Below are 55,987 nucleotides of genomic sequence, written 5' to 3' on the forward strand. Positions count from 1 at the left end.
CAACGGCCCGCAACGCCTCTGGCGGTGCAATCAGGGTTTCCCTCGGTGGACAGGGGTCATGTATGCTAGGGCGTTCACCATTTTGACACCGGATTGCCGATGCAGCGGTTTTCACGCTGCCTGGATAAGGTCTCCCATTTCTCAGCGCAAAGTAGCCATGCACGAACTCTATCAGCCCCGCGAAATCGAAGCCGCCGCCCAGTCGTACTGGGACGAGCAAAAGTCTTTTGAAGTCAGTGAACAGCCAGGCAAGGAGTCTTTCTACTGCCTATCGATGTTCCCGTACCCAAGCGGCAAGCTACACATGGGCCACGTGCGTAACTACACCATCGGTGACGTGATCGCCCGTTATCAGCGCATGCAGGGCAAGAACGTCCTGCAACCAATGGGTTGGGACGCCTTCGGCATGCCGGCGGAAAACGCTGCGATGAAGAACAACGTCGCACCGGCCAAGTGGACCTACGAAAACATCGAGTACATGAAGACCCAGCTCAAGAGCCTGGGCCTGGCGTTCGACTGGTCGCGCGAAGTCACCACCTGCAAGCCGGATTACTACCGCTGGGAACAGTGGCTGTTCACCCGCCTGTTCGAAAAAGGCGTGATCTACCGCAAAAACGGTACCGTGAACTGGGACCCGGCCGACCAGACCGTACTGGCCAACGAGCAGGTCATCGACGGCCGTGGCTGGCGTTCGGGCGCGCTGATCGAGAAGCGCGAAATCCCGATGTACTACTTCAAGATCACCGACTATGCCGACGAGCTGCTGGAAAGCCTCGACGAGCTGCCGGGCTGGCCAGAACAGGTCAAGACCATGCAGCGCAACTGGATCGGCAAGTCCCGTGGCATGGAAGTGCAGTTCCCCTTCGATCAGGCCAGCATTGGCCACGCCGGGGCGCTGAAGGTCTTCACCACCCGTCCGGACACCCTGATGGGCGCCACCTACGTAGCCGTTGCCGCCGAGCACCCGCTGGCCACCCAGGCCGCCCAGGGCAACCCCGAGCTGCAAGCGTTCATCGATGAATGCAAGAGCGGCAGCGTCGCTGAAGCCGACGTCGCCACCCAGGAGAAAAAAGGCCTGGCCACCTCGCTGTTCGTCGAGCACCCACTGACCGGTGAAAAACTGCCGGTATGGGTCGCCAACTATGTGTTGATGCACTACGGCGATGGCGCGGTAATGGCCGTTCCGGCCCACGACGAGCGCGATTTCGAGTTCGCCAAAAAGTACAACCTGCCGTTCAAGGCCGTTGTTCGCACCAGCCTGGGCGACGAAGTCGCTGCCGAGTGGGATGCCGCCTGCGGTGAGTACGGCCAGCTGATCAACTCCGGTGAATTCGACGGCCTGGACTTCCAGGGCGCGTTCGATGCCATCGAAGTGGCCCTGATCAAGAAAGAGCTGGGCAAATCGCGCACCCAGTTCCGCCTGCGTGACTGGGGCATCAGCCGCCAGCGCTACTGGGGCTGCCCGATCCCGATCATCCACTGCCCATCCTGTGGCGATGTGCCGGTACCGGAAGATCAGTTGCCGGTCAAGCTGCCCGAGGACGTGGTACCGGATGGCGCCGGCTCGCCACTGGCACGCATGCCTGAATTCTACGAGTGCACCTGCCCGAAATGCGGCACTGCGGCCAAGCGCGAAACCGACACCATGGACACTTTCGTCGAGTCGTCCTGGTACTTCGCCCGTTACGCCTCGCCGAACTACGAGGGTGGCCTGGTCGACCCGAAAGCGGCCAACCACTGGCTGCCGGTAGACCAGTACATTGGTGGCATCGAACACGCCATCCTGCACCTGCTCTACGCACGTTTCTTCCACAAACTGATGCGTGACGAAGGCCTGGTCAGCTCCAACGAGCCTTTCAAGAACCTGCTGACCCAAGGCATGGTTGTTGCCGAAACCTACTACCGGGTTGCCAGCAACGGCGGCAAGGACTGGTTCAACCCGGCTGACGTCGAAATCGAACGTGACGCCAAGGCCAAGATCATCGGCGCGCGCCTGAAAACCGACGGCTTGCCGGTCGAGATCGGCGGCACCGAGAAGATGTCCAAGTCCAAGAACAACGGCGTTGATCCGCAGGCAATGATCGAAGCCTACGGTGCCGACACCTGCCGTCTGTTCATGATGTTCGCCTCGCCGCCTGACATGAGCCTGGAGTGGTCCGACTCCGGCGTCGAAGGTGCCAACCGCTTCCTGCGTCGTGTCTGGCGCCTGGCCCAGGCCCATGTCGCCCAAGGCCTGCCGGGCAAGCTGGACGTCGCCGCGCTGGACGATGCGCAGAAAGTGGTCCGCCGTGCCATTCACGCAGCAATCAAACAAGCCAGCACCGACGTCGGCCAGTTCCACAAGTTCAACACCGCCATCGCTCAGGTGATGACCCTGATGAACGTGCTGGAAAAAGCCCCGCAAGCCAGCGAACAGGACCGCGCCCTGCTGCACGAAGGCCTGGAAACCGTCGCCTTGCTGCTGGCCCCGATCACCCCGCACATCAGCCACGAACTGTGGCATCGCCTGGGCCACCAGGGTGCGGTGATCGATGCTGACTGGCCGGCGCTGGATGAAAACGCCCTGGTGCAGGACAGCATCGTTCTGGTCATCCAGGTCAATGGCAAGCTGCGCGGCCAGATCGAAATGCCGGCCGGCGCCAGCCGCGAAGACGTCGAAGCCGCTGCCCGCAGCAACGAAAACGTGCTGCGTTTCACCGAAGGCCTGAGCATCCGCAAGGTCATCGTGGTACCGGGCAAACTGGTCAACATCGTCGCCAACTGACAGGACTACCGGCCCGCAAGAATGGCGGGCCGGTACACAGAATCGGCCCACAAGGGAGCAACAAGATGATCAAACGCAATCTGCTGGTAATGGGCCTGGCCGTGATGCTCAGCGCCTGCGGTTTCCAGCTGCGTGGCACCGGCACCAGTGAACTGACCATCAAGGAACTGGACGTAAGTGCACGCAACGCCTACGGCGAAACCGTGACCCAGCTGCGCGCGGCCCTGAAAAGCAGCGGCGTGAACGTTCACGCTGGCGCGCCGTACAGGCTGGTCCTGACCAACGAAGCAGAATCCCGGCGGGCAGCCACCTATGCTGGCTCCAGTGGTTCAGCCGAGTATGAGCTGACCACTGTGCTGAGTTACAGCATCAACGGCCTGAACGACACCAACCTGCTCAACGACAAGCTTGAGGTGCGCAAGGTCTACGTGTATGACGGCAACAACATCACCGGTGGCGACCAGGACGCCGCGCAGACCCGCGAGGAAATGCGCCGCGACCTGGTGCAGAACATGCTGGTACGCCTGCAACTGCTGACTCCGAGCCAGCTCGACCAGCTGCAGCAGGAAGCCGACGCTCGTGCCAAGGCCGAGGCTGATGCCGTCGAAGCGGCCCGTCGCGCTCAGGACGAGACACCCCAGCAGTCGCCCCTGCAACTGCCGATCAACTGAGCCTGAACGGGGCACTTCGGTGCCCCGCCTGCCATCATGAAACTCGCCCCCGCCCAGCTCAACAAGCACCTGCAAGGCAGCCTCGCGCCGGTCTACGTGATCACTGGCGATGACCCGTTGCTCTGTCAGGAAGCAGCCGATGCGGTGCGTGCTGCCGCACGCCAGCAAGGTTTCGATGAACGCCAGGTGTTCAGCGCTGACGCCAACTTCGACTGGGGCACCCTGCTCCAGGCCGGTGCCAGCCTGTCACTGTTCGCCCAGCGGCGCCTGTTGGAACTGCGCCTGCCTTCCGGCAAGCCTGGCGACAAAGGTGCTGCGGCGCTGATCGAATACTGCTCACGACCCGCCGAAGACACCCTGCTGCTGATCAGCCTGCCCAAGCTCGACGGCAGTGCGCAGAAGACCAAATGGGGCAAAGCGCTGATCGAAGGCCAGCAGGTCCAGTTCATCCAGATCTGGCCGGTCGACACCCAGCAGTTGCCACAGTGGATCAACCAGCGACTGGCCCAGGCAGGGTTATCCGCCCAGCGCGATGCGGTGGACCTGATTGCCGCCCGGGTCGAAGGCAACCTGCTGGCTGCTGCCCAGGAAATCGAGAAGCTCAAGCTGCTGGCTGAAGGCAATCAGATCACCGTCGAGACGGTACAAGCGGCGGTGGCTGACAGCGCCCGTTTTGACGTTTTCGGCCTGGTCGATGCGATTCTCAACGGCGAAGCCGCCCATGCCCTGCGAATGCTCGAAGGCTTGCGCGGTGAAGGGGTCGAACCACCGGTGATTCTCTGGGCCCTGGCCCGGGAATTACGCGTGCTGGCCGGGCTTGCGCAGCAGTACAGCCAGGGCGTGCCGCTGGACAAGGCCTTCAGCCAGGCACGGCCACCGGTCTGGGACAAGCGCAAGCCACTGATGAGCAAAGCCCTGCAACGCCACTCGGCACAGCGCTGGAGCCAACTGCTGCAAGATGCCCAGCGGATCGATGCGCAGATCAAGGGGCAGGCTCAGGGTTCGCCCTGGACGAGTCTTGCGCGATTGTCGCTGTTGATGGCTGGGCAGCGCCTGGCGCTGCCTGCCGAATGACATCGGCTGCGGGCTTGCTCTGCGGTACTTTCCCCCCTATATTGCGCCCAACACCCTCCACAGGATCCCTGCCATGAGCAAAAAATCCAGGCCCAACAAGGCCAAATCGATCATCGCCCAACCCTTGTTCCGCAGCCGCCAGGAACAAGCAGGCAAAGGCAAAGGCAGCTACCGCCGCGAAGCCTTCCAATCGAGAGATTGGGAGGCTTCTTACTTTTTGGCGGCATAAAAGCAAGATTCCGGCAGGCATGGTATGGTCATCACCTGACCTGAAATACCTGGACCTGTGCATGCCCTTTTGTCTTTCCCGTCGCTGGCAACCTCGCCAGCTGATTGCTGCCTCCAGCCTCATCCTGCTCGTCGCCTGCGCGGAAAAACCCACCGCCGCCGATGCGCTGCCGCTGGCACCTGCCCAGCCCGCCCCGGTCGTGACCGTGCCTAACCCCGCCGTCAACACCAGCAGCGAAATCCAGCCGCTGCAAAGCTTTGCCCAGTGGCAAGCGGGCTTCCGCCAACAAGCTTTGCAAACGGGTATCAACCCCGGCACATTTGACCGCGCCTTCCTCGGCGTCACGCCAGACATGGACGTGATCAAGGCCGATCGCAGCCAGCCAGAGTTCGCGCGCCCCGTCTGGGAGTACCTCGACGGTGCCCTGTCACCCCTGCGCGTACGCAATGGCAAAGGTCTGCTGGAAAAACATGCGGAGCTCTTGAGCCAGATCGAACAGCGCTACGGCGTCGACCGCGATGTGCTGGTCTCGGTGTGGGGCATGGAAAGCAACTTCGGCCAGTTCCAGGGCAACAAATCAGTGATTCGCTCCCTGGCAACCCTGGCCTATGAAGGGCGTCGCCCGGCCTTTGCCCAAGCGCAACTGATTGCAGCCCTGCAGATCCTGCAAAACGGTGACATCCAGCCCGACGCCATGAAAGGCTCGTGGGCGGGTGCCATGGGCCAGACCCAGTTCATCCCTACTACCTACAACACCCATGCGGTGGACTTCGACGGTGACGGCCGTCGGGATATCTGGAACAGTTCCGCAGACGCCCTGGCCTCTACCGCTCACTACCTGCAGAGTTCCGGCTGGAAACGCGGTGAGCCATGGGGCTTCGAGGTGCAACTGGCACCGGGCTTCGATTATTGGCTGGCCGATGGCGCCCAGCGCAAGAGTGTCTCTGAATGGATGCAGCTGGGCCTGAAGCTGCCAGCCGGCGTGCGCTTGCCAGCCGGTAGCGAACAACTGTCCGCTGCCCTGTTGCTGCCTGCAGGGTATCGCGGTCCGGCGTTCCTGGTGCTGGATAACTTCCGCGCGATCCTCAAGTACAACAACTCGTCCTCTTATGCCCTGGCTGTCAGCCTGCTCGGGCAGCGTTTCGATGGCTCGGGCTACATCGCCGGCTCCTGGCCAAAGGACGATCTGCCATTGAGCCGTAGCGAGCGCGTCGAGCTGCAGACCCTGCTCAGCGCCAGGAACTACGACGCTGGCGCCGCCGACGGCATCATTGGCGCCAACACCCGCAAAGCGATACGTACTGCGCAGCAGGCACTGGGCTGGCCAGCCGATGGCTATCCAACCCATAAACTGCTGGAAAGCCTGCGTCAGCGTTGAACTATGATCGCGGGGCAAGCCCGCTCCCACCGGTGATGTTTGATCCCTGTGGGAGCGGGCTTGCCCGGCGATTAATGCTCAAACAAACAGATCCTGCTCCAAGCGCAAGCACTTGCTGTCAGCGTCCAGGTACACCTGCGCCCCCAGCGGCAAGGTGATATTAGGATCGCAGTGACCACTGCGCCAGCCGGCCAGCACCGGTATCTGCAACGGCTCGAACAGCTCCCGCAATAATGGCGTCAGCGCCTGCAGCGTCAAGCCGGCAAAATCCCCGACCAGCACACCACGCAACCCTTCGAACTTGCCGGCCAGACGCAACTGGGTCAACAGTCGGTCGATGCGGTACAGCGGCTCGTTCACATCCTCGATAAACAGAATGCCACCACGGCAATCGAGTTCTGCCGGCGTACTCAACGTTGCGCAAAGCATTGCCAGATTTCCGCCCATCAAGCGCCCTGACGCGGCGCCAGGGACGATTGTGCTCAACGGAGGGCTACTTGGGTGCTCCAATACGTCACCACACCTCAAGCGCCCAGCGAGCAGCTCAAACAATGATGCGACTGTCGGTGCCTGCTTGTTTGCCAGCAACTCGGACTTGAGCATCGCCCCATGAAAGCTGACGAACCCCACATTCCGGGCAATCGCGCTGTGCAGTGCAGTGATGTCGCTGTACCCCACCAACGGCTTGGGATGATTGCGCAATAGCGCATAGTCGAGCCCCTCAAGCAGGCGCATGCTGCCGTAGCCTCCACGCAGACAGATGATTGCATCGACATCGGTCGCGGCGAATGCGGCATGCAAGTCCGCCAAACGACAGGCATCGTCGCCAGCCAGATACCCCTTGGTTTCGGTCACCCCGGAATAAATCCGACATTGATAGCCGCGTGCCTCGAACCACTGGATTGCCTTGAGTGTGTCGAGCGGGGCCGGTCCGGCTGGCGCGATGATGGCTATTCGGCCGTTACCCGGCAGCGCCTTGGGCAACATTGCGCTGCCTGAGTGCACTTCGGGCCGATGATCGATAGGAAGGTTCATCCAGACGACTCCTTGTTTGGACTTGAGCATCAACCCTAGCGTTGTTGACGGTCAAACGGCGGGGGAAAAATCCCGCAAACAAAAATGCCGATGCCGCTGGCAAGCGGGCATCGGCATTCAACACAGCCGGGATCAGAGCTTGATCTTGGCCTCATGCGCCTGCTGGTCGGCATGGTACGAAGAACGCACCAAAGGACCGGAAGCGACATTCTTGAAGCCCATCTTGTAACCCTCTTCGGCGAACCAGGCGAAGGTATCCGGGTGCACGAAACGCTGCACCGGCAAGTGACTGCGCGATGGCTGCAGGTACTGGCCGAGGGTCAGCATGTCGATGTTGTGCTCGCGCATGCGGTGCATTACTTCGATCACTTCTTCATCGGTCTCGCCCAGGCCCAGCATCAAGCCGGACTTGGTCGGTACGTGCGGTACCAGCTCCTTGAACTTCTGCAGCAGGGTCAACGACCACTGGTAGTCGGAGCCTGGACGCGCGGCCTTGTACAGGCGCGGCACGGTTTCCAGGTTGTGGTTGAAGACATCCGGCGGGGTCTCGGCGGTGATCGCCAGGGCCACGTCCATCCGCCCACGGTAGTCCGGCACCAGGGTTTCCAGCTGGACACCCGGCGACAACGCGCGGATTTCACGAATGCAGTCGGCAAAGTGCTGGGCACCGCCATCACGCAGGTCGTCGCGGTCCACCGAAGTGATCACCACATACTTCAGACGCAGGTCGGCAATAGCGACGGCAAGGTTCTTCGGCTCGTCGACATCCAGCGGCTTCGGACGGCCGTGACCAACGTCGCAGAACGGGCAGCGACGGGTGCAGATGTCACCCATGATCATGAAGGTCGCAGTACCGCCGGAGAAGCATTCACCCAGGTTCGGGCAGGATGCCTCTTCACAGACGCTGTGCAGCTTGTGTTTGCGCAGCAATTGCTTGATACGGTCGACTTCCGGCGAAACCGGGATACGCACGCGGATCCAGTCAGGTTTCTTCGGCAATTCGTCGGTCGGGATGATCTTTACCGGGATACGCGCGACTTTCTCCGCGCCACGCAGTTTGACACCCGCCTCGACCTTGGGCCGTGGCGCGGGTGTCACGCTTTGCACTGGTTCTTGCACAACAGTAGTCATATTCAGAAGATTCCGCCCGTAAGGGTCGTCTGCTCAGCATAGTCGAGGTGCTTGACCAGCTGCCCGCGCAGCCTTGCCCTTACCTCAGAGAGTTCGATCGAGCCTGCCTGGTCGCGCAGCTGGGTCATGGCCAGCCCCGCATACCCGCAGGGGTTAATCCGGCGGAATGGCGCAAGGTCCATGTCCACGTTCAAGGCAAGGCCATGGAAAGAACAGCCATTGCGAATCCGCAGGCCGAGGGAAGCGATCTTCGCTCCGTCGACATAAACGCCCGGGGCATCGGCCTTGGCCGCCGCCTCGACGCCATAACTGGCCAGCAACTCGATCAGGCAGCGCTCGATCCGGGAGACCAGATCACGCACACCAAACCCGAGCCGGCGCACATCAAGCAACAGATAAGCCACCAGCTGGCCAGGACCATGATAGGTCACCTGGCCGCCTCGGTCGGTCTGCACCACTGGAATATCACCGGGCACCAACAGGTGCTCGGCCTTGCCCGCCTGGCCCTGGGTGAACACCGCAGGGTGCTCCACCAGCCAGACTTCGTCGCCGGTTTCAGGGCCACGCCGGTCGGTAAACCGGCGCATGGCCTCGAGCACCGGCTCGTAAGGCATCAAACCCAGGTCGCGAAAGCCGAGGCTTGCCGGCATCAGAGCACCATTTTCACGATACCGGTAGCGCGCAGGGCGCTGTTGATATTGTGCAGCTGGTCTTCACCAGTAGCGACAATGTGCAATTGCACGGTGGTGTACTTGCCTTCTTTACTCTGGCGTTCGGCCAGGGTCTTGAGATCGACCTCGGCGTACTTCTTGAGGATCTCGATGACCGTGTCTTTGAAATTGACCACGGTGTCACCAATTACCTTGATCGGGTAATCAGCGCAGGGGAACTCGATTTTGTGCGATTTGTCAGCTTCGGTCATGGCAGTAACGGCCTCGTAAGCCGTGGCAACAACGACGCCCCCGCGTGAGTTGGCGGGGGCGTGGCAGGTCACGATATCAGTTGAACAGCCCGTAGAAGAATAGCCGAATGCTATCCCACACACGGCCGAAGAAACCAGCTTCCTCAACAGCGTCCAGTGCGATCAGATCGGCACTGTGTACAACGTTGTCATCCAGTTTGACTTCCACTTTACCGATCACGTCACCTTTGGCGATTGGCGCGGTCAGTTGCGGGTTCATGGTCATGCTTGCAGCCAGCTTCTTCAATTGGCCTTTAGGCAAAGTCATGCTCAGGTCTTGGGCCAGACCGGCTTTGACCTGGTTGGTAGCACCCTTCCAGACTTGTGCCTGGGCAAGTTCGGTGCCCTTCTGGTAGAAGGTCTGGGTTTCGAAGAAGCGGAAACCGTAGGTCAGCAGCTTCTGGGTTTCGGCAGCACGGGCTTGCTCGCTGTTGGTACCGAAGACCACGGCGATCAGACGCATGCCATCACGCACGGCCGACGACACCATGCAGTAGCCAGCTTCGTCGGTATGACCGGTTTTCAGGCCATCGACGGTCTTGTCGCGCCACAGCAGCAGGTTGCGGTTAGGCTGCTTGATGTTGTTCCAGAAGAACTCTTTCTGCGAGTAGATCGCGTAGTGGGCAGGATCTTCGTGGATGATCGCGCGCGCCAGCACGGCCATGTCGTGAGCCGACGAGTAGTGCTCGGGGTTCGGCAGGCCAGTCGGGTTCATGAAGTGGCTGTTGCTCATGCCCAGGTCGGCGGCAGTCTTGTTCATCATGTCGGCGAAGGCGTCTTCGCTGCCGGCGATGTGCTCGGCCAGGGCGACACTGGCGTCGTTACCCGACTGGATGATGATGCCGTGCAGCAGGTCGCTGACGCTGACCTGGGTGCCGACCTTGATGAACATCCGCGAACCACCGGTACGCCAGGCGTTTTCGCTGACGGTTACCGGGTCGTTCTCGCCGATTTGCCCGCGACGGATATCCAGGGTCGCGATGTAGGCGGTCATCAGCTTGGTCAGGCTGGCCGGCGGCAAACGCTCGTCACCATTGTTCTCGACCAGGATATTACCGCTGGAAGCTTCCATGAGCACGTAGGACTTGGCTGCCAGTTGCGGCGGCGACGGCATCATCTGCTCTGCCGCAAAGGCGGCAGGGGTGATCATCAGCGGTACAAGCAGGCAAAGGCGTTTGGCAAAGCTGGTTATGTTCATCCGTCTCTCGAAAATGGCTATTGGGCTCATGCCCTACATGGGCAAAACGTCTTCAGGCGCTGGGCCTTGCGAGCAAAACGGCCATTGTACATGGCTGTTCCGCCCGCTTGCATGACAAACCGACCAGTCCCCCCGGTCAGTCCGCCGTGACAACTTTTGGCTGGCCAAGATTGGCCAGCCGCACACTGTCCTGCATCTGCTGGGCTTCACCCTGGCTGTTGATCGGCCCCATGCGTACGCGGTGCAGGGTCTGCTGGTTGCGCACGATCGAACTGATGAAGACCGGCGCGCTGACCATGCCGCTCAGCTTGGAGCGCAACAGCTCGGCGGCGTCCGGGTTGGCGAAGGCGCCGACCTGCAAGTAAAGACCATTACCGGCCTGGCTACTGTTACTGGCGATCTGCACCGGCACTACCGCCGCGGCATGCTGTTGCGGCGGAGGTGTCCATTGCTCGACGGCGCCAGTGCTGGTAGTCAACACCTGCGGCTGGGAAACCTGTGGCTGATCCAGCACCATCGGCGCCGGCTGGCCACGCTGGGCCCACCATTGTTTCGGGTCGATGCCCTCGACACGCACACGCGCGGTACCGGTTTCGGCGTAACCGAGTTTCTTCGCCGCCGCATAGGACAGGTCGATAATGCGGTCCGAATAGAACGGGCCGCGATCATTGACGCGCAGGATCACGCTGCGATGGTTGTCCAGGTTGGTGACCTTGACGTAGGCCGGCAGCGGCAGGGTCTTGTGCGCCGCGCTCATGCCGTAAAGGTCATAGACCTCGCCGTTGGCGGTGTTCTGACCGTGGAACTTGGTGCCGTACCATGACGCAGTGCCCTCGGCGCGGTAGTTGCGCGAGTCCTGGATCGGGAAGTAGGTCTTGCCCAATACGGTATAGGGGTTGGCCTTGTAGTTGCCGGTATGCACGGTCGGTGTGGCATCCGGGATCTTCGAGACATCGACGTCCCACCACGGCGCGCCGTCCTTGTGCGCACGGTTGATGTCCAGACCGGGCTTGGCCCGCACCACATGGGTGCCTTGCTGCGTCGATGGCTTACTTGAAGAGCAACTGGCCAGCATCAGGCCCAGGGCCGCGCAGCCGATCAGTTTGAGAGATGCATCAGAAAACATTACGCGCATTACTTGGCGCCCCGTGCTTGAACCAGCAGGTCCGATAGCTGATGTACCGCCATCGCATACATCACGCTGCGGTTGTAGCGAGTGATCGCGTAGAAGTTTTGCAGGCCCAGCCAGTATTCGGGGCCGTTGTCGCCTTCAAGCCGGAAAGCGGTGACCGGCAGATCATCGCGCAGCGCATCATGACTTGACCAGCCCAATGCCCGCAACTCCCCGACCGTCTTGACCGCGTCAATCCCGGGGGTCAGGCCCTCATCGATGCGATCACCAGTGGCGGTGGCACGGCTGACCACCGGCTCACCGGCGACCCAGCCATGACGCTTGAAGTAGCTGGCAACGCTGCCGATGGCATCGTCGGGGTTGTTCCAGATATTGATGTGGCCGTCACCGTCGAAGTCCACGGCGTAGGCGCGAAAGCTGCTGGGCATGAACTGCGGCAGGCCCATGGCGCCGGCGTAGGATCCCTTGAGGGTCAGCGGATCGACCTGTTCTTCACGCGCCAGCAAGAGGTACTCGCGCAGTTCTTTGCGGAAAAACTCGGCCCGTGGCGGGTAATCGAAACCCAGGGTCGAAAGCGCATCGATCACCCGGTAGTTGCCGGTGTTGCGGCCAAAAAAGGTTTCTACGCCGATAATCGACACGATCACCTGGGCCGGGACGCCATACTCCTGCTCGGCGCGGGCCAGGGTCGCTTCGTGCTGGCGCCAGAAATCCACGCCACGGGCGACCCGTGCGTCGGTGAGAAACATCGGCCGGTAATCCTTCCAGGGCTTTACCCGCTCGGCCGGCCGGGAAATCGCATCGAGGATCGACTGCTTGCGCTTGACGTCGCGAAACACATCCATCAACTGCTCGCTGGCAAAGCCATAATCGCGGGTCATCTCAGCGACGAACTCGGCTACCTGAGGCGAGCCGTCATAGTCGCCTGCGACCGCTTGCTGACCGCCACCGAGCAAGCCGAGCAGGCCCACCCAGGGCGCACAACGAGCTGCCCAGCCACGCATTGCTTGCATGTAATTCTTCACCTTATTCAAACCTGTGCAATCCATTTGCGATGCGTATGGATAGACATTAAAACGCCAAACGCTGACAGCAGCGTCACCAACGAAGTTCCGCCATAACTGATGAAGGGCAGTGGCACGCCCACCACGGGCAACAAGCCGCTGACCATACCGATATTGACGAACACATAAACGAAAAAGGTCATGGTCAGGCTGCCGGCCAGAAGCTTGCCGTAGAGCGTCTGGGCCTGGGCGGTAATCACCAGGCCACGGCCGATCAACAGCAGGTAGATCATCAGCAGCGCACAGATACCCACCAGGCCGAACTCCTCCCCCAGCACGGCAATGATGAAGTCGGTGTGGCTTTCCGGCAGGAAGTCCAGGTGCGACTGAGTACCCAGCAACCAGCCCTTGCCAAACACACCACCGGAACCGATGGCAGCCTTGGACTGGATGATGTTCCAACCGGTGCCCAACGGGTCGCTTTCCGGGTCGAGGAAGGTCAGTACACGCTGTTTCTGATAGTCGTGCATGACGAAGAACCACATGGCCACCGCCACCGGCACTGCGGCGGCGATCACACTGAAAATCCAGCGCCAGCGCAGACCGCCCATGAACAGCACAAAAGCGCCCGAGGCGAGGATCAGCAAGGCCGTTCCCAGGTCTGGCTGACGCACGATGAGGATGAACGGCACGCCAATCATGATCAGGCTGATCATCACATGCTTGAGGTGCGGCGGCAGGGAGCGCTTGGCCAGGTACCAGGCAATCGTCGCCGGCATGATGATTTTCATGAATTCCGAGGGCTGGAAGCGAATCACCCCGGGAATGTTGATCCAGCGTGTGGCGCCCATGGCGTTGTGGCCCATGACATCCACCACCACCAACAGGATCACCCCGCAGACGTAAGCCAAGGGCACCCAGCGCGCCATGAACCGCGGCTCCAGCTGGGCGATGACGAACATCGACACCAGACCGATGCCGAAAGAGCTGGCCTGTTTGAGCAGCAGGTCCCAGTTCTTGCCACTGGCCGAATAAAGGACGAACAGGCTGCCAGCCGCCAGGGTCAGCAGCAGGATCAGCAACGGGCCGTCGATGTGGATGCGCTGCAGGAAGCTGGCGCGGCGGCGCATCACATCCTCACTGGAGAGCATGCGATCGAAATTACTCATCACGGGGCCGATTCCTGGGCAATGGACGGGTTGGCGAATTCAGGCTTCAGGCGACCATCAGGGCCGAGCAACCAGGCATCCATGACCTGACGCACCACAGGCGCGGCAACGCCGGAACCGGACTCACCGTTCTCGACCATCACCGACACCACGATCTTCGGGTTGTCTGCCGGGGCGAAGCCGACGAACAGGGCGTGGTCGCGGTGACGCTCCTGCAGCTTGTTGCGGTCGTACTTCTCACCCTGCTTGATCGCCACCACCTGGGCGGTACCACTCTTGCCGGCAATCCGGTACTGCGCACCGATCGACGCCTTGCGCGCGGTACCACGGGCACCATGCATCACCTGCTCCATGCCGTGGGTGACCTTGTTCCAATCGGACTTGTCACGCAGGACGATGTCATCAATCGGGTTCTCGTCCACCGGCGGCAAGCCTTCGATGGTCTTGGCCAGGTGCGGACGGTTCCATTTGCCTTTGCTGGCGATCAGCGCAGTGGCCTGGGCCAGCTGCAATGGCGTGGTCTGCATGTAACCCTGGCCAATACCAAGGATCAGGGTTTCGCCCGGGAACCAGGCCTGACGACGGGTGGCCCGCTTCCACTCGCGCGAAGGCATCAGGCCGGGCGACTCCTCAAACATATCCAGCGAGACCTTCTTACCGATACCGAAGCGGTTCATATAGCTGGACAGGCGATCGATGCCCATCTTATGCGCCAGGTCGTAGAAGTAGGTGTCGTTGGAGCGCATGATCGCCGTGTCGAGGTCGACCCAGCCATCACCGCTGCGGTTCCAGTTACGGTATTTGTGATCGTAATTGGGCAGTTGGTAGTAACCGGGGTCGAACACTCGGCTCGATGCCGTCACCACGCCACTGTCCAGACCGGCAATGGCCACTGCTGGCTTGATTGTCGAGCCTGGCGGGTACAGCCCGCGCAGCACACGGTTGAACAGCGGCCGATCGATGGAGTCGCGCAGTTCGGCATAGGCCTTGAAGCTGATGCCGGTGACGAACAGGTTCGGATCGAAGCTCGGCTGGCTGACCATCGCCAGGACCTCGCCGGTGTTCGGATCGAGCGCGACAATGGCGCCACGACGCCCGGCCAGCGCTGCCTCGGCTGCTTCCTGCAACTTGATGTCAAGGCCCAGGACGATGTCCTTGCCGGGAATCGGGTTGGTGCGCTTGAGCACCCGTAATACCCGGCCACGGGCGTTGGTCTCGACCTCTTCGTAGCCGACCTGGCCATGCAACTCCGGCTCGTAGAAGCGCTCGATACCGGTCTTGCCGATATGGTGAGTACCGCTGTAGTTGACCGGATCGAGGGTCTTGAGCTCTTTCTCGTTGATCCGTCCGACGTAGCCGACCGAGTGGGCGAAATGTGCACCCTGCGGGTAATGCCGAACCAACTGGGCAACCACCTCGACACCGGGCAGGCGGAACTGATTCACCGCAACCCGGGCAATCTGCTCCTCGGTCAGCTCGAACAGGATCGGCACCGGCTCGAACGGCCGACGCCCCTGACGCATGCGCTTTTCGAATAGCGTACGGTCGTCCGGGGTGAGTTCCAGCACTTCGACGATCACATCGAGCACCTGCTGCCAGTCACCGGAGCGCTCACGGGTCATGCTCAGGCTGAAACTCGGTCGGTTATCGGCGACGATCACGCCATTACGGTCAAAAATAAGCCCGCGAGTCGGCGGAATCGGCTGCACATGCACCCTGTTATTTTCCGACAGGGTCGAGTGATAGTCGTACTGGATCACCTGCAGGTAATACAGACGCGCGATCAGCACACAGATCAGCAGGACGATCGCCACAGCACCGACCACGACGCGACTGCGCACCATACGGGCGTCTTTCTCGTGATCCTTGAGGCGAATCGGCTGCGTCATTGAAAGGCTTACAGGCTCATTTGTGGTAAGGGTGCCCGGACAACACAGTCCAGGCGCGGTACAGCTGTTCGCCGATCAGTATCCTTACCAATGGGTGCGGCAGGGTCAGCGGCGACAGCGACCAGCGCTGCTCGGCACGCGCGCAGACTTCCGGCGCCAGCCCTTCCGGGCCGCCGACCATGAAGTTCACGGTACGCGAGTCCAGGCGCCAGCGGTCCAGCTCGACCGCCAGTTGCTCGGTACTCCAGGGCTTGCCATGGACCTCCAGGGTGACAATACGTTCCCCTGGCTGGACTTTGGCGAGCATGGCCTCGCCCTCCTGACGAATCAGGCGGGCGACATCGGCATTCTTGCCCCGGGTATTGAGCGGTATTTCCACCAGCTCCAGCGACAGCTCCGAGGGCAGGCGCTTGGCATATTCATGCCAGCCGTCCTCGACCCACTTAGGCATGCGCGAGCCGACCGCGATCAGACGCAGACGCACGAGCCTTCCTTATTCCCGGTCTTTGAGATTGTCGGAATAGGCGTGGGTGTTTTCCGGGCTGTGGTGCTTGCCATCGGCGGCGCGGCTCTGCTCGGCACCCATCCACAGACGCTCAAGGTCGTAGAACTGACGGGCGGCGGCGGTCATCATGTGCACGATGACGTCATTGAGGTCGAGCAGCACCCAGTCGCTGTCGCCCTTGCCTTCTTCGCCCAGCGGCTGCACGCCCTTGGCCTTGACCTGCTCACGGACCTTTTCCAGCATCGCGCTGATCTGGCGGTTGGAGGTACCGGTGGCGATGATCATGTAGTCGGTCAGGCTGTGCTTTTCACGCACGTCGATAACCTGGATGTCCTGGGCCTTGACCTCTGCCAGGGCGTCTTTGGTCAGTTCGACCAGTTCTTCGGCACTGATGGCACTGATTTTTTGCTTGGTCATATAAAACTCATTCAATTCAATAGTGTGAGGTGCTTCACAGCACCTTCAGTTCGGCGCACGGTACAGGTTGTGCGCATCGATGTAGGCCAGTACTGCGTCCGGCACCAGAAACCGCACCGACTTGCCGCTGGCCAGCAGCTGTCGGATCTGCGTGGCTGACACCGCAAGCGGCGTCTGCCAGACGAATGCAATTTGTCCCGCCGGCCCAACCAGAGCCTGCGGATCACTGACTGAGCGTGCGGCCAACAGGTTGCGCAAGGCATCCGGTGGTTCGACGTCGGCATCCGGGCGTTGCAGCACCAGGATATGACAGTGTTGCAGCAATTCTTCCCAACGGTGCCAACTGGGCAGGCCGCAGAACGCGTCCCAGCCCAGCAGCAGAAACAGTTGGTCCGAAGCGACCATTTCGGCGCGCATCAGTTCAAGTGTTTCGATGGTATACGACGGCGTGTCGCGCGCCAGTTCTCGCGCATCCACCGACAAAGTCGGCACGCCTGCGACCGCACAACGGACCATTTCCAGGCGGTCCCGGGCCGATACTTGCGGCGTGCCCCGGTGCGGCGGGCGGGCATTGGGCATCAGCCGCAGCTCGTCCAGCGCCAGCACTTCGGCCACCTCAAGCGCACTGCGCAAGTGACCGATGTGTACCGGGTCGAATGTCCCGCCGAGCACGCCAATGCGCCGGGCGGGCGACATCGTCATGACTGCGGCGAGCGGTTTGCGCTCGGCCAAGTCAGAGCGACTCCTGCCCGCGCAGTTGACCGTCGCCGATCACCACGTATTTTTCACAGGTCAGGCCTTCCAGGCCGACCGGGCCGCGGGCATGCAGCTTGTCGGTGGAAATGCCGATTTCTGCGCCCAGGCCATACTCGAAACCGTCAGCAAAGCAGGTCGGGGTGTTGATCATCACCGAGGACGAATCGACCTCGGCAGTGAACTGCCGGGCCTGCCCCTGATGTTCGGTGACGATGGAGTCGGTGTGATGCGAGCCATAATGATTGATGTGTTCAATGGCCTGGTCCAGGCCGTCGACCACGCGGATCGACAGAATCGCTGCCAGATACTCGGTGCTCCAGTCTGCTTCGGTGGCCGGTACGGCATCGATAATCTGGCAGGTACGCTCACAACCGCGCAGCTCGACGCCTTTTTCCCGAAATTGACCGGCCATTTCCGGCAGGAAGTCCGCCGCGACCGACTGATCGACCAGCAGGGTTTCCATCGCGCCACAAATGCCATAACGGTAGGTTTTGGCGTTGAAGGCAATGCGTCGGGCTTTGTCCAGCTCAGCGTGCTCGGCCACATAAACGTGGCAGATACCGTCCAGATGCTTGATGACCGGCACCCGTGCATCACGGCTGATGCGTTCGATCAGGCCCTTGCCGCCGCGCGGCACGATCACATCGACATACTCAGGCATGCTGATCAACGCGCCGACGGCTTCGCGGTCGGTGGTTTCCACGACCTGCACCACCGCAGCCGGCAGGCCGGCTTCGGCCAGGCCACGCTGGATACAGGCGGCAATCGCGCGATTGGAATGAATGGCTTCGGAGCCACCGCGCAGGATGGTGGCGTTGCCCGACTTCAGGCACAGGCTGGCCGCATCGATGGTCACGTTCGGCCGCGACTCGTAGATGATCCCGATCACGCCCAGCGGCACGCGCATCTTGCCAACCTGGATACCCGAAGGCCGATAGCTCATGTCGCGGATCGCCCCGACCGGATCTGGCAGGCTGGCCACCTGGCGTAGGCCGACGATCATGCCATCGATCCGCGCCGGGGTCAGCGCCAGGCGCTCAAGCATGGCCGGTTCCAGACCATTGGCGCGGCCAGCGGCCAGGTCCAGTTCATTGGCGGCAGACAGCTCGGCGCGCGCGGCGTCCAGGGCATTGGCCGCAGCCTGCAGCGCACGGTTCTTCTGCGCGGTACTGGCGCGGGCGATGACGCGGGCAGCTTCACGGGCGGCGCGACCCAGGCGGGTCATGTAGTCAAGAACGGACTCAGTCATGGGCTCAGTGTCTTGGCGAAGGGGAAATCGGCTGATTATAACTGGCACGCCGCCCCACGCCCAGCGGTGACAGGCGGATGGTCGAAAACAGTGTTGATTGTGCCTTACAAGCCCACACCCACAAGCCGCTGTTCAGCATCGATTAAGTCAGAAATTGCTATCATCGCCGACCTGACCACCGCGAATCCGCCCGCATGCCCGACTCAGCCCCCTGCCCGTCCCGAGCCCTGCCCGACAGCTTCTTCGAGCGCGACGCTCAGGAACTGGCCAAAGCCCTGCTGGGCAAGGTCATCCGCCACCGCCACGGCCCGTACTGGCTGGCGGCACGGATCATCGAGACCGAGGCCTATTACCTGAGCGACAAAGGCAGCCACGCCTCGCTCGGCTATACCGAAAAGCGCAAGGCGCTGTTCCTCGATGGCGGCCACATCTACATGTACTACGCACGCGGCGGCGACTCGCTGAACTTCAGCGCCCATGGCCCGGGCAATGCCGTGCTGATCAAGTCGGCCTATCCGTTCGTCGACGCCATCAGCGACGACAACAGCCTGGCGCAGATGCAACTGAACAACCCCGATGCCAGCGGCCAGGCCCGCCCCGCCGAACGCCTGTGCGCCGGGCAGACGCTGCTGTGCAAGGCCCTGGGGCTGAAAGTGCCGCATTGGGACGGCAAACGCTTCGACCCCGAGCAACTGTTTGTCGAAGACTGCGGTATCAATGTGAAACACATTATTCAAAGCGCCCGCCTGGGCATTCCCCATGGCCGCGACGAACATCTGCCCTACCGTTTCGTCGATGCCGACTTTGCCCGCCATTGCACACGGAACCCGCTGCGTCGGGGCCAAGTCGAAGGCCGCGACTTCTTTCTACTGACACAAGGAAACTGACACGATGGGCCAATGGCTCGACAGCCTGACCGGTTGGCTAGGCAGCAACCCGCAATGGCTTGGCTTGGCGATTTTTCTGGTGGCCTGCGTGGAGTGCCTGGCCATCGCCGGGATCATCGTGCCTGGCACCGTACTGCTGTTCGCTGTGGCCGTGCTGGCTGGCAGCGGCGCCCTGTCACTGGGCGAAACCCTGCTGCTGGGGTTCTTCGGTGGCCTGCTGGGTGATGCCATCTCCTACACCCTGGGGCGCAAGTTCCATCAGAACATCCGGCGCCTGCCCTTGTTGCGCCACCACCCGGAATGGATCGGCAGCGCCGAAACCTATTTCCAGCGCTACGGTATCGCCAGCCTGCTGGTCGGTCGCTTCATCGGGCCACTGCGCCCAATGCTGCCAATGGTCGCCGGTATGTTCGACATGCCCCTGCCGCGCTTTATTGCGGTCAGCCTGCTGGCCGGTGCCGGTTGGTCGGTCGCTTACCTGCTGCCTGGCTGGGCGACCGGCGCGGCCATGCGCTTGCCGCTGCCTGAGGGGTTCTGGCTCGATGCGGGAATGATTGCCGCAGGGCTGGCCATTCTGGTTGGCGTCAGCATCAACTGCAGCCTGCGCAGCATGCGCCGCGGTACCCGGGTGATCGCCGGTCTCAGTCTGCTGGCCCTGGCAGCGCTGTTTGTCGGCTGGCCGTATTTGCATGAATTCGATCAGGGTTTGATGACGCTGATCCAGGAACATCGCAGCAACGTCATCGATGGCAGCGTGGTGCTGATCACGCGCATGGGTGATTTTCGCACCCAGTTCTTCCTCGGTGGCTTGCTGACCGGCCTGTTGTTGCTGGCACGTCAATGGCGTCCGGCGATCTTTGCCGGTGCCACCCTGATCGGTACGGCCCTGGCCAATGGCAGCCTGAAATGGTTGTTCGCCCGTGCCCGCCCGGAAGTACTGAGCGATCCCTTGACCACCTACAGCATGCCCAGCGGCCACAGTTCGGCCGCCTTCGCGTTTTTTCTGGTGCTGGCGGTACTAGCCGGACGCGGCCAGCCGGCGCGCATGCGCCTGACCTGGATCATGCTGGGGTGTTTGCCGGCACTGGCCATTGCACTGTCGAGGGTTTACCTGGGCGCGCACTGGCCAACCGATATCCTCGCCGGGGCCATGCTCGCCTGCTGTATCTGCGCCACCAGCCTGACGCTGACCCAGCATCGCGAGCCGATCACCGCCCTGCCGTTGAAAGTCTGGTGGCTGATTCTGCCGGCCTGCGTGGCGCTACTGGCGTTCTTCAGCCTGCATTCGCTGCCGCACGCCCTGCTGCGTTATCAGTACTGAGGGGCTCAGGCGAACAATTCGCCTTGCAGTCGGTCAAGCAATGCCTGGATAGCGTCCAGGCGTTGCCGAGGTGAGTCGATGGCCAGCAGGTCGAGCTTATCCTCTTCGACAAAGGGCAGCAGATAAGCCAACTGGTTGGCCAATGCCTGTTGACCTGTGACCGTCACCGGCATGCCCAGTGACGCGACCATCGGATGCTCGCCCAGCGCTTGCAGCAGCGCCAGCAAGTCATGATGATCGTCCGCCAGCGGCATGTCGTCCCCCTCTGGCAGCCAGGACACATCGGCGACAAGCAGTTGGTCCTTCTGCACTTCGAAAGGCCCGACGCGAAAACGCCGGGTACCCTCGACACGAATGCCCAGCAGGCCGTTGTCCTGCTGCTGAAAGTCGCGAATCACTGCCTCACAACCTATCTGCGAAAAGCCCGTCGGTGCCTTGCCGACCTGCTCGCCTTCAAGAATGCAGACAACACCAAAACCGCCGCTCCGCTTCATGCAGCGGCCGATCATGTCCAGGTAGCGTGCCTCGAAGATCTGCAGATCGAGAAAGCAGCCTGGAAACAACACGGTATTGAGCGGAAACAGCGGTAAGGTCATTGCAACTCCTCAAGCAACCAGGCTGACCGCCAGCGGCAGGAACACCGCCGTGGCAACGCCCATCAGACTCATCGCCAGGGCCGCAAAGGCCCCGCATTCATCACTTTCCTGCAGGGCCACCGAAGTGCCCACTGCGTGAGCGGTCACGCCCAGCGCCATGCCCCGCGCCTCCGGGCTGTGCACACCACACCGCGACAGCAAGCCAGGGCCGAAGATCGCGCCAATCACCCCGGTGATCAACACGAACACCGCTGCCAGGGCGGCCACACCACCGATCTGCTCGGCCACCAGCATGGCGATGGGCGAGGTCACCGACTTGGGCGCCATGGTCATCAGGATCATGTGCTCGGCGCCAAACCACCAGCCCAGCAGCAGACAAGCGACCGTCGCGACGACCCCTCCGATTACCAGCGTAGTAAAGGTCGGCCAGAACAGCTGACGAATCCGCCGCAGATTGAGATATAGCGGTACCGCCAGCGCCACAGTCGCAGGCCCCAGAAGGATACTCATGATCTCGGTACTTTTGCGGTACTCGCTGTAAGTCAGGCCACAGGTGAGCAGTACGCCAATGACCACCAGCATCGACACCAACACCGGCTGCAGGAAAATCCAGCGGGTCTTCTCATAGGCCGCCAGCACCAGTTGATACGCCCCAAGGGTGATGCCGATCCCGAACAATGGATGGTGAATGACCGCATCCAGCGCGCCGCTCCAGTCCAGGCTCATGGCTGCTCCTCACGCTTGATCTGACGGGCGATGAGCTTTTGCATCAGCACCCCGACGAAGGCCAGGGTGAGCAGTGCTGAAATCACCAGGGCACCGGCGATGGCCCAGAAATCCGCGGCGATATCCGCGGCGTAGACCATCACGCCCACCGCTGGCGGCACCAGCAGCAAAGGCAAGTAGCGCAACAGACTATTGGCCGCCTCGCTCAGCGGCGCGCCCACTTCACCGCGTACCATGAGAAACACCAGCAGCAGTAAAAGGCCAATGATCGGCCCGGGCAAGATGGGCACAAACAAGTGATTGATTGCCGTGCCAAGCAATTGAAACAACACCAGCCAGGTCAAACCACGCAACAGCATAAGTATCTCCTTCGGGCCTGGTGGCCATTATAAGCATGCTAACGACCTGCCTATAACCTGATATTCGTCGAAAACATGCCGACTTGACCGCTTTGAACAGGCGTGCTGATCTTAGGCATTCGAATCTGCCGAAGTCATAAGAAAACCAAAAAACACCTGGAGAGTCACAATGCCCTATGTACCTGTTGCAGAGCTTTCGCAGTACGTTGGAAAGGAACTGGGATGTTCCGAATGGCTGACCATCGATCAAGACCGCATCAACCTGTTTGCCGAAGCCACTGGCGACTTTCAGTTCATCCATATCGATCCTGTGAAGGCGGCAAAAACGCCATTTGGCAGCACCATCGCCCACGGTTTTCTCACCCTGTCGCTGATCCCCAAACTCATGGAAGGCATTCTGGTCCTGCCGCAAGGCCTGAAGATGGTCGTCAACTACGGCCTGGATAGCGTGCGTTTCATCCAGCCGGTGAAGGTCAACAGCAAGGTACGACTCAAAGTTGGCCTGAGCGACGCCACCGAGAAAAAGCCGGGCCAATGGCTGCTCAAGATCACCGCCACCCTGGAAATCGAAGGCGAGGAAAAGCCCGCCTACATTGCCGAGCCGCTGACACTCTGCTTCGTCTGAGGCCGCCCTGCACTGAAACAGCCTGTGCGGCTGTTTCAGCCTGTACATTGTGCGGCATACTCGGGGCCTTACCCGTCCGGACCCCGTCATGCGCCCACTTGTTCCTCTCGCTCTGACCTTGCTGCTCGCCGCCTGTGGCGATGGTGAACCACTGTCCCCAGCTGATGCCCGCCTGCCCGATGGCGGCCGCTACCGGGGGCAGGTCGTCGATGGCCTGCTGCAAGGTGAAGGACGCATCGATTACCCCAACGGCAGCTGGTATGCCGGCACCTTCCAGAATGGCCAGTGGCACGGCCAGGGTGAGTGGCATGGCAGCACCGGCGAAGTCTACCGAGGCCAGTTCCAGCACGGCCTGTTCCATGGCCTGGGCACCCTGAAGACACCGGGCAGCGGTTACACCGGCAGCTTCAAGCTGGGGCGCCGCGATGGCGAGGGTACCCTGAAAGAAACCGGCCTGTTGTATCGCGGCCAGTTCAAGGACGACCAATACCATGGCGCCGGGCATCTGGAGCTGGCCGACGGCAGCCAGTACCAGGGCCTGTTTGCCCGCGGCAAACCCAATGGCGAAGGGATCCGCAGCGATGCCAGTGGCAACCAGTTCAGCGGTCGCTTCGTCAACGGCCAGCTCGAAGGCAGTGGCACCTTCAATAGCGCCGAAGGCGACCAGTACATCGGCGCCTTTCGTGACAATCATCTGGAAGGCCGCGGCCGCTACGAAAGCAGCGACGGCGATGTCTGGATCGGCCAGTTCGAGGACGGCACACTCAACGGCAAGGGTGAGCTGATCGGTGCCGATGGCAGCCACTACAAGGGCGACTTTGTCGACTGGCGCTTCTCCGGCAAGGGCCGCCTGCAATTGGCTGACGGCAGCCTCTATGTCGGCGAATTCGACAACGACACCTACCAGGGGCATGGCCGCCTGACCTTGACCGATGGCAGTAGCCAGAGTGGTTACTGGGTCAATGGCCAGCGCCTACGCGACGAACAGGGCCGCCTGTTACCCGACCCGTTGGAGCTGGCCTTGCTCAATCAAGGTCGCCTGCTGGAACAGGCCCAGGCCAAGGTGCCGGCATCGACGCCGGAAATCGAACTATACAGCCTGGCCCTGGCTGGCGACGGCAAGCAAAGCGTGTTTCTGCGCGAAGTCGACTATGTCAGCAACTTGCTCAAGAGCCGCTTTGGCGCGGTGGGCCAGATCAACCTGATCAATCACCGCGACCACCTCGATGACCGAGCACTGGCAACTCGCGAGAACCTTGCCCGGGCGGCGCGGACCCTGGCCGAGCGTAGCGGCCCCGAAGACCTGGTGTTCATCTACTTGACCAGCCATGGCAGCGACGAACACGAACTGGTGCTGGACCTGCCGCGCATGCAACTGGCCGACCTGCCCGCCGACGCCCTGGCCAGTGCTTTGGCGCCATTAAAAGATCGCGACAAGGTTATCGTCATCTCGGCCTGCTACTCGGGGGGATTCATCGACTCGCTCAAGGACAACAGAACTCTGATCATGACGGCCGCTCGCGCCGACCGTGTATCTTTTGGCTGCTCTGACGCAGCCGACTTCACCTATTTCGGTGACGCGTTGTTCGCCCAGGCCCTGAACCAGACCGACGACCTGCGCCAAGCCTTCGACCTGGCCAGCGCCAGCATTGCCGAGCGTGAGGCGGCAGAAGGATTCGAAGCATCCGAGCCGCAGATCTGGGCGCCCAGCGAGGTGCTCGCGCACTGGCAACGGCTGCGCCAGCAACAGGCACGCAAAGCGTTACAGAGCAATGCGGAGAATGAGGCTGGACATGCAAAAAATGCCAGCAGCCACTAAGCTGACTGTATCAAGGGAGAGACATCATGTACTTGACGCCTCAGCATATCCTGCTTGCCGGAGCCACCGGTCTCACCGGTGAACATTTACTCGATCGGCTGCTCAACGAGCCAACCGTCAGCCGAGTACTGGCCCCTACCCGCCGGCCCTTGGCCGAACACCCGCACCTGGAAAATCCGGTCGGCGATCCCGCGCTGTTCCTGCCGCAGCTGGCCGGTCGTGTCGACATCGCCTTCTGCTGCCTGGGCACCACGATCAAACAGGCCGGTTCCGAGCCCGCCTTCCGCGCCGTCGACCTGGACATGGTCGTGGCCTTCGGCAAGCGTGCCCGGGAGATGGGGGCACGGCACCTGCTGGTGGTCAGCGCCATGGGCGCCGACCGCAGATCACCGATTTTCTACAACCGAGTCAAGGGTGAGATGGAATACGCGCTGAAGGCCCAGGATTGGCCGCAGCTAACCATTGCCCGACCTTCCCTGCTGCTCGGTGACCGGGCGGAGCCACGTCTGGCCGAGCGGATTGCCGGCCCCTTGTCGAAACTGATTCCCGGTAAATACCGTGGTATCGAAGCCTGCCAGCTGGCCCGGGCGCTGTGGCGCCTGGCACTGGAGGAACAGGATGGCATTCGTATTGTCGAGTCCGATGAATTGCGCAAGCTCGGGAAATAATCGCGGGGCAAGCCCACACAGGCAGAGTGACAACCCTGTGGGAGCGGCGGTGCGACTTGCCCCGCGATAAGTTCACCCGTTACAACCCGCCAGTCGCCTGAAACCCTATCCCCAACGCGGTCAACACCGACAAGGGCAACAACAAGGTATCCAGCAAAGCGCTACCCGGCAGATCCAGCCCTGGATAGCGCGGAGCCTCGGCGCCAAAACGGTCCATGGCACAGCAACCACCCCGTAACGCATACAAATCCAGACGCGTACCGCTATACACCAACGGTGCCCCCGGCTTGGCCGCATCCAGCGTGCGCACCGTCGCGCAACCGCTAAGCAGCAAAACCAACAGGCCTACGCCAAGCAGTCGCTTCATTCATCAGCGCCGAAGTGATGTTCACCCCAACGCGGCAGCATGTCCTGGGGAATATTCAGCACATTGAGAATCCGCGCCACGACAAAGTCGATCAGGTCGTCGATGGTCTGTGGCTGATGGTAGAACCCCGGCGCTGCCGGCAGGATCACCGCGCCCATGTTCGACAACTTGAGCATGTTCTCCAGGTGAATGGTCGAGAATGGCGCCTCACGCGGCACCAGGACCAACTGGCGACGCTCCTTCAAGGTAACGTCCGCCGCGCGCTCGATCAGGTTGTTGCAGGCACCGGTGGCAATGGCAGAAAGCGTACCGGTGGAGCACGGCACCACCACCATCGCCGCCGGTGCACCAGAACCGGAAGCCACCGGTGACATCCAGTCCTCCTTGCCATACACGCGAATCTGCCCGGCGGCAGCGCCGGTGTACTCGGTCAGGAAGGCCTGCATCGCCTGAGGTTTGGCCGGAAGCACCACATCGGTCTCGGTCGACATCACCAGTTGCGCCGCCTTGGAGATCAGGAAATGCACCTCGCGGTCTTCGCGCACCAGACAATCAAGTAGGCGCAATCCATATTGCGCCCCCGAGGCCCCGGTCATTGCCAGAGTGATGCGTTCCGGCCCGCTCATTTCAGCGCCTCGGCCAGCTTGCCATGCAGCCCGCCAAAGCCGCCGTTGCTCATGATCACCACCTGGGTGCCTGGCGTGGCCTGGCTTTTGACCTGTTCGATGATCGCTTCAAGGCTGTCAGCGACGACAGAAGGGACCTTACACTCGGCGGCGGTGGCAGCCAGGTCCCAACCGAGGTTAGGTGGCGCGTACCAGATGACCTGATCGGCATCGTTGACGCTTTCTGGCAAGCCATCACGGTGCGCGCCAAGCTTCATCGAGTTGGAACGCGGCTCGATTACCGCGATCAGCGGTGCATCGCCAATGCGCTTGCGCAGGCCGTCGAGAGTGGTGGCAATCGCGGTCGGGTGATGAGCAAAGTCGTCATAGATCGTCACGCCCTGCACTTCAGCGACTTTTTCCATACGCCGTTTAACGCTTTTGAAAGCACTCAGCGCAGCAATACCCATCGCTGGCACCACGCCAACATGGCGAGCAGCGGCCAGGGTCGCCAACGCGTTGGCGACGTTGTGCTGACCGCTCAGCTCCCACTCGACCACGCCCTGGGTTTCGCCTTCGAAACTGACTTCAAAGCGCGAGCCGTCGGCGCTGAGCAGTTTGACCTGCCACTGTCCGCCTTCGCCAGTGGTCTGCACCGGTGTCCAGCAGCCCATCTTGATCACCCGCTCCAGAGCCGGTTCGGTCGTTGGATGAATGACCAGGCCTTCGCTCGGGATAGTGCGCACCAGATGATGGAACTGCCGCTCGATAGCGGCCAGGTCAGGGAAGATATCGGCGTGATCGAACTCAAGGTTGTTGAGGATCGCGGTGCGGGGACGGTAGTGCACAAACTTCGAGCGTTTGTCGAAGAAGGCGCTGTCGTATTCATCGGCCTCGACCACGAAGAACGGCGTGCCGCCCAGACGTGCCGACACCGAGAAGTTCTGCGGCACGCCACCGATCAGGAAGCCCGGACTCATGCCCGCATGCTCCAGCACCCAGGCCAGCATGCTGCTGGTGGTGGTTTTGCCGTGGGTACCGGCCACTGCCAGCACCCAGCGCCCTTGCAGGACGTGGTCAGCCAGCCATTGCGGTCCCGATACGTAAGGCAGGCCTTTGTTGAGCACATACTCAACGGCCGGGTTACCCCGTGACAGGGCGTTGCCGATCACCACCAGGTCGGGTGCCGGGTCCAGCTGGGCGGCGTCATAACCCTGGGTCAGTTCGATGCCCTGGGCTTGCAGCTGAGTGCTCATGGGCGGATAGACATTGGCGTCGGAGCCGGTGACCCGATGCCCGAGCTCTTTGGCCAGCACTGCCAGAGAGCCCATGAAAGTGCCGCAAATACCAAGAATATGAATGTGCATTATCGACCTCGCAAAACGTCGAGGCAGGGTAGCCCAGGGCGCGGGAATTCGCATCCTGTGTTTCGCTCAAAGGCTACGGGCGATGCCATGTTTGCGAAGTTTTCGATACAAGGTATTGCGGCTGACGCCGAGCTGCGCGGCGACATGGGTCATGTGCCAACGGTGTTGCTCCAGGCTGCTGAGCAATGCTGTGCGCTCGGCATCCTCCAACGGCAATTCACTTTTACCCTGTGGGAGCGGCGCGGCGGCGACAGCGCCCTGACGAACGATGGGCGGCAGATCGCGCAGTTTGATACAGCCGTCATCACACAGCGCCACCAAGGTACGCAAGACGTTGCGTAACTGGCGCACGTTACCCGGCCAGGCAAACGCCAGCAGGCCATCTCGCGCGGCAGGCTCGACACTGATAGCCTGATCGCCAGCCTCCTCAGCAAGAATGAAATCAAGCAACTGCGCTTTGTCACTGCGCTCACGCAATGCCGGCAGCGCGACCTCCAGACCATTGAGCCGGTAATAAAGGTCTTCACGGAAACTGCCGTCTTCTACCCGCCCCAGCAGGTTACGGTGGGTAGCACTGATGATGCGCACGTTGACCGCCTGCGGCTCGCCACCGATCGGCACCACCATGCGGTCTTCCAGCACCCGCAACAGACGGGTCTGCAGGGCCAGGGGCATGTCACCGATTTCATCCAGCAACAAGGTGCCGCCATCGGCCTGTTGCAGCTTGCCGCGCATGCCTTCCTTGCGGGCGCCGGTAAAACTGCCACCGCGATAGCCGAACAACTCGCTCTCGATCAGACTTTCCGGAATCGAGGCGCAGTTCAAGGCGACAAACGCACGGTCGCGACGCTGGCTGGCCTGGTGCACAGCCTTGGCAAAGGCCTCCTTGCCACTGCCGGTTTCACCATTGATCAACAACGGAACATCACGTTCGAACACCCGCACGGCACGGCGAAAATCATGCTGCAGGGCCGGATCAAGCAGGCAGATCGTCCCCGCCTTTTCAACCTTGGCGCCCGGGACTGGCGTTGGCAACGAAGGTGGCACCGGCTGGCGCACCTGGCCCCGCAGACTGGCGAACAGCAAGCGGCCATCGCGGGTACGCAGCGGCCAGCTGGCACTGGCGTGCGTGGTGGCGCGGCTGAACAACTCATCCAGGGCACAGTCGAAAAACATCTCCACCGACTTGCCCAACGCGCCGCCACGAACCGTAGCGAGCAGGTTCAAGGCGCTCTGGTTGACCGCGCAGATCCGCCCGTCGCCATCGAACGCCAGCAACCCTTCACTGAACAGGCCGACCGATTCGGCTTGCAGATGAAAACGTAGCAGCCACTGGTTCTCGAAGTAGCGCAGGAAATAACAGCTCTCGATCATCTTCGCCGAGAGATTGACCAGGGCCATGGTGTGGAACTGGCTCTGGCGCGACACGTCCGGGCGCGCCGAAGACACATCGAGCACCGCCAGCAGTTCACCGTGCGGATCGAACACCGGACTGGCCGAACAGGTCAGGCCAGTGTGCCTGCCCCGAAAGTGTTCATCTTGATGGATGGTCAGCGCCTGCCGCTCGACCAGGCATGTACCGATGCCGTTGGTGCCCTCGCGGGCCTCGCTCCAGTCGGCGCCCAGCCACAGCCCGGCACGCTCGAACCCCCGCCGCTCGGTGGCCGCGGTGACGCAATTGAGGATCACCCCACGGGCATCGGTCAACAACACCGCATGCCCCGCTCCGGACAACTGCTGGTGCAGGCTGTTCATCTCATTGCCGGCAATCTGCAGCACCTGCTGCAGGCGCTCGCGGCTCTCGAGCACGCGGCCATGCTCAAGCACGGTCGGCGCCATGCTCTGCGCCGGGTCCAGGTGGTAGTCCTCAAGGCAGCGCAACCATGAGCGGGCAATCGACGGATCGCTGCCTGGCCCGTGCAGCTGTGCCTTACCCTGGGTCACCGTGAGCACTTGCCGGGCGTGCCGGCTGAGGTGATTGTTCTGCACTTTTTATTGTTCTCCGCAGACGAGATTGGCCCAGCATCCTCCACCCGCCCGCGCATTGCAATGTTGGCTTGACCGCTGGGTCACAGCCTGTGCCATTAGCGGTACAAAGTGTCACCCACGCTGTACCGACGCTGCTACATCGCCACCTTCCGCCGCCCGTCAAAACCTCGCAAGCCCTTGATTTTACTAGGCCTGAAAACACTGGCCCAGGCCTTGCTCTATGCTTTGGATATCCTCCCCAACAAACACAATAGCCAGGAGACACACCATGCGTTACGCACATCCCGGTACCGAAGGCGCCAAGGTTTCCTTCAAGAGCCGTTATGGCAACTACATCGGTGGCGAGTTCGTAGCTCCAGTCAAGGGGCAGTACTTCGAAAACACCTCACCGGTGAACGGCCAACTGATTGCCGAATTCCCGCGCTCCAGCGCCGAAGACGTTGAAAAGGCCCTGGACGCCGCCCATGCTGCTGCAGACGCCTGGGGCACGACCTCGGCGCAAGCGCGCTCGCTGGTCCTGCTGAAAATCGCCGACCGCATCGAACAGAACCTCGAACTGCTGGCCATCACCGAGACCTGGGACAACGGCAAAGCCATTCGCGAGACCCTTAACGCCGACATCCCGCTCGCCGCCGACCACTTCCGTTACTTCGCCGGCTGCCTGCGCGCCCAGGAAGGCGGCGCGGCAGAAATCGACGGCAACACCGTGGCCTACCACCTGCATGAACCACTGGGCGTGGTCGGGCAGATCATCCCGTGGAACTTCCCGATCCTGATGGCCGCCTGGAAACTGGCGCCAGCCCTGGCAGCCGGCAACTGCGTGGTACTCAAGCCGGCCGAACAGACCCCGCTGGGCATCACCGTGCTGCTGGAAATCATCGGCGACCTGCTGCCCCCGGGCGTACTCAACGTGGTGCAAGGCTATGGCCGCGAAGCCGGTGAAGCCCTGGCCACCAGCAAGCGCATTGCCAAGATCGCCTTCACCGGCTCCACCCCGGTGGGCTCGCACATCATGAAGTGTGCCGCCGAGAACATCATCCCGTCGACCGTGGAACTGGGCGGCAAATCGCCGAACATCTTCTTTGAAGACATCATGCAGGCCGAGCCTGCCTTCATCGAAAAAGCCGCCGAGGGCCTGGTACTGGCGTTCTTCAACCAGGGCGAAGTGTGCACCTGCCCATCGCGGGCGCTGGTGCAAGAGTCGATCTACCCGGCATTCATGCAAGAGGTGATGAAGAAGATCAAACAGATCAAGCGCGGCGACCCGCTGGATACCGACACCATGGTCGGCGCCCAAGCGTCCGAGCAGCAGTTCGACAAGATCCTCTCGTACCTGGAAATCGCCGAGAAGGAAGGCGCCGAACTGCTCACCGGCGGCAAGGTGGAAAAACTCGAAGGCAGCCTGTCGACCGGTTACTACATCCAGCCGACCCTGCTCAAAGGCACCAACCAGATGCGCGTGTTCCAGGAAGAAATCTTCGGCCCGGTGGTGAGCGTCACCACCTTCAAGGACGAAGCCGAGGCGCTGGCCATCGCCAACGACACCGAGTTCGGTCTTGGTGCAGGCGTCTGGACCCGCGACATCAACCGCGCCTACCGTATGGGCCGCGGCATCAAGGCGGGCCGCGTATGGACCAACTGCTACCACCTGTACCCGGCTCATGCCGCGTTCGGTGGCTACAAAAAGTCCGGCGTCGGCCGTGAAACCCACAAAATGATGCTCGACCACTACCAGCAAACCAAAAACCTGCTGGTCAGCTACGACATCAATCCGCTGGGCTTCTTCTAACCCGCAAACAGAGCGGTCCCCGCACGGGACCGCTCTGGCTCGCTTCCTGCAAGACCATCACCACAGGAACCGGCACGTGCCGGTGACGATAAAAAAAAACAGGTGAACCCTATGCCAAGCGATCACTCCGGCAGCGTGCCGGCAGGCTCTTCTGTTGACTTCGAAAAAGTCGGCAACGATTACTTCCAACAACGTGAACTGAAAAAGGGCGCGGCAGGCTGGGTACTGCTGGTCGGCCTCGGCGTTGCCTATGTGATTTCCGGCGACTACGCCGGCTGGAACTTCGGCCTGGCCCAGGGCGGTTGGGGTGGGATGTTCCTCGCTACCTTGCTGATGGCAACCATGTACCTGTGCATGTGTTTCTCCCTGGCCGAGTTGTCCTCGATGATCCCCACCGCCGGTGGCGGCTACGGCTTTGCCCGCAGCGCATTCGGCCCCTGGGGCGGATTCCTCACCGGCACCGCAATCCTGATCGAATACGCCATCGCCCCGGCAGCGATTGCCGTGTTCATCGGCGCCTATTGTCAGTCGCTGTTCGGTATCGGCGGCTGGATGATCTACCTGGCCTTCTACATCATCTTTATCGGTATCCACATCTTCGGGGTGGGTGAGGCGCTAAAGTTGATGTTCATCATCACCGCCGTGGCGGCCATTGCCCTTGGCGTGTTCCTGGTGGCCATGGTGCCGCATTTTGATGTCAACAACCTGTTCGACATCGCCCAGACCGATGCCGTTGGCGCCAGTAGCTTCCTGCCGTTCGGCTATGTCGGCGTGTGGGCGGCGATCCCCTACGCGATCTGGTTCTTCCTCGCCGTCGAAGGCGTGCCGCTGGCCGCTGAAGAAACCAAGAATCCCAAGCGTGACCTGCCTCGCGGTCTGATCGGCGCCATGTTGGTGCTGCTCGCCTTCGCCTTGCTGATCCTGGTGGTCGGCCCTGGCGGCGCCGGTGCCGAAGCGCTGAAAAGCTCGGGCAACCCGCTGGTCGAAGCGCTGGCCAAAGCCTACGGCGGCTCGACCTGGATGGGCGGTTTCGTCAACCTGGTGGGCTTGGCCGGTTTGATCGCCAGCTTCTTCTCGATCATCTACGCCTACTCCCGGCAGATCTTCGCTTTGTCCCGTGCTGGCTACCTGCCGCGCAAGCTCTCGGAAACCAACAAGAGCAAGGCCCCCGTCCTGGCCCTGGTGATCCCAGGCGTCATCGGTTTCGCCCTGTCGCTGACTGGCCAGGGCGACCTGCTGATCCTGGTTGCGGTGTTCGGCGCTACGCTGTCTTATGTATTGATGATGGCCGCGCACATTACCCTGCGCATCAAACGCCCTAAAATGGAGCGCCCATACCGCACGCCGGGCGGCATCTTCACTTCGGGCGTGGCCCTGGTGCTGGCGTGCATCGCTGTGGTCGCCGGCTTCCTGGTTGACCCACGGGTGGTGATTGGCGCTGCGATCATCTATGGCGTACTGATTGCCTACTTTGCGTTCTACAGCCGGCACCACCTGGTAGCCGGGACACCGGAAGAGGAATTCGCCGCGATCCAGAAGGCCGAACAGGCCCTGCACTGATCAACGCTATCTGCGCCGCAGGTAAAGCCTGCGGCGTTCTGGAGATTCTGTATGGCAAGTTTTGTACACACGGCAGGTCAGCAGACCTACCGCTTCGACAGCCTCAAAGAAGTGATGGCCAAGGCCAGCCCGGCGCGCTCGGGTGACTTTCTCGCCGGCGTTGCGGCCAGCAACGACGGCGAACGGGTTGCCGCACAGATGGCCTTGGCCGATATCCCGCTCAAGCACTTTCTCAACGAAGCACTGATCCCCTACGAAGAAGACGAAGTCACCCGCCTGATCATCGACACCCACGATACCAACGCCTTTGCCCCGGTCAGCCACCTGACCGTCGGCGGCCTGCGCGACTGGCTGCTCAGCGATCAGGCCGATGAGGCCAGCCTGCGCGCCCTGGCACCGGGGCTGACCCCGGAAATGGCCGCTGCCGTGTCAAAGATCATGCGCGTGCAGGACCTGGTACTGGTGGCGCAAAAGATCCGTGTAGTAACTCGCTTTCGCGGCACCATGGGCCTGCGCGGACGGCTGTCGACCCGCCTGCAACCCAACCACCCGACCGACGAACCGGCCGGGATCGCCGCGAGCATTCTCGACGGCCTGCTCTACGGCAACGGTGACGCCATGATCGGCATCAACCCGGCCACCGACAGCATCGCCTCGATCTGCGCCCTGCTGGAAATGCTCGACGCCATCATCCAGCGCTACAACATCCCCACCCAGGCCTGCGTGCTGACCCACGTAACCACCTCGATCGAAGCGATCAACCGCGGCGTGCCGCTGGACCTGGTGTTCCAGTCGATCGCCGGCACCGAGGCGGCCAACGCCAGCTTCGGCATCAACCTCAATGTCCTCAAAGAAGGCTACGAAGCGGGCCTGAGCCTCAATCGCGGCACCCTCGGGCAGAACCTGATGTACTTCGAAACCGGTCAGGGCAGCGCACTGTCGGCCAACGCCCACCATGGCCTCGACCAGCAGACCTGCGAAACCCGCGCCTATGCCGTGGCCCGCCACTTCAAGCCGTTTCTGGTCAACACCGTGGTCGGCTTCATCGGCCCGGAGTATTTGTACAACGGCAAGCAGATCATCCGCGCCGGGCTTGAAGACCACTTCTGCGGCAAGTTGCTCGGCGTACCCATGGGCTGTGACATTTGCTACACCAACCATGCCGAAGCCGACCAGGACGACATGGACATGCTCCTGACCCTGCTCGGTGTAGCCGGGATCAACTTCATCATGGGCATCCCCGGCTCCGACGACATCATGCTCAACTACCAGACCACCTCGTTCCACGATGCGCTGTATGCCCGCCAGACCCTGGGCCTGAAACCGGCACCAGAGTTCGAAGCCTGGCTGGCGCGCATGGGCATCTTCACCCAGGCCGATGGCCGGGTGCGTTTCGGTGACAACCTGCCCCCGGCCTTTCGCCAGGCCCTGGCACAACTGGGATAAGCGAGGTGACCATGGACAACACCCCACAGCACGACAACAGCGCCAATCCCTGGCTGGAGCTGCGCCGCCTGACCCCGGCGCGCATTGCCCTGGGCCGCACCGGCACCAGCCTGCCAACCAGTGCCCAGCTGGACTTCCAGTTCGCCCATGCCCAGGCCCGCGACGCCGTGCACCTGGCCTTTGATCATCAGGGGCTGCGCAGCCAGTTGCGTGAACGCCAGCACGACAGCCTGCTGCTGCACAGCGCCGCTGCCGACCGCGACAGCTATCTGCAACGTCCTGATCTGGGCCGACGCCTGCACCCGGACTCGGCGCAACAGCTGCGCGCGCATGCCCAGGCCAACCCCGGCGGCGTGGACCTGGCCATCGTTGTCGCCGACGGCCTCTCGGCCCTGGCGGTGCACCGTCATACCCTGCCGTTTTTGAGCCGTTTCGAAGAACAGTCTGCCGCCGAAGGCTGGTCAACCTCACCGGTGATTCTGGTGGAACAGGGCCGCGTGGCAGTGGCCGACGAAGTGGGCGAACTGCTCGGGGCGAAAATGACCGTGATCCTGATCGGCGAGCGCCCGGGCCTGAGTTCCCCTGACAGCCTAGGCCTGTATTTCACCTACAACCCCAAAGTCGGCCTGACCGACGCCTACCGCAACTGCATCTCCAATGTGCGCCTGGAAGGCCTCAGCTATGGCATGGCCGCCCATCGCCTGCTGTACCTGATGCGCGAGGCGTGCCGACGGCAGCTGTCCGGGGTCAACCTCAAGGATGAGGCGCAAGTGCATACACTGGAGGCAGACACCAACACACCAAACAAAGGAAACTTCCTGTTAAGCAAACCTTGAAGTGCAAACGTTTCGTAGATTGCACTTTCTAATTCGCTTCAGGCAGCATCTGCCAAGGCGGCCGGCGATTTGCCGCACACTCCCATGGACCCTGAGGCCTGCTTATGCGGATCATTAAAGCAACCCTGGAACATCTGGACCTGCTCGCCCCGCTGTTCGTCAAATACCGCGAGTTCTATGGCCAGTTGCCGTACCCGGACTCTTCCCGCTCGTTTCTGGAAAAACGCCTGGAGCGCGGTGAATCGATCATTTACCTGGCCCTGGCGGACGATGACGACAACAAGCTGATGGGCTTCTGCCAGCTCTACCCGAGCTTCTCGTCGCTATCGCTCAAGCGCGTGTGGATCCTCAACGACATCTATGTCGCCGAAGATTCCCGACGCATGCTGGTCGCCGACCATCTGATGCGCGAAGCCAAGAAAATGGCCAAAGAGACCAACGCCGTACGCCTGCGGGTCTCCACCAGCAACAACAATGAAGTGGCGATGAAGACCTACGAGTCCATGGGTTTTCGTGAAGACAACGAGTTCAAAAGCTACATCCTGCCGATCAACTCCGATTGATTTGCCGCAAAGGCAGGCCTGGTGCCTGCCTTGCACCTCGCTGGAAATCCGCCGCTACAAACTGCGCAGGCACAATCTTGTCGCCGCCGTATAATGCGCCTCCTCAAAATGTGTGAAACTTTACCCATCACCCGGGTAGCGGCTGATCGCATTCGCATTGCCAGTCATCGCATGCCCTCCCGACCGGGTCAAAGAACACAGGTGCTGTACATGGATTTCAACCCGCTGGACCTCATTCTGCATCTCGACACCTACCTCGATTTGCTGGTCAACAACTATGGCCCATGGATCTACGCGATCCTGTTTCTGGTGATCTTTTGCGAGACCGGTCTGGTGGTCATGCCGTTCCTGCCGGGTGACTCCCTGCTGTTCATTGCCGGTGCGGTTGCTGCGGGCGGCGGCATGGACCCGGTGCTGCTCGGCGGCTTGCTGATGGCGGCGGCCATTCTCGGCGACAGCACCAACTATGTGATCGGTCGAACGGCCGGTGAACGGCTGTTCCGCAACCCCAACTCGAAGATCTTCCGTCGCGACTACCTGCAGCAGACCCACGACTTCTACGAACGCCACGGCGGTAAAACCGTCACTCTCGCGCGCTTCCTGCCAATCCTGCGCACCTTTGCACCGTTCGTCGCCGGCATCGCAAAAATGCAGTACCCACGCTTCCTCGCCTTCAGCGTCGCCGGCACCGTGCTTTGGGTCGGCGGCCTGGTGACCCTCGGTTACTTCTTCGGCAACGTACCGTTCATCAAACAGAACCTGTCGCTGATGATCCTCGCGATCATCCTGCTGTCGCTGGTGCCGATGATCGTTGGCGTCGTGCGCAGCCGTATGCACCGCACCGCCAAGGTCCAGTAAGCCCTGGCCATGTGGTCACTGAGCGCCTGGCGCCGTCGCCGTACCCTGGCCCGCCACCCCATCGACCCGCAGCGCTGGCAGCGGGTTCGCGAGCGCCTGCCTATGCTCGACGGCCTGAGCGCCGACGAAGACCACTGGCTGCGTGAAGCCTGTGTGCTGTTTCTGCACGACAAGCACCTGAGCGCCCTGCCCGGCGTTGAACTGGATGGCGAGCAACGACTGTTTCTCGCCGCCCAGGCCCAACTGCCGTTGCTGCACCTGGGCGAGCTGAACTGGTACCAGGGCTTCCACGAGATCGTGCTGTATCCTGACGACTTCCTCAGCCCCCAGCGCCACCGCGACGCCAGCGGCGTGGAGCATGAATGGGATGGCGAACACAGTGGCGAAGCCTGGCAACAAGGCCCGGTGATCCTCGCCTGGCCTGGCGTGCTGGCCAGCGGCGGCTGGGAGGGCTACAACCTGGTCATCCATGAACTGGCGCACAAGCTCGACATGCTCAACGGCGACGCCAACGGCCTGCCGCCGCTGCACAACGACATGCGTGTCAGCGATTGGGCCACGGCCATGCAAGAGGCCTTTGATGACCTCAACCGCCAGCTCGACCGCGACCCGGACGCCGAGACTGCCATCGATCCTTACGCGGCGGAAAACCCGGCAGAGTTCTTCGCCGTCACCAGCGAATATTTCTTCAGCGCCCCCGACCTGCTCAACGACGCCTACCCGGCGGTGTACCAGCAGCTGCGCGGCTTTTACCGCCAGGATCCGCTGGCACGTCTGCAGCATTTGCAGGACATCCACCCGCATTACCGGCAGACGCAGGACTGACACTGCCGGACATCAGGGCGGACGTGGCAAGCACTGCGGAATGTGCCTATAATCGCGACCAATTTTTGGCCAAACATGGGGGCACTGCCCAATGAGCTACAGCAAGATTCCGGCTGGCAAAGACCTGCCGAACGACATCTACGTCGCCATCGAGATTCCAGCCAACCACGCCCCGATCAAATACGAGATCGACAAGGACAGCGATTGCCTGTTCGTTGACCGTTTCATGGCCACCCCGATGTTCTACCCGGCCAACTACGGTTACATCCCTAACACCCTGGCTGACGACGGTGATCCGCTGGACGTGCTGGTTGTTACCCCGTACCCGGTTGCCCCAGGCTCGGTTATCCGCGCCCGTCCGGTTGGCATCCTGAACATGACCGACGACGGCGGCGGCGATGCCAAAGTCGTTGCCGTACCGCACGACAAACTGTCGCAGCTGTACGTCGACGTCAAAGAATACACCGACCTGCCAGCCCTGCTGATCCAGCAGATCGAGCACTTCTTCGCCAACTACAAGGACCTGGAGAAGGGCAAGTGGGTCAAGATCGAAGGCTGGGATGGCGCTGACGCCGCTCGCGCCGCGATCACCAAGTCGGTTGCTGCCTACAAAGGCTAAGCAACGCTTAACAAAGAGCCCCGCTGATGCGGGGCTTTTTGTTGTTCAGCCGGATCAGGTCTTTCTTATCCCCAAGCCCACATCATCAATAATCGCCTTGGCGAATTCGCTCAGAAAATAAGCGGCCCACATCATCTCGCCGTCTTCATCCAACAGCCCCGCCTGGATCAGCTTGTGCACACAGCCCAGCACGGTTGAAGCCTGCTCCAGCGCGTAGTCACACGGCACACCCGCGGTAATGCGAAACAGCCCCATGGGCGATTGCTCGCTGCGGATGAAATTCACCACACCGGCTGTCTCGCCGGTCTCGACTCGCGAATCCTTGCTCATGGCATAACTCCCCTGTCCATGGCTTGCAGCTTGCTCAGCGCATGCTCGACCAGCGCCCTGGCCATCTCGGCCGAATGCAGCACATTCACCAGCATGCCCTGGCCGGGTTCATTGGCGTGGGCGCGGCAGAATTCGTCGGTGGTTTCGTGGATGCCGCGTAGCAGTTCGCTGGCGAAGGCCAGGGAGTCAGGGGGGATCAGGTCGCAGTGGATGGAGAAGTAAGGGGTCGTTACGAGGGGATTGGGGTTTTGAGAAAGCGGTGGGTCAGGGACTATTTTTTTCATGGTTGACCTCTAGCGTCGACTTGAAAGTCCACCAAAATCCTTCTCACGAGATTAGGGTGGCAGCTGTGCACGGGGTGAGAAACCGAGGACACTAGAAACTCGGCCAGACCGAAGTCTGCCCGCGCACAGCTGCCATAACATGGCCGCTCAGGTGTCATCAGGTTCTCACGCCCGGCCGCCAATAACGGCGACCCGAGGAAATTAGCCCTGATGCATCTTTCCAGCAACAGTGAAAAGGCGGCAGCGTGCGTAGGATAGTTCCGAACGCCATCCGGGTTGAAATTTTTTGCCGGGAAATCTCCTACGCCATCCTAGGCAATGCCTGTAAAGCCGGGCTTTTTCCTACCCCAAAAATGAACCTCGCGTTTATAGCCCAGGCTGTGCAGGCCCTCTAGACTCGGGCCTCATGAATACGTCCGGTGATCGTCTCAAAACCCTGCTGCACGAATGCGGCCTCTCGCCTTCCGACTTTGCCGTCCAGCGCAAGGTCACGCCGCAGCACGTCAACAACTGGTTCAAACGCGGTGTGCCCCTGGCCCGACTCGACGAAATCGCCGAGTTGCTGTGTGTGCGCAGCAAATGGCTGCGCACCGGCGAAGGCCCCAAGCACCCCGCCCCCTTGCCACGCCTGAACGCTGCATTGCGCAAACCGGGTACAGAGCCGACAGACCCAAGCCTGCTCGCCGCCAACACTGCGGATGACATCCAGCTGCCTTTCTACAGCATGCAATCCAGACAGTTCAGACCCATCCCCAACCGTTATCTGCGCCTGCCCATCCGCGCCCTCGATACCCTCGGTATCGATCCGGACGTGGCCCTGTGCGTGAGCATGCCGGCGAGCAACATGAGCCCGTTGCTGCCACGCGGCACCACCCTGGCCATCGACTGTGGCCTGAAACACATCGTCGAAGGCGAGATCTATGCCTTGCTGCATAACGGCCGCTTGCGCATCCACAGCCTCAGCCAGCGCGCCAATGGCACCTTGCGCCTGCACAGCCACGACAGCGACGAACACCCCACCGAAACCTACAGCCCGGCGCAGCTCAAAAGCCAGAAACTGAGCGTGCTGGGTTGGGTGTTCTGGTGGGGGCATTTGCGCGACAGCCGCCCGGATTGAGCGGCTGCGGGTGATTTTTTGCTGGGCATCTGCCGCGATAGCCAGTATGCTACGCCGCACATTTCGCCCCGGCTGCTTAGCACGCCTGCGGGCCTGGCGCGGCACACACTGCCTGTCCGCCACCTCCCGGCCCCAGCGCCGGAGCAACGATTTTAAGGCGGTTGCGGCTTACCATAAATTAGCCAAGACCGTCCCCTGGAAGCCGGCCACAAGCCGGCTTTTTAATGCCTGAAGCCTTTGCGGGCTTGGTTTGCTCGCCGGTATCGGGGTTATACCCCTAGCCCTTCACACACACCACCTGCCGCAAGGTATGCACCACTTCCACCAACTCCCGCTGCGCTTGCATCACCGCATCAATGTCCTTGTAGGCCATGGGAATCTCATCGATCACGTCCTTGTCTTTGCGACATTCCACATGCGCGGTGGCGCGCACCTGATCTTCCAGGGTGAACTGCTTTTTCGCCCGGGTGCGGCTCATGGTCCGCCCGGCGCCGTGGCTGCAGGAGCAGAACGACTCTTCATTACCCAGGCCACGGACGATGAAACTCTTCGCGCCCATGGAACCGGGGATGATACCCAGCTGGCCTTTCTGCGCCGATACCGCGCCCTTGCGGGTCACCAGGATGTCCTGACCGAAGTGGTGTTCGCGCTGTACGTAGTTGTGGTGGCAGTTGACCGCCTCCAGGTTGGCTTCGAAGGATTTTCCGAGCACCTGGCGGGCCGCAGCGATCACCGCGTGCATCATCAAGGCACGGTTCTGCCGGGCAAAATCCTGGGCCCATTCGACCGCTTCGACATAGTCATTAAAGTGGCGGCTGCCTTCTTTGAAATAGGCCAGATCCTTGTCCGGCAGGTTGGCGATGTGCTGGCGCATGTCGGCCTGGGCCAGTTCGATGAACAGGTTGCCAATGGCATTACCGACCCCGCGCGAACCGCTGTGCAGCATGAACCAGACGCGGTCGCTTTCATCCAGACAGACTTCGATGAAATGGTTGCCGCCGCCGAGGGTGCCCAGGTGCTGGCGGTTGTTGGTCTTTTCCAGTTGCGGGTATTGGCCGGTGATTGTTCTGAACCGCCCCGCCAGGTCCTTCCAGGCATGATCGGCCTGAGCCGGGACCTTGTCCCAAGCGCCCTGGTCGTGACGACCGAAGGTTTTACCATGGGGCACGGCCTGCTCGATGGCGCTGCGTAGCCGGTGCAAGTTGTCGGGCAGATCTGCGGCAACCAGCGAGGTACAGGCGGCGATCATGCCGCAGCCGATATCTACGCCGACCGCCGCCGGGATAATCGCGCCCACGGTAGGGATCACACTGCCGATGGTCGAGCCTTTGCCCAGATGCACATCCGGCATTACCGCCAGATGCTTGAAGATGAACGGCATTTTCGCCGTGTTGATCAATTGCTGACGGGCTTCGTCTTCCACCGGCACGCCCTGGGTCCAGAGTTTGATCGGTTTGCCACCGGCCACTTCAAGCAGGTTCATGTCACACCTCTGGATTGACACACGTGTATTAACAACCAGAAACACAATGCGTTCAGGAAAATTTACAGTACACCAGACAGCGACTAAGGTGTATCAAGAGGACCGAATCGCGACTGGCAGGACGCTAGTCGGCACATGCTGAGCAGATGCCACCGGGCATCTGGATTGGCCTCTTTTCGAGGGCCGGGAGACAACTCCATGGGGCGCCGCAAGCCAACCCTGAGTTGTCCCCGCCTCTCCTTTTCCCGCCCTTATTTCAACTTCAGCTGCGTGCGCAGATAGTCATACAGCGCGGCCGCGCTCTTGCGGTAGCCGTCAGCAGTCAGGTGCACCAGGTCGCCGCGTGCCAAGCCTTGCGCCTGCCAGGCAGTAATCGAGCATTGTCCGCCCATGAATGCCTGCCAGTCCCAGAACAGCGCATTGGCTTGCCGGGCGGCCTGACGCTGGATACGGATGACCGCAGCCAGTTGCTGCGGCTGACGCGCCGCACAGCTACGCGCCTTGCGCTGCTTGATCGAGTCTGGCGGACCGACGATCAATACCACGGCCCGCGGCAGGTCGCGGCGCAGGCGCTCCAGCGTCTGCTGGAGCTGGGTTTGGTACAGGTTGAGGTCGAGGGTATCGTCGAACGCTTCGTTGGTGCCGTAGGCAAGGATCACCAGGTCCGGGCGCAGCGACTTGAGAGTGTCCTGCCAGCCGGGTTGCCATTTGTCTTGCACCTCGAGCCGCGCGCCGTTGATGCCCAGGGCCGAGTAGATGACGCCGGCATTCTTCTGCCCCTGAAGGTACCAGCCACCCAATACGGTGCCAGGGCGACTGTCGAGGGTCAGGTCGAGCGGCAGGCCGACATTGTTCACCACCGGGCCGAAGCGCCATTGCCCTGCCGTGGCGGCCAGCAACCGGCGGTTCTGGCCACGGGGGTCACGCAATAGCAGAGAAGTACTCTCCCGCGCCTGGTACAAGGCTGAAACCCGATAGCGCTGGGTGCTCGGCTCACGCGCCTCGATACGCACACTGGGCTTTGCCGCCAAGGGCACAGACAGATAACCGCCAAGGGGGAACTGCGCACTCTGCTGGTTGCGCGCCGACACCAGTTCCCATTGGCGCTTGGCAACCTTGAGGATGACCTGTTCATAACGCGTACCAGGCACCGGCGTGGCGGCAACCAGGCCGATGCCGCCATCGCCGTACTGCGCTTGCAGCAAGCGGCGCATCTCACCGCTGAACAGATCGGCGGCGGTATGCGAGTCACCAAACTGAACGACTGTAACCGGCGCACGGTTGGCATTCTTGAACTTGCCGGCCAGCACCGCCAGGTTGCCATTGCTCTGGTTGACCGCAGGCTTGACCGGCGCAGTCACCGGCCTGGCCGAGGTATTGACCGCCGCCACCGGGCTACAGCCCGGTAGCGCACAGATCAGTAGAACCAGCCCGAGAATGTTGTGCAGTCGACGCATCAGTGTCCCGTTACAGTGAGGCCCGGGAAAGCGATCTTCGACAATATCTGTTCGGCGATCAGCTTTTGCCCGGTGATAGTGAAATGAATGCCGTCATCAACCCGGGTCTTGAGCCGTTTGCCCTGGCTGTCCTGCAAGGTATAGGAGAATTCGTCATTCTTGTAACCCAGCACCGGATTGACCGAAAGGTAGTGTTGCTGGTGCAGCCCGACCTGCTCCTGATACAGGCCACTGAGGTAGGCCATGGCGCTGGACAGCCGCGGCTTGTGCATGTTCGGCGGGCCGACCCAGATCACCTGTACCTGATGTTCGCGGGCTTGTTCGAGAATCGCATCGATGCGCTGGCGATAGGCACTCTCCCAGTCCGGCGACTTGAAGCGCAGGAACGGCTTGCCCTTGCCCTGGGGCATGTCCCACGGATCGTTGGGGCCGAGGAAGATCACCATCAGGCGAATATTCGGCGAGCTGTCCAGGGTTTGTGCCACCGTTCGCGGCCAGTTGAAGAACCCCGGATAGGCCAGCCCGGTGCTTTGCCGGCTGAGGTTGACGCTCTTGATCTGGTAGCGCTTGCGAAGGGTGTTAGCCAGGTGCGGGGCGACGCCTTGCATCAACGAGTCACCCACCAGAAATACTTCGTCGCCCGCCGCCAGGGAGACCACGGTGTCTGACGACGACGGGCTCGGGGCAATGGCTGCGGCTGGTTTGACCGCAGCCACGGCCGTCGCTGGGGCAGTCACCTTGACCGCCAGCGGTTTGCTCGCCACTACGCGTGGCGCAGCATGGGTTGTAACCAGATTCACCGGAACCACGGGGATGGGCGCTGGCAGCTCGACCGTGTCGACCTGCGCCAGCGCTGTGCGGCTCTGCGCCAGGCTGTCGACAAAGCTGTCACGGGCTGCGCCCAGGGCTTGGGTCAGATTGCCACCCAGACGCCAGGCCGGGCTTTGCCCAAGTACCGGCAGCTCGCAGCTCTGATGGTACTTCTGCTGGCAGTAGAGGCTGATCGAATCCTGGTTCAGCCAGAACAGCAGCACAGTGGCCAGGACAATAGCGTAAAAGGCTTTCGCCGCATCCAGTTGCACGCGCAGCAATTGGCTGGAATTAGAAGCTTGCATAGATGAACCCCGGCACGCCCGACTGCGAAGCAAAGATCACCAGCGACACGAACACCCCGAGCGGAACCGGATAGAACTGCCAGGGCAAGCGGGTTGTGGCGGCAAACAACTGGCGTAGCAGGGCGAGCAGCTGTGGATACACCGCGACGTACAGCACACTGGCCAGTAACAGCAGGCCGGTCGCCGAGAACAGCCCGTCAAGGCTCAAACCGCCGATCCCGGCGAGCATGTCCAAGGCTTCATCGAGGCTCGCGCAGCGGAAAAAGATCCAGGCGAAGGCCACGTAGTGGAAGGTCAGCAGACGCGCCGCCAACCCGGCCCCGGGCCAGCGCATGGGTTGCGGCAGGACGTAGGTCGAGGCCTTGTACAAGGCCAGGCCGACACCGTGCAGTGCGCCCCAGATAATGAAGTTGAGGCTCGCGCCATGCCACAAACCGGAAATCAGCATGGCCAGCAGCATGTTCAGGTTGCCGCGCCACACCCCTCGGCGGTTGCCGCCCAGCGGAATGTAGACGTAGTCACGGATGAACAGGGACAGGCTGATGTGCCAGCGGCCCCAGAACTCCTTGAGGTTGTGCGCGGCATAAGGCGCATTGAAGTTATCGGGCAGACGGAACCCCAGCAACAGGGCAATGCCGGTCACCAGGTTGGTATAGCCGCTGAAATTGAAATAGATCAGAAAGCTGTAGCCGTAGACGCTCAGCAGGATCTGTTCCGGCGAGTAACTGCCTGGTGTTTCGAACACCGGATCGACCCATTCGCTGGCCAGCCAGGCGCTACAAAAGAACAGCTTCACCACCGCCAGTGCTATCAGCCCCAAAGCCCGCTGAGGCTCCAGCACCTGGCGAAGGGTCTGCGAACGGATCTGCGCCAACATAGGCGCGGCGCGGTTGACCGGACCGGCGATCAGGCTGGGGAAGAATGCCAGGTACAGGGCCAGGTCCGGCAGACTCGCTGACGGTATCTCGCGCCGATTGATCGACACCAGGTAGCTGACCGAATGAAAGGTGTAAAACGACAAGCCAATCGGCAGCAGCACTTCCAGCACCGGCAGCGACACATCAATACCGGCACTGGCCAGCGCGCCCTGCACGCCCGCGACAAAGAACTCCTGATACTTGAACAGGTAGAAGCAGCTCACTACCAGCAGCAACACCAGCAGGTAACTGAATCGCCGCCCCGGATAGCGCTCGCCGAGTCGGCCGAGCAAGTACACCAGGGCACTGTAGCCGAGCAGGACATACAGGGAGTTGAGGCTGAAACTGGCCACCAGAGCATAACTGGCCACCAGCAGAAGCACGTTCTGAAGGCGAACGCTCCAGCACAAGCTCCAGTAAATGACGAAAAACAGGATGAAACTGAGGCCGAACTCGATCGAAAGGAAGCTCACAACGTAGTCCATTACGTGACGTCAGATAGGAGAAGCCGCACCTGCGCGAATCCGCGAGATAAAGCGGTCGCGATTATGGCAGAGACCTGCAGGCAGCCACAATGAAAGCCCTGCAGGAAAATCAAGCGCTAGCCGTCGGTCTTAATGCAACAGAATGCGACGAAAGATCCGCCCTATCGATTTGCTCACCCCGCCCCGCTCTGCTAGTGTCGCGCCGTTTATACCGCCACTGAGACAGCCGCCATGGCCCGAAAAAAAGCCTCCATCGATTTCGAGCAATCCCTCGCCGACCTGCAAGCCCTGGTCGAGCGCCTGGAGAACGGTGAGCTGTCGCTGGAAGACTCGCTGACCGCGTTCGAACAAGGCATCAGCCTGACCCGCGACTGCCAGGCTGCGCTGGTCCAGGCCGAGCAGAAGGTCCAGGTGTTGCTGGAGCGCGACGGCGAACTGAAGGCCGAACCTTTCGACGCGGAACAGGCAGAATGATTGCCCACTATCAGGCCAGCTGTCAGGCCCGGGTCGATGCGGCCCTCGAGCAGTTGTTCGTCGCCCCTTCGGTTGAGCTCACCCGCCTCTACGCCGCCATGCGCTATAGCGTGATGAACGGCGGCAAGCGCGTGCGTCCGCTGCTCACCTATGCCGCCTGCGAAGCCCTCGGTGTTGCCCCCGAGCAAGCCAATGGCGCCGCTTGCGCCGTCGAGCTGATCCATGCCTATTCGCTGGTGCACGACGACCTGCCGGCCATGGACGATGACGACCTGCGCCGTGGTCAGCCGACCACCCACAAAGCCTTTGATGAAGCCTGCGCGATCCTCGCCGGTGACGGTTTGCAGAGCCTGGCGTTCAACGCCCTGCTCGATCCGCAGCTGAGCCCGCAGGCTGACAGCATTCGCCTGGCCATGGTCCAGACCCTGGCGCTGGCGGCAGGTCCGGCCGGCATGGTCGGAGGCCAGGCCATCGACCTGGGTTCGGTGGGCCTCAAGCTTGATCAGACCGCCCTTGAGTTCATGCACCGGCACAAGACCGGCGCACTGATCGAGGCCAGCGTGCGGCTCGGCGCCCTCGCCAGTGCCCGCGCCAACCAGACGCAGCTCAACGCCCTGCAGACTTACGCCCGGGCCATCGGCCTGGCCTTTCAGGTGCAGGACGATATTCTCGACGTCGAAAGCGACACCGAAACCCTGGGCAAACGCCAGGGCGCCGATATCGCCCGGGACAAACCGACCTACCCGGCCCTGCTCGGGCTGGAAGCCGCCAAGGCTTATGCCCTGGAATTGCGCGATCAGGCCCTGAAGGCCCTGCGGCCTTTCGACGCAGCGGCTGAGCCGTTGTGCGAGTTGGCACGTTACATCGTCGAACGGCGCAACTAAGCGCCGCCGCTATCGCGGGACAAGCCCGCTCCCACAAAGATGACTGTAGGAGCAGGCTTACCCCGCGATTAGCTCAAATGGGCAGCCAATACCGCAATAAGGTAAACTGCCGCCACTTCATATCTATAACGATTCGCCTGATGCCCACGACGTTTCAAGAGATCCCCCGCGAACGCCCGGTCACGCCGCTGCTCGACCGTGCCGATACGCCTGCCGGCCTGCGCCGGCTGGCTGAAGCCGACCTGGAGAACCTGGCTGACGAACTGCGCCAGGAACTGCTCTATACCGTTGGTCAGACCGGCGGGCATTTCGGTGCCGGCCTGGGCGTCATCGAGCTGACGATTGCCCTGCACTACGTTTTCGACACCCCGGACGACCGGCTGGTGTGGGACGTCGGTCATCAGGCCTATCCGCACAAAATTCTTACCGGCCGCCGCCAGCGCATGCACACCCTGCGCCAGAAGGACGGCCTGGCCGCCTTCCCGCGCCGCGCCGAGAGCGAGTACGACACCTTTGGCGTCGGTCACTCCAGCACCTCGATCAGTGCGGCCTTGGGCATGGCCATAGCCGCCCGCCTGCAGAACAATCCGCGCAAATCCATCGCCGTGATCGGCGACGGCGCGCTGACGGCCGGCATGGCGTTCGAGGCGCTGAACCACGCCCAGGAAGTCGATGCCGACATGCTGGTGATCCTCAACGACAACGACATGTCGATCTCGCGCAATGTCGGCGGTTTGTCCAACTACCTGGCCAAGATCCTCTCCAGCCGCACCTATTCGAGCATGCGCGAGGGCAGCAAGAAGGTCCTCTCGCGCCTGCCTGGCGCCTGGGAAATCGCCCGCCGCACCGAAGAGTACGCCAAGGGCATGCTGGTGCCTGGCACGCTGTTCGAAGAGCTGGGCTGGAACTACATCGGCCCGATCGACGGTCACGACCTGCCGACCCTGATCACCACCCTGCGTAACATGCGCGACCTCAAAGGCCCGCAGTTCCTGCACGTAGTGACGAAAAAGGGCAAAGGCTTCGCCCCGGCTGAAGCCGACCCGATCGGTTACCACGCCATCACCAAGCTCGAGCCCGTCGATGCACCGGCGGCCGCGCCGAAAAAGGCTGGCGGTCCGAAGTACTCGGCAGTATTCGGTCAGTGGCTGTGCGACATGGCCGCGGCTGACGAACGCCTGGTCGGCATCACCCCGGCGATGAAGGAAGGCTCTGACCTGGTGGCGTTCAGCGAACGCTATCCACAGCGCTACTTCGACGTGGCGATTGCCGAACAGCATGCCGTGACCCTGGCGGCCGGCATGGCCTGCGAGGGCGCCAAGCCGGTGGTGGCGATCTACTCGACGTTCCTGCAGCGCGCCTACGATCAGCTGATCCATGACGTCGCCGTACAGAACCTCGACGTGCTGTTTGCCATCGATCGCGCCGGCCTGGTCGGCGAAGACGGCCCGACTCATGCCGGGAGCTTCGACCTGTCGTTCCTGCGTTGCATCCCCGGCATGCTGGTGATGACCCCGAGCGACGAGAACGAGCTGCGCAAGATGCTCAGCACCGGGCACCTGTACAACGGCCCGGCGGCGGTGCGCTACCCGCGTGGCAGCGGCCCGAATGCGACGATCGAGAACAACCTCGAACCCCTGGACATCGGCAAAGGCGTGGTTCGTCGCCAGGGCAGCAAAGTCGCTCTGCTGGTGTTCGGCGTGCAGCTGACGGAAGCCTTGAAGGTTGCCGAAAGCCTCGACGCAAGCGTCGTCGATATGCGTTTCGTCAAACCACTGGATGAAGCACTGGTGCGCGAAATGGCGGCTAGCCATGAACTGCTGGTGACCATCGAAGAAAACGCCATCATGGGGGGGGCGGGCGCTGCGGTCAGCGAGTTCCTCGCCCGCGAAGCGCTGCTCAAGCCGGTACTGCACCTGGGCTTGCCGGATGTCTATGTCGAGCACGCCAAGCCTGCGCAGATGCTCGCCGAGTGCGGGCTGGATGCAGCCGGGATCGAGGCTTCGGTGCGTCAGCGTCTACAACTGCTCGGCCTCTAGGGCCTCATCGCGGGGCAAGCCCGCTCCCACCGGTGCTGTGGGAGCGGGCTTGCCCCGCGATAGCAATGGATCTGCCATGAAGCTCTATCGCCTTACCCCGCTCCTGCTCTGCCTGCCTACCCCCCTGCTGGCCGAGCCCATCGACCGCGACAACGCCCTGAAGCTGCCCGACACCCTGATCAGCGCCAACCGCCAGGTCGAGGACCGCACCCAATCGAGTGCCGCCAACACGGTGTTTACCCGCGATGACATCGATCGCCTGCAGCCGTCCAGCGTCACCGACCTGCTGACTCGCGTGCCGGGCGTACAGGTTTCGCGCACTGGCGGTCGCGGCAGCCTGCCCGGCATCTACATTCGCGGCACCAAGTCGGCCCAGAGCCTGGTGCTGGTCGACGGTGTGCGCATCGCCAACACCTCCTCCGGCGATAGTGGCCTGCAGTTCCTGAACATCGATCAGATCGAGCGTGTCGAGGTGCTTCGTGGTTCGCGTTCGGCCATCTATGGCAGCGATGCGATTGGTGGGGTGATTCAGATCTTCACCCGCCGCGCCAGCAAACCCGGCCTGCAACCACGCCTGCATCTGGGCGCCGGCAGCAACCAGACCTGGCAACGCGATGTCGGTCTGTCGGGCGGTAGTGATCAGACCCGTTTCAACCTCGCTGCCGGCCTGGAAGAAAGCGCCGGCATCAATGCGACCCGCGAGTCCTTCCCGGCCAACGCCGATCACGACACCTATCGCAACAAGAGCCTGAGCCTGAACCTCAGCCATGTCGCCAGCGATTCTCTGGAACTGGGCCTGAAACTGCTCGATAGCTGGGGCCGCAGCGAATACGACAACCTGTTTGGCGATGGCAGCCAGCCCTATACCGATTTCAACGTCAGCAGCCTTGGCACCTATGCCGACGCACAGCTCAGCGAAGCCTGGCATTCGCGCCTGGAACTGAGCCACAGCGAGAACCGCGACACAAAGCGCGACTCATTGCAGCCTGGCGGTAGCGAGTTCAACACCTACCGCGACGCGATCAACTGGCAGAACGACCTCAGCCTCAATGAGCGCAGCAACCTGTTGCTGGGTGGCGACTGGTACCAGGATCGCTTGCACACAAGCAGCCCGCTTAACGAAGACAGCCGCTGGAACCGCGCCGCCTTCGTACAACATCGCTACAAGGGCGAAACCTTCTCCACCGAAGTCGGCGTGCGCCGTGACCAGAACCAGCAGTTCGGCAGCCAGAACAGCTGGAGCGCCAGCCTCACCTTGCCGGTCAGCACAAGCAACGACCTGCTGCTGTCCTACAGTGAGGGCTTGCGCGCTCCGACCTTCAACGACCTCTACTACCCGGACTTCAGCAATCCCGAGCTCAAGCCTGAGCGCTCGAAAAGCTATGAGCTGCAGTGGCGCAGCCAACTAAGTGAGAGCACTCGCCTGGAGACTTCGCTGTACCGTACAGACCTTCGCAACGCGATTGTCTACGGCACCAACTACATTCCACACAACGTAGGTTCGGCAAGGATCAATGGCTTCGAGGCCAGCCTGCACCAGCACTGGTTTGGCTGGCAAAGCACACTCGGCCTGTCGCTGATCGACCCCCGCGACCGTGACTCCGGCCACACCCTTGAGCGCCGTGCCCGCCGCACCTTGAGCCTGGACCTGGACCGGCAGTTTGATCGCCTGGGCCTGGGCGCCAGCTGGCAAGCGGTCAGTAGCAGTTACGCCGATCCGGAAAATCATAGGAGGCTCAGCGGCTATGGTTTGTTCGGTTTGCGCAGTAGCTGGACGCTCAGCCGCGAAATTCGTCTTGAGTTAAAGGCCGAAAACCTGCTGAACAAGGCCTATAGCCGCGCTCAGTACAGCTACGCTGGCGGGTTCGCTGACTACCGCGAAGAAGGCCGCACCTGGCTGCTTGGCATCACCTGGACACCGGCGCTTTAGCGTCGAGCACCTGACACAACCGCGCTGTCGCCTCGATCATCTGCCCGCTGGGCCGTTCCAGACCTTTATCCGGCACCAGCAGCAACCGCCCATTGCGCACGGCATCGACCTGCGGCCAGGCCTTCCAGGCGTCAAGCTGGGCCTGGTCGCTGGCGAGGATCACCTGGGGATCACGCAACAGCACCGACTCCAGGTTCACCTGCGGTGCAGGCACCTTGAGCTCGGCGAACACATTGCTCGCGCCGCACACCGCCAGGGCATCGCTGACGATCTGGCCGCCACCGACGGTGTACAAAGGTTTGTCCCACACCTGGTAGAACACCCTTAGCGGCTGTTCACGATGATACTGCGCACGGAGCTTCTGCAATTGCTCACGCAGCTGCAACGCACGCGTTCGCCCTTGCTCGGCGCGCCCCAGTTGCACGCCGATGGCCTCAATCTGTTCGATCAACTCATCGATGCCGTGAGGTTCGGCGGTGTAGGTAGCGATACCCAGACGCTTGAGCTGATCACGCTGGGCCGCCGGGACGCTGCCCGGCCAGAGCAGCAACAGATCAGGCTTGAGACTGAGCAGCCGCTCCATGTCGATCTGGCCATAACGCCCGACCGAAGGCACCTGGGCCACGGCGGCAGGACGCTCACCACCGTCGAGCATGCCCACCAGCAGATCAGTGGCGTGCAGTTCGACAATGATTTCCGAGAGCGAGGGGGCCAGGCTGACCACTCGCGAAGCAGCCGCCAGTGGCGCAGCCAATACCAGCAACACCAGTAGCAGAATGCCGCGCATCAGCCGAGCTGACGCGGGATACGGTAGAGGTAGAACAGGACCAGGCTGGAGATCGCCAGAAGGATCTGCGGCACCGCTTCCAGGCCGACGAACACCGACAACGCCGATATCCATGCTGGCAGGCAGGCGAACAGCATGCCCAGGCGCCGGACTCGCGCCAGTTCGATCCAGGCAGCAGACTCGGCGTCACTGTCGAGGGCTTTCTGGGTAGCGATCAGCGCCCGCTTGTAGGCACCAAAGCGCGACAGACTGAGGAACATCGAGGCCACACCGGCGATAAACATCGGCATGGCCAGGATCGGAATCAATGCCCGCAGATCAGCAAAGGCCCAGGCCAACACCAGCAACGGCGCCAACGCCACCGCCAGGTACTGCCACCAGGCAAGCTCGAGGCGACGGCGAACCTGGGCGCGGGTCACGCCCGACCGGCCTCGCCCTGGTGTTCGTTGCCCATCATGTGGCCGAGCTTGCCAGCCTTGGTGGCCAGGTAATGCTTGTTGTGCGGATTGTGACCGGTGTGCAGCGGCACTCGCTCGGCTACCGGGATGCCCATGCCGGTCAGCGCCTTGACCTTGCGCGGGTTGTTGGTCATCAGTCGCAGCGACTTGACCCCCAGGTGCTCAAGCATCGGCTGGCACATGCCGTAGTCACGCTGGTCGGCGGCAAAGCCCAGGCGTTCGTTGGCCTCGACGGTGTCGGCACCACCATCCTGCAGCTCGTAAGCGCGGATTTTGTTCAACAGACCAATGCCACGGCCTTCCTGACGCAGGTACAACAATACCCCACGGCCTTCGCGAGCGATGGCCTGCAGGGCAGCCTCAAGCTGCGAACCGCAGTCGCAACGCTGGCTGAACAAAGCATCGCCAGTCAGGCATTCGGAATGCAGGCGCCCGAGCACCGGTTGCCCATCGGCAATATCACCCAGGCTGAGCACGACGTGCTCGCGGCCAGTGGCTTCGTCGAGAAAACCATGCATGGTGAAAGTCGCAAACGGGGTAGGCAGCTTGGAAGCGGCAACAAAGACGACGGGCACTTTGTGCTCCTGATCTGAAAGCTTGAAGAATAAAGTGAGCCGATTGTATCAGTATGTGGACGGGCTGCTCAGGTCGAATCTTTGCTCAAACCCATCGATAGATACGATTTTTCCTACTTCAGGTGCCCTTTCTCATCGAACGGATAGGGCTGGGACCAGTGGCTGAAAATCTCGCGCAACTCGCCGGTGGCGACCAGCTTTTCCATTCGCCGGTCAAACAGCTCCTTGAGTGCCCGGCCTTTTTCGGTCTTGCCAAAGGCCAGGTACAGCGGCAGTTCGGCAATGTGCGTGCTGCGAAACCTGTGGCGCTCACCTTCTGCCGCCTGGTCCAGAACGTATTCGACTTCAGTCTGCGCATCGATGTAGAAATCCACACGTCCGCGCTCAAGCATCGGCAAGATCCCTTCCCGCCGTTGCACCTCACGGTATTCACCGACATTGGGCAGGTAGTCCTGATAGTCGTAGCCGCGCACCCAGGAAAGCTTGAACTGCGCCAGGTTCTGCGGGGTCGGCACAGGCTTGCTGGCAAGGCTCAGGGCATAGATATGGTCGGTATCGAAATTCCACCGCGGGTAGAGATTGTCGGTGTTTTCTTCGTGATAGGAGCCGACCCAGGCATCGGCCTCACCGCGCTTGACCAAGCCAATGGCACGGCTGTACGGCACGCTGGATATCACCACCCTGACCCCGGCCGGCTCGAATACCTTGCGCAGAATGTCCCAGGCGATGCCCGTGCCGTCGGCGTTGGTGTAATCCTCCCAACGCTCACTGGCCAGTCGAACCTGCTTGGGCACCTCGATGGTCTCGCTGGCGTGAACACCGTTGGCGACCAGCGCCAATATCATCAGGACCACTCGCCATCCATGCATCCTACGACTCCCTTATGTGACACTCCATACCAGCACCTGCATACCCAGCCAAGCGAAGACGCCCGCCAGCACATCGTCAAGCATGATACCGACACCGCCATGCACATGGCGGTCAACCCAGCGAATCGGCCAGGGTTTGAGGATGTCAAAAAAGCGGAACATCAGAAAGCCCGCCAACAGCCATTGCCAGCCTTCAGGGACCAACCACAGGGTGATCCACATGCCGACCATCTCGTCCCAGACAATGCCTTCATGGTCATGAACACGCAAGTCATCGGCAACCTTGCCACACAACCAGAAGCCGAACAGCATGGTCAGGCCGAGCATTAGCCAATAGCCCCAATCAGGCAACATCTGCCATAACGGGATAAACGGCAAAGCGACCAGCGAGCCCCAGGTCCCTGGCGCTTTGGGCAAGGTCCCGGAGCCAAAGCCGAATGCGAGAAAGTGCCACGGATTGCGCCAGACCGACGGCGGAACGTTCTCCGCAGGCACCTGATTGGGGTGATCGGTCACGGTTGCTCCCTAAAATGTTGATAGCCCCGGATTGTCGGGGTGATGTCCTGCCCCTGGCCGTCCACCAGGCTGACGCCAGCGCCAGTGTCTGCACGCCCCACCACATGGATCGGCCAACCCGCGGCCAGCAGTGGCGCCAGTTCGGCTTCAGGCAAGGTGAAGGCCAGTACATAGTCGTCGCCGCCGGCCAGCGCGGCTTGCTGGGCGCCTTGATTACCAAAGAATGCTCGCAGCGCAGCAGACAGCGGTAGCCGATCCAGCTCAACCTGCAGCGATACCTGCGAGGCCTTGGCGATATGCCCGCAGTCGGCCAACAGGCCATCGGAGATATCCAGCGCCGCTGTCGCCTTGCCGCGCAGCGCCTGCCCCAGGGCAAGCTGCGGCTGCGGCGACCAGTAATGCGCGAGCAACGGTTCGGCCACGGCAGGTTCGGCCTGGCGCTGGCCGAGCACCAAGGGCAAGGCGCCGGCGGCATTGCCCAGCTCGCCGCCGACACACAGCAGGTCGCCGGCGCGGGCGCCACTGCGGGTCAGCGCCTGGCCGGCCGGCACACGGCCGAACACGGTCATGGTCAGGCTCAAGGGCCCGCGACTGGTATCGCCACCAATCAGGCTGAGTCGGCAAGTCTGAGCCATCTGGTTCAGCCCACGGGCATAAGCCTGCAGCCAGTCGGCGCACACTTCTGGCAGGGTCAGGGCAAGGGTAAAGCCGATGGGTGTGGCACCCATGGCAGCCAGATCACTGGCAGCGACGGCCAGCGAACGCTGACCGAGCAGAAAAGGATCGCAGACAGCCGGGAAATGCACCCCGGCCACCAGCGTGTCGGTGGAGATCGCCAGCTGTTCGCCAGGCGCCAGGCTGAGCAAGGCACAATCGTCGCCAATGCCCAGCGCAACCGCTTCGCCGCCTTGCGCGCAGGGCGCAGCGGCGAAGTAATGACGAATCAGCTCGAACTCACCCATTGGCAATCAGCGCCGCAATCAGCGCTTGAACGCCTTTACTTCGGCTTCACGCAGCCGTGGAGCCAGCTTGTCGAGCACGCCGTTGACGAACTTGTGGCCGTCGGTGGCGCCAAACACTTTGGCCAGCTCGACACCTTCATTGATGACGACGCGGTACGGCACGTCAGCGCGCATCATGAACTCCCAGGTGGACAGGCGCAGCACCGCCAGCTCAACCGGATCGAGCTCTTCAAGGGCCAGGTCCAGGCACGGCTTCAGTGCTTCGTCGATCTCGACTTTCTTCGCAGGAACCCCGTGCAGGATTTCGCGGAAATAGGCACCGTCGACATCGGTGAAATCGTTATCGACCCGGAACTGCGCTTCGATCTCGTTCAGCGACTGCCGGGCCATGTGCCATTGATACAGGGCCTGAGTCGCGAGCTGACGGGCTTCGCGACGCTTGGCGCTCTTCGATGGTTTGCCAGCATCCGCAGGTTTTGGATCGCGCGGGTTGAAACGATCGCTTTCGTCGCTAATCACTTGGCCTCCAACTGCGCCAGCAGGCTGACCATTTCCAGAGCGGACAGGGCAGCTTCGGCACCCTTGTTGCCGGCTTTGGTGCCGGAACGCTCAATGGCCTGTTCGATAGAATCGACCGTCAGGACACCGAAGGCGACCGGTACGCCGAACTCCATGGACACCTGGGCCAGGCCCTTGGTGCACTCGCCCGCTACGTATTCGAAGTGCGGGGTACCACCACGGATCACCGCGCCCAGGGCGATGATCGCGGCGTATTCGCTTTGCTGGGCGACTTTCTGTGCTACCAGCGGGATTTCAAAGGCACCCGGGGCACGGATGATGGTGATGTCGCTCTCGCTCACACCATGGCGAACCAGGGTATCAACAGCACCGCTAACCAGGCTTTCAACGACAAAGCTG

Annotated in this window: 57 protein-coding genes (1 of these 57 cut by a window edge); 23 read left to right on the forward strand and 34 right to left on the reverse strand. The window is 61.8% G+C overall.

Features of this window, described 5'->3' with window-relative positions; translation table 11 throughout:
* Positions 1 to 157: 157 nt before the first annotated feature.
* The 5 genes from leuS to C6382_RS12185 all read left to right on the forward strand — a co-directional run bounded on the left by leuS (position 158) and on the right by C6382_RS12185 (position 6,116).
* Complete coding sequence (gene leuS, locus C6382_RS12165; RefSeq protein WP_107024723.1) at positions 158 to 2,764, forward strand: leucine--tRNA ligase; 2,607 nt, start codon at positions 158 to 160, stop codon at positions 2,762 to 2,764.
* 65 nt (positions 2,765 to 2,829) lie between these two features.
* Complete coding sequence (lptE, locus tag C6382_RS12170) at positions 2,830 to 3,435, forward strand: LPS assembly lipoprotein LptE (protein ID WP_107024724.1); 606 nt, start codon at positions 2,830 to 2,832, stop codon at positions 3,433 to 3,435.
* Positions 3,436 to 3,471: 36 nt separating this feature from the next.
* Positions 3,472 to 4,509, forward strand: a complete 1,038-nt coding sequence (gene holA / locus C6382_RS12175; protein ID WP_107024725.1) for a DNA polymerase III subunit delta — start codon at positions 3,472 to 3,474, stop codon at positions 4,507 to 4,509.
* A gap of 73 nt (positions 4,510 to 4,582) precedes the next feature.
* Positions 4,583 to 4,738 carry an alternative ribosome rescue factor ArfA gene (arfA, locus tag C6382_RS12180; RefSeq protein ID WP_107024726.1) on the forward strand — a complete coding sequence of 52 codons (156 nt, stop codon included), beginning with the start codon at positions 4,583 to 4,585 and terminating at the stop codon, positions 4,736 to 4,738.
* A 61-nt stretch (positions 4,739 to 4,799) separates the two neighbouring features.
* On the forward strand, positions 4,800 to 6,116 hold the full coding sequence (locus tag C6382_RS12185) for a lytic murein transglycosylase (protein WP_107024727.1): 1,317 nt from the start codon (positions 4,800 to 4,802) through the stop codon (positions 6,114 to 6,116).
* 78 nt (positions 6,117 to 6,194) lie between these two features.
* Here C6382_RS12185 and C6382_RS12190 read toward each other — a convergent pair whose 3' ends face one another.
* The 13 genes from C6382_RS12190 to C6382_RS12250 all read right to left on the reverse strand — a co-directional run bounded on the left by C6382_RS12190 (position 6,195) and on the right by C6382_RS12250 (position 18,562).
* Positions 6,195 to 7,151: an LD-carboxypeptidase gene (locus tag C6382_RS12190; protein WP_107024728.1), complete on the reverse strand. Its 957-nt coding sequence runs from the start codon at positions 7,149 to 7,151 to the stop codon at positions 6,195 to 6,197.
* Positions 7,152 to 7,283: 132 nt separating this feature from the next.
* Complete coding sequence (lipA, locus tag C6382_RS12195; RefSeq protein ID WP_010222903.1) at positions 7,284 to 8,282, reverse strand: lipoyl synthase; 999 nt, start codon at positions 8,280 to 8,282, stop codon at positions 7,284 to 7,286.
* Between the two features lie 2 nt (positions 8,283 to 8,284).
* Positions 8,285 to 8,932 (reverse strand): lipoyl(octanoyl) transferase LipB, encoded by a 648-nt coding sequence (gene lipB, locus C6382_RS12200; RefSeq protein WP_107024729.1) that lies wholly within the window; start codon positions 8,930 to 8,932, stop codon positions 8,285 to 8,287.
* Entirely contained in the window at positions 8,932 to 9,204 is a 273-nt protein-coding gene (locus C6382_RS12205; RefSeq protein WP_038606559.1) for a DUF493 domain-containing protein, read from the reverse strand. Before C6382_RS12205 ends, lipB begins: the two co-directional genes overlap by 1 nt.
* Before the next feature lie 76 nt (positions 9,205 to 9,280).
* The gene (locus C6382_RS12210) at positions 9,281 to 10,441 is read right to left on the reverse strand and encodes a D-alanyl-D-alanine carboxypeptidase family protein (protein ID WP_107024730.1); all 1,161 of its coding nucleotides are present in this window, start codon (positions 10,439 to 10,441) and stop codon (positions 9,281 to 9,283) included.
* Between the two features lie 136 nt (positions 10,442 to 10,577).
* Positions 10,578 to 11,576 (reverse strand): septal ring lytic transglycosylase RlpA family protein, encoded by a 999-nt coding sequence (locus C6382_RS12215; protein ID WP_107024731.1) that lies wholly within the window; start codon positions 11,574 to 11,576, stop codon positions 10,578 to 10,580.
* Positions 11,576 to 12,586, reverse strand: a complete 1,011-nt coding sequence (gene mltB, locus C6382_RS12220; RefSeq protein WP_107024732.1) for a lytic murein transglycosylase B — start codon at positions 12,584 to 12,586, stop codon at positions 11,576 to 11,578. Before mltB ends, C6382_RS12215 begins: the two co-directional genes overlap by 1 nt.
* 17 nt (positions 12,587 to 12,603) lie before the next feature.
* On the reverse strand, positions 12,604 to 13,707 hold the full coding sequence (gene rodA, locus C6382_RS12225; protein ID WP_178082771.1) for a rod shape-determining protein RodA: 1,104 nt from the start codon (positions 13,705 to 13,707) through the stop codon (positions 12,604 to 12,606).
* Between the two features lie 38 nt (positions 13,708 to 13,745).
* The gene (gene mrdA, locus C6382_RS12230) at positions 13,746 to 15,635 is read right to left on the reverse strand and encodes a penicillin-binding protein 2 (protein ID WP_107024734.1); all 1,890 of its coding nucleotides are present in this window, start codon (positions 15,633 to 15,635) and stop codon (positions 13,746 to 13,748) included.
* 16 nt (positions 15,636 to 15,651) lie between these two features.
* Positions 15,652 to 16,119, reverse strand: a complete 468-nt coding sequence (gene rlmH / locus C6382_RS12235) for a 23S rRNA (pseudouridine(1915)-N(3))-methyltransferase RlmH (protein WP_010222895.1) — start codon at positions 16,117 to 16,119, stop codon at positions 15,652 to 15,654.
* Between the two features lie 9 nt (positions 16,120 to 16,128).
* Entirely contained in the window at positions 16,129 to 16,557 is a 429-nt protein-coding gene (gene rsfS, locus C6382_RS12240) for a ribosome silencing factor (RefSeq protein ID WP_107024735.1), read from the reverse strand.
* Positions 16,558 to 16,602: 45 nt separating this feature from the next.
* Positions 16,603 to 17,259 carry a nicotinate-nucleotide adenylyltransferase gene (gene nadD, locus C6382_RS12245; RefSeq protein WP_107024823.1) on the reverse strand — a complete coding sequence of 219 codons (657 nt, stop codon included), beginning with the start codon at positions 17,257 to 17,259 and terminating at the stop codon, positions 16,603 to 16,605.
* A gap of 31 nt (positions 17,260 to 17,290) precedes the next feature.
* Positions 17,291 to 18,562: a glutamate-5-semialdehyde dehydrogenase gene (locus C6382_RS12250; protein WP_107024736.1), complete on the reverse strand. Its 1,272-nt coding sequence runs from the start codon at positions 18,560 to 18,562 to the stop codon at positions 17,291 to 17,293.
* A gap of 194 nt (positions 18,563 to 18,756) precedes the next feature.
* Between C6382_RS12250 and C6382_RS12255 the strand changes: the two genes are divergently transcribed.
* Positions 18,757 to 19,449: a DNA-3-methyladenine glycosylase gene (locus C6382_RS12255; RefSeq protein ID WP_107024737.1), complete on the forward strand. Its 693-nt coding sequence runs from the start codon at positions 18,757 to 18,759 to the stop codon at positions 19,447 to 19,449.
* Positions 19,450 to 19,453: 4 nt separating this feature from the next.
* Positions 19,454 to 20,770 (forward strand): bifunctional DedA family/phosphatase PAP2 family protein, encoded by a 1,317-nt coding sequence (locus C6382_RS12260; protein ID WP_107024738.1) that lies wholly within the window; start codon positions 19,454 to 19,456, stop codon positions 20,768 to 20,770.
* A 5-nt stretch (positions 20,771 to 20,775) separates the two neighbouring features.
* Here the strand turns inward: C6382_RS12260 and C6382_RS12265 are convergent, their stop codons facing one another.
* The 3 genes from C6382_RS12265 to C6382_RS12275 are packed head-to-tail and all read right to left on the reverse strand — an operon-like array spanning position 20,776 to position 22,451.
* A complete protein-coding gene (locus C6382_RS12265) occupies positions 20,776 to 21,366 on the reverse strand; it encodes an LON peptidase substrate-binding domain-containing protein (RefSeq protein ID WP_107024739.1) in 591 nt (196 codons plus the stop codon).
* Positions 21,367 to 21,375: 9 nt separating this feature from the next.
* The gene (locus tag C6382_RS12270; RefSeq protein WP_178082773.1) at positions 21,376 to 22,086 is read right to left on the reverse strand and encodes an LrgB family protein; all 711 of its coding nucleotides are present in this window, start codon (positions 22,084 to 22,086) and stop codon (positions 21,376 to 21,378) included.
* A 2-nt stretch (positions 22,087 to 22,088) separates the two neighbouring features.
* Positions 22,089 to 22,451: a CidA/LrgA family protein gene (locus C6382_RS12275; protein ID WP_107024741.1), complete on the reverse strand. Its 363-nt coding sequence runs from the start codon at positions 22,449 to 22,451 to the stop codon at positions 22,089 to 22,091.
* 169 nt (positions 22,452 to 22,620) lie between these two features.
* On the opposite strand from C6382_RS12275, the gene C6382_RS12280 reads away from it, so the two are divergent.
* The 3 genes from C6382_RS12280 to C6382_RS12290 all read left to right on the forward strand — a co-directional run bounded on the left by C6382_RS12280 (position 22,621) and on the right by C6382_RS12290 (position 25,563).
* A complete protein-coding gene (locus tag C6382_RS12280) occupies positions 22,621 to 23,076 on the forward strand; it encodes a MaoC family dehydratase (RefSeq protein ID WP_107024742.1) in 456 nt (151 codons plus the stop codon).
* An 88-nt stretch (positions 23,077 to 23,164) separates the two neighbouring features.
* A complete protein-coding gene (locus C6382_RS12285) occupies positions 23,165 to 24,895 on the forward strand; it encodes a C13 family peptidase (protein WP_107024743.1) in 1,731 nt (576 codons plus the stop codon).
* Between the two features lie 26 nt (positions 24,896 to 24,921).
* The gene (locus tag C6382_RS12290) at positions 24,922 to 25,563 is read left to right on the forward strand and encodes an oxidoreductase (RefSeq protein ID WP_107024744.1); all 642 of its coding nucleotides are present in this window, start codon (positions 24,922 to 24,924) and stop codon (positions 25,561 to 25,563) included.
* A 79-nt stretch (positions 25,564 to 25,642) separates the two neighbouring features.
* On the opposite strand, the gene C6382_RS12295 is transcribed toward C6382_RS12290, so the two are convergent.
* The 4 genes from C6382_RS12295 to C6382_RS12310 all read right to left on the reverse strand — a co-directional run bounded on the left by C6382_RS12295 (position 25,643) and on the right by C6382_RS12310 (position 29,891).
* Positions 25,643 to 25,930, reverse strand: coding sequence for a YceK/YidQ family lipoprotein (locus tag C6382_RS12295; RefSeq protein ID WP_107024745.1), 288 nt, complete (start codon positions 25,928 to 25,930; stop codon positions 25,643 to 25,645).
* Positions 25,927 to 26,556, reverse strand: coding sequence for a flavin prenyltransferase UbiX (ubiX, locus tag C6382_RS12300; protein WP_107024746.1), 630 nt, complete (start codon positions 26,554 to 26,556; stop codon positions 25,927 to 25,929). The genes C6382_RS12295 and ubiX overlap by 4 nt, the downstream gene beginning before the upstream one ends.
* Positions 26,553 to 27,902, reverse strand: coding sequence for a UDP-N-acetylmuramate:L-alanyl-gamma-D-glutamyl-meso-diaminopimelate ligase (mpl, locus tag C6382_RS12305; RefSeq protein WP_107024747.1), 1,350 nt, complete (start codon positions 27,900 to 27,902; stop codon positions 26,553 to 26,555). The genes ubiX and mpl overlap by 4 nt, the downstream gene beginning before the upstream one ends.
* Positions 27,903 to 27,968: 66 nt before the next feature.
* Positions 27,969 to 29,891 (reverse strand): sigma-54-dependent Fis family transcriptional regulator, encoded by a 1,923-nt coding sequence (locus tag C6382_RS12310; protein WP_107024748.1) that lies wholly within the window; start codon positions 29,889 to 29,891, stop codon positions 27,969 to 27,971.
* 268 nt (positions 29,892 to 30,159) lie between these two features.
* Between C6382_RS12310 and C6382_RS12315 the strand changes: the two genes are divergently transcribed.
* The 8 genes from C6382_RS12315 (at position 30,160) to ppa (ending at position 38,387) form a co-directional block, all read left to right on the forward strand.
* Entirely contained in the window at positions 30,160 to 31,680 is a 1,521-nt protein-coding gene (locus C6382_RS12315) for an aldehyde dehydrogenase family protein (protein WP_107024749.1), read from the forward strand.
* A gap of 111 nt (positions 31,681 to 31,791) precedes the next feature.
* Complete coding sequence (gene eat / locus C6382_RS12320) at positions 31,792 to 33,240, forward strand: ethanolamine permease (protein ID WP_107024750.1); 1,449 nt, start codon at positions 31,792 to 31,794, stop codon at positions 33,238 to 33,240.
* Between the two features lie 51 nt (positions 33,241 to 33,291).
* A complete protein-coding gene (locus tag C6382_RS12325; protein ID WP_107024751.1) occupies positions 33,292 to 34,686 on the forward strand; it encodes an ethanolamine ammonia-lyase subunit EutB in 1,395 nt (464 codons plus the stop codon).
* 11 nt (positions 34,687 to 34,697) lie between these two features.
* Entirely contained in the window at positions 34,698 to 35,522 is an 825-nt protein-coding gene (eutC, locus tag C6382_RS12330; protein WP_107024752.1) for an ethanolamine ammonia-lyase subunit EutC, read from the forward strand.
* Positions 35,523 to 35,626: 104 nt separating this feature from the next.
* Positions 35,627 to 36,085 (forward strand): GNAT family N-acetyltransferase, encoded by a 459-nt coding sequence (locus C6382_RS12335; RefSeq protein WP_107024753.1) that lies wholly within the window; start codon positions 35,627 to 35,629, stop codon positions 36,083 to 36,085.
* A 210-nt stretch (positions 36,086 to 36,295) separates the two neighbouring features.
* Positions 36,296 to 36,943, forward strand: coding sequence for a DedA family protein (locus C6382_RS12340; protein ID WP_107024754.1), 648 nt, complete (start codon positions 36,296 to 36,298; stop codon positions 36,941 to 36,943).
* A gap of 9 nt (positions 36,944 to 36,952) precedes the next feature.
* Positions 36,953 to 37,768, forward strand: a complete 816-nt coding sequence (locus C6382_RS12345; protein WP_107024755.1) for a zinc-dependent peptidase — start codon at positions 36,953 to 36,955, stop codon at positions 37,766 to 37,768.
* 91 nt (positions 37,769 to 37,859) lie between these two features.
* On the forward strand, positions 37,860 to 38,387 hold the full coding sequence (gene ppa / locus C6382_RS12350; RefSeq protein ID WP_107024756.1) for an inorganic diphosphatase: 528 nt from the start codon (positions 37,860 to 37,862) through the stop codon (positions 38,385 to 38,387).
* Between the two features lie 54 nt (positions 38,388 to 38,441).
* Here ppa and C6382_RS12355 read toward each other — a convergent pair whose 3' ends face one another.
* Entirely contained in the window at positions 38,442 to 38,717 is a 276-nt protein-coding gene (locus C6382_RS12355; RefSeq protein WP_107024757.1) for a DUF3077 domain-containing protein, read from the reverse strand.
* Positions 38,714 to 39,001, reverse strand: coding sequence for a hypothetical protein (locus tag C6382_RS12360; protein WP_107024758.1), 288 nt, complete (start codon positions 38,999 to 39,001; stop codon positions 38,714 to 38,716). The genes C6382_RS12355 and C6382_RS12360 overlap by 4 nt, the downstream gene beginning before the upstream one ends.
* 406 nt (positions 39,002 to 39,407) lie before the next feature.
* Between C6382_RS12360 and C6382_RS12365 the strand changes: the two genes are divergently transcribed.
* Positions 39,408 to 40,118 carry an XRE family transcriptional regulator gene (locus C6382_RS12365; RefSeq protein ID WP_107024759.1) on the forward strand — a complete coding sequence of 237 codons (711 nt, stop codon included), beginning with the start codon at positions 39,408 to 39,410 and terminating at the stop codon, positions 40,116 to 40,118.
* A 277-nt stretch (positions 40,119 to 40,395) separates the two neighbouring features.
* On the opposite strand, the gene C6382_RS12370 is transcribed toward C6382_RS12365, so the two are convergent.
* From C6382_RS12370 to C6382_RS12385, 4 genes are all read right to left on the reverse strand, one after another.
* Complete coding sequence (locus C6382_RS12370; protein WP_107024760.1) at positions 40,396 to 41,601, reverse strand: RtcB family protein; 1,206 nt, start codon at positions 41,599 to 41,601, stop codon at positions 40,396 to 40,398.
* Between the two features lie 251 nt (positions 41,602 to 41,852).
* Complete coding sequence (locus C6382_RS12375; RefSeq protein ID WP_107024761.1) at positions 41,853 to 43,058, reverse strand: SGNH/GDSL hydrolase family protein; 1,206 nt, start codon at positions 43,056 to 43,058, stop codon at positions 41,853 to 41,855.
* Complete coding sequence (locus C6382_RS12380; RefSeq protein ID WP_107024762.1) at positions 43,058 to 44,173, reverse strand: SGNH family hydrolase; 1,116 nt, start codon at positions 44,171 to 44,173, stop codon at positions 43,058 to 43,060. The genes C6382_RS12375 and C6382_RS12380 overlap by 1 nt, the downstream gene beginning before the upstream one ends.
* Entirely contained in the window at positions 44,160 to 45,563 is a 1,404-nt protein-coding gene (locus C6382_RS12385) for an MBOAT family protein (RefSeq protein ID WP_256589081.1), read from the reverse strand. Before C6382_RS12385 ends, C6382_RS12380 begins: the two co-directional genes overlap by 14 nt.
* Positions 45,564 to 45,806: 243 nt before the next feature.
* On the opposite strand from C6382_RS12385, the gene C6382_RS12390 reads away from it, so the two are divergent.
* From C6382_RS12390 to C6382_RS12405, 4 genes are all read left to right on the forward strand, one after another.
* Entirely contained in the window at positions 45,807 to 46,049 is a 243-nt protein-coding gene (locus C6382_RS12390; RefSeq protein WP_107024764.1) for an exodeoxyribonuclease VII small subunit, read from the forward strand.
* Positions 46,046 to 46,933 carry a (2E,6E)-farnesyl diphosphate synthase gene (gene ispA / locus C6382_RS12395; RefSeq protein WP_107024765.1) on the forward strand — a complete coding sequence of 296 codons (888 nt, stop codon included), beginning with the start codon at positions 46,046 to 46,048 and terminating at the stop codon, positions 46,931 to 46,933. The genes C6382_RS12390 and ispA overlap by 4 nt, the downstream gene beginning before the upstream one ends.
* 140 nt (positions 46,934 to 47,073) lie before the next feature.
* Positions 47,074 to 48,972 carry a 1-deoxy-D-xylulose-5-phosphate synthase gene (gene dxs, locus C6382_RS12400; protein ID WP_107024766.1) on the forward strand — a complete coding sequence of 633 codons (1,899 nt, stop codon included), beginning with the start codon at positions 47,074 to 47,076 and terminating at the stop codon, positions 48,970 to 48,972.
* A gap of 76 nt (positions 48,973 to 49,048) precedes the next feature.
* Complete coding sequence (locus C6382_RS12405; protein ID WP_107024767.1) at positions 49,049 to 50,902, forward strand: TonB-dependent receptor domain-containing protein; 1,854 nt, start codon at positions 49,049 to 49,051, stop codon at positions 50,900 to 50,902.
* Here C6382_RS12405 and C6382_RS12410 read toward each other — a convergent pair.
* The 8 genes from C6382_RS12410 to ribE form a co-directional block, all read right to left on the reverse strand.
* On the reverse strand, positions 50,880 to 51,689 hold the full coding sequence (locus C6382_RS12410; RefSeq protein WP_107024768.1) for a cobalamin-binding protein: 810 nt from the start codon (positions 51,687 to 51,689) through the stop codon (positions 50,880 to 50,882). The two genes, C6382_RS12405 and C6382_RS12410, sit on opposite strands and share 23 nt — an antisense overlap.
* Entirely contained in the window at positions 51,689 to 52,108 is a 420-nt protein-coding gene (locus C6382_RS12415) for an MFS transporter (protein ID WP_107024769.1), read from the reverse strand. The genes C6382_RS12410 and C6382_RS12415 overlap by 1 nt, the downstream gene beginning before the upstream one ends.
* Entirely contained in the window at positions 52,105 to 52,722 is a 618-nt protein-coding gene (gene ribA, locus C6382_RS12420; protein WP_107024770.1) for a GTP cyclohydrolase II, read from the reverse strand. The genes C6382_RS12415 and ribA overlap by 4 nt, the downstream gene beginning before the upstream one ends.
* A gap of 113 nt (positions 52,723 to 52,835) precedes the next feature.
* Positions 52,836 to 53,591 carry an ABC transporter substrate-binding protein gene (locus tag C6382_RS12425; RefSeq protein WP_107024771.1) on the reverse strand — a complete coding sequence of 252 codons (756 nt, stop codon included), beginning with the start codon at positions 53,589 to 53,591 and terminating at the stop codon, positions 52,836 to 52,838.
* Positions 53,592 to 53,603: 12 nt separating this feature from the next.
* On the reverse strand, positions 53,604 to 54,107 hold the full coding sequence (locus C6382_RS12430; RefSeq protein WP_038606274.1) for a phosphatidylglycerophosphatase A: 504 nt from the start codon (positions 54,105 to 54,107) through the stop codon (positions 53,604 to 53,606).
* Positions 54,104 to 55,069, reverse strand: a complete 966-nt coding sequence (thiL, locus tag C6382_RS12435; protein ID WP_107024772.1) for a thiamine-phosphate kinase — start codon at positions 55,067 to 55,069, stop codon at positions 54,104 to 54,106. Before thiL ends, C6382_RS12430 begins: the two co-directional genes overlap by 4 nt.
* 18 nt (positions 55,070 to 55,087) lie before the next feature.
* Positions 55,088 to 55,588, reverse strand: coding sequence for a transcription antitermination factor NusB (nusB, locus tag C6382_RS12440; RefSeq protein ID WP_038606270.1), 501 nt, complete (start codon positions 55,586 to 55,588; stop codon positions 55,088 to 55,090).
* A protein-coding gene (ribE, locus tag C6382_RS12445; protein ID WP_107024773.1) for a 6,7-dimethyl-8-ribityllumazine synthase crosses the window boundary here: on the reverse strand, positions 55,585 to 55,987 show its 3' portion. 74 nt of this gene lie beyond the right edge of the window; the window shows 403 of its 477 coding nt (coding positions 75-477); the start codon falls outside the window, past its right edge; its stop codon occupies positions 55,585 to 55,587. Before ribE ends, nusB begins: the two co-directional genes overlap by 4 nt.

Origin of the sequence: Pseudomonas sp. BBP2017 (assembly GCF_003024385.1) — a bacterium.
Taxonomy (GTDB): Bacteria; Pseudomonadota; Gammaproteobacteria; order Pseudomonadales; family Pseudomonadaceae; genus Aquipseudomonas.

What these genes read in the sequence shown, in the direction of transcription:
- leuS (WP_107024723.1), top strand. Translation starts at nt 158, where the DNA reads ATGCACGAACTCTATCAGCCCCGCGAAATCGAAGCCGCCGCCCAGTCG.
- lptE (WP_107024724.1), top strand. Translation starts at nt 2,830, where the DNA reads ATGATCAAACGCAATCTGCTGGTAATGGGCCTGGCCGTGATGCTCAGC.
- holA (WP_107024725.1), top strand. Translation starts at nt 3,472, where the DNA reads ATGAAACTCGCCCCCGCCCAGCTCAACAAGCACCTGCAAGGCAGCCTC.
- arfA (WP_107024726.1), top strand. Translation starts at nt 4,583, where the DNA reads ATGAGCAAAAAATCCAGGCCCAACAAGGCCAAATCGATCATCGCCCAA.
- C6382_RS12185 (WP_107024727.1), top strand. Translation starts at nt 4,800, where the DNA reads ATGCCCTTTTGTCTTTCCCGTCGCTGGCAACCTCGCCAGCTGATTGCT.
- C6382_RS12190 (WP_107024728.1), bottom strand. Translation starts at nt 7,151, where the DNA reads ATGAACCTTCCTATCGATCATCGGCCCGAAGTGCACTCAGGCAGCGCA.
- lipA (WP_010222903.1), bottom strand. Translation starts at nt 8,282, where the DNA reads ATGACTACTGTTGTGCAAGAACCAGTGCAAAGCGTGACACCCGCGCCA.
- lipB (WP_107024729.1), bottom strand. Translation starts at nt 8,932, where the DNA reads ATGCCGGCAAGCCTCGGCTTTCGCGACCTGGGTTTGATGCCTTACGAG.
- C6382_RS12205 (WP_038606559.1), bottom strand. Translation starts at nt 9,204, where the DNA reads ATGACCGAAGCTGACAAATCGCACAAAATCGAGTTCCCCTGCGCTGAT.
- C6382_RS12210 (WP_107024730.1), bottom strand. Translation starts at nt 10,441, where the DNA reads ATGAACATAACCAGCTTTGCCAAACGCCTTTGCCTGCTTGTACCGCTG.
- C6382_RS12215 (WP_107024731.1), bottom strand. Translation starts at nt 11,576, where the DNA reads ATGCGCGTAATGTTTTCTGATGCATCTCTCAAACTGATCGGCTGCGCG.
- mltB (WP_107024732.1), bottom strand. Translation starts at nt 12,586, where the DNA reads ATGCAAGCAATGCGTGGCTGGGCAGCTCGTTGTGCGCCCTGGGTGGGC.
- rodA (WP_178082771.1), bottom strand. Translation starts at nt 13,707, where the DNA reads ATGCGCCGCCGCGCCAGCTTCCTGCAGCGCATCCACATCGACGGCCCG.
- mrdA (WP_107024734.1), bottom strand. Translation starts at nt 15,635, where the DNA reads ATGACGCAGCCGATTCGCCTCAAGGATCACGAGAAAGACGCCCGTATG.
- rsfS (WP_107024735.1), bottom strand. Translation starts at nt 16,557, where the DNA reads ATGACCAAGCAAAAAATCAGTGCCATCAGTGCCGAAGAACTGGTCGAA.
- nadD (WP_107024823.1), bottom strand. Translation starts at nt 17,259, where the DNA reads ATGACGATGTCGCCCGCCCGGCGCATTGGCGTGCTCGGCGGGACATTC.
- C6382_RS12250 (WP_107024736.1), bottom strand. Translation starts at nt 18,562, where the DNA reads ATGACTGAGTCCGTTCTTGACTACATGACCCGCCTGGGTCGCGCCGCC.
- C6382_RS12255 (WP_107024737.1), top strand. Translation starts at nt 18,757, where the DNA reads ATGCCCGACTCAGCCCCCTGCCCGTCCCGAGCCCTGCCCGACAGCTTC.
- C6382_RS12260 (WP_107024738.1), top strand. Translation starts at nt 19,454, where the DNA reads ATGGGCCAATGGCTCGACAGCCTGACCGGTTGGCTAGGCAGCAACCCG.
- C6382_RS12265 (WP_107024739.1), bottom strand. Translation starts at nt 21,366, where the DNA reads ATGACCTTACCGCTGTTTCCGCTCAATACCGTGTTGTTTCCAGGCTGC.
- C6382_RS12275 (WP_107024741.1), bottom strand. Translation starts at nt 22,451, where the DNA reads ATGCTGTTGCGTGGTTTGACCTGGCTGGTGTTGTTTCAATTGCTTGGC.
- C6382_RS12280 (WP_107024742.1), top strand. Translation starts at nt 22,621, where the DNA reads ATGCCCTATGTACCTGTTGCAGAGCTTTCGCAGTACGTTGGAAAGGAA.
- C6382_RS12285 (WP_107024743.1), top strand. Translation starts at nt 23,165, where the DNA reads ATGCGCCCACTTGTTCCTCTCGCTCTGACCTTGCTGCTCGCCGCCTGT.
- C6382_RS12290 (WP_107024744.1), top strand. Translation starts at nt 24,922, where the DNA reads ATGTACTTGACGCCTCAGCATATCCTGCTTGCCGGAGCCACCGGTCTC.
- C6382_RS12295 (WP_107024745.1), bottom strand. Translation starts at nt 25,930, where the DNA reads ATGAAGCGACTGCTTGGCGTAGGCCTGTTGGTTTTGCTGCTTAGCGGT.
- ubiX (WP_107024746.1), bottom strand. Translation starts at nt 26,556, where the DNA reads ATGAGCGGGCCGGAACGCATCACTCTGGCAATGACCGGGGCCTCGGGG.
- mpl (WP_107024747.1), bottom strand. Translation starts at nt 27,902, where the DNA reads ATGCACATTCATATTCTTGGTATTTGCGGCACTTTCATGGGCTCTCTG.
- C6382_RS12315 (WP_107024749.1), top strand. Translation starts at nt 30,160, where the DNA reads ATGCGTTACGCACATCCCGGTACCGAAGGCGCCAAGGTTTCCTTCAAG.
- eat (WP_107024750.1), top strand. Translation starts at nt 31,792, where the DNA reads ATGCCAAGCGATCACTCCGGCAGCGTGCCGGCAGGCTCTTCTGTTGAC.
- C6382_RS12325 (WP_107024751.1), top strand. Translation starts at nt 33,292, where the DNA reads ATGGCAAGTTTTGTACACACGGCAGGTCAGCAGACCTACCGCTTCGAC.
- eutC (WP_107024752.1), top strand. Translation starts at nt 34,698, where the DNA reads ATGGACAACACCCCACAGCACGACAACAGCGCCAATCCCTGGCTGGAG.
- C6382_RS12335 (WP_107024753.1), top strand. Translation starts at nt 35,627, where the DNA reads ATGCGGATCATTAAAGCAACCCTGGAACATCTGGACCTGCTCGCCCCG.
- C6382_RS12340 (WP_107024754.1), top strand. Translation starts at nt 36,296, where the DNA reads ATGGATTTCAACCCGCTGGACCTCATTCTGCATCTCGACACCTACCTC.
- C6382_RS12345 (WP_107024755.1), top strand. Translation starts at nt 36,953, where the DNA reads ATGTGGTCACTGAGCGCCTGGCGCCGTCGCCGTACCCTGGCCCGCCAC.
- ppa (WP_107024756.1), top strand. Translation starts at nt 37,860, where the DNA reads ATGAGCTACAGCAAGATTCCGGCTGGCAAAGACCTGCCGAACGACATC.
- C6382_RS12355 (WP_107024757.1), bottom strand. Translation starts at nt 38,717, where the DNA reads ATGAGCAAGGATTCGCGAGTCGAGACCGGCGAGACAGCCGGTGTGGTG.
- C6382_RS12360 (WP_107024758.1), bottom strand. Translation starts at nt 39,001, where the DNA reads ATGAAAAAAATAGTCCCTGACCCACCGCTTTCTCAAAACCCCAATCCC.
- C6382_RS12365 (WP_107024759.1), top strand. Translation starts at nt 39,408, where the DNA reads ATGAATACGTCCGGTGATCGTCTCAAAACCCTGCTGCACGAATGCGGC.
- C6382_RS12370 (WP_107024760.1), bottom strand. Translation starts at nt 41,601, where the DNA reads ATGAACCTGCTTGAAGTGGCCGGTGGCAAACCGATCAAACTCTGGACC.
- C6382_RS12375 (WP_107024761.1), bottom strand. Translation starts at nt 43,058, where the DNA reads ATGCGTCGACTGCACAACATTCTCGGGCTGGTTCTACTGATCTGTGCG.
- C6382_RS12380 (WP_107024762.1), bottom strand. Translation starts at nt 44,173, where the DNA reads ATGCAAGCTTCTAATTCCAGCCAATTGCTGCGCGTGCAACTGGATGCG.
- C6382_RS12390 (WP_107024764.1), top strand. Translation starts at nt 45,807, where the DNA reads ATGGCCCGAAAAAAAGCCTCCATCGATTTCGAGCAATCCCTCGCCGAC.
- ispA (WP_107024765.1), top strand. Translation starts at nt 46,046, where the DNA reads ATGATTGCCCACTATCAGGCCAGCTGTCAGGCCCGGGTCGATGCGGCC.
- dxs (WP_107024766.1), top strand. Translation starts at nt 47,074, where the DNA reads ATGCCCACGACGTTTCAAGAGATCCCCCGCGAACGCCCGGTCACGCCG.
- C6382_RS12405 (WP_107024767.1), top strand. Translation starts at nt 49,049, where the DNA reads ATGAAGCTCTATCGCCTTACCCCGCTCCTGCTCTGCCTGCCTACCCCC.
- C6382_RS12410 (WP_107024768.1), bottom strand. Translation starts at nt 51,689, where the DNA reads ATGCGCGGCATTCTGCTACTGGTGTTGCTGGTATTGGCTGCGCCACTG.
- C6382_RS12425 (WP_107024771.1), bottom strand. Translation starts at nt 53,591, where the DNA reads ATGCATGGATGGCGAGTGGTCCTGATGATATTGGCGCTGGTCGCCAAC.
- thiL (WP_107024772.1), bottom strand. Translation starts at nt 55,069, where the DNA reads ATGGGTGAGTTCGAGCTGATTCGTCATTACTTCGCCGCTGCGCCCTGC.